The organism is Nocardioides sp. WJ219, from assembly GCF_058559815.1.
Window position 1 is genome coordinate 280807 of record NZ_JBZUJV010000003.1, and the last position, 57671, is coordinate 338477.

At 71.4% G+C, this 57671-nt stretch carries 46 protein-coding genes (2 of these 46 only partly in view); 31 read left to right on the top strand and 15 right to left on the bottom strand.

Going from position 1 to position 57671, the window contains the following annotated elements; translation table 11 throughout:
• The 3 genes from AC4MBH_RS09220 to AC4MBH_RS09230 all read right to left on the bottom strand — a co-directional run.
• On the bottom strand, positions 1–645 hold the 5' portion of the coding sequence (locus AC4MBH_RS09220) for a tyrosine-type recombinase/integrase (RefSeq protein ID WP_491794553.1). 474 nt of this gene lie to the left of the window's left edge; the window shows 645 of its 1119 coding nt (coding positions 1–645); the start codon lies at positions 643–645; the stop codon falls past the left edge of the window.
• 2 nt (positions 646–647) lie between these two features.
• On the bottom strand, positions 648–1013 hold the full coding sequence (locus AC4MBH_RS09225; RefSeq protein ID WP_491794554.1) for a hypothetical protein: 366 nt from the start codon (positions 1011–1013) through the stop codon (positions 648–650).
• 349 nt (positions 1014–1362) lie between these two features.
• Complete coding sequence (locus AC4MBH_RS09230; RefSeq protein WP_491794555.1) at positions 1363–1674, bottom strand: helix-turn-helix transcriptional regulator; 312 nt, start codon at positions 1672–1674, stop codon at positions 1363–1365.
• A gap of 1190 nt (positions 1675–2864) precedes the next feature.
• On the opposite strand from AC4MBH_RS09230, the gene AC4MBH_RS09235 reads away from it, so the two are divergent.
• Positions 2865–7631 carry an NACHT domain-containing protein gene (locus AC4MBH_RS09235; RefSeq protein WP_491794556.1) on the top strand — a complete coding sequence of 1589 codons (4767 nt, stop codon included), beginning with the start codon at positions 2865–2867 and terminating at the stop codon, positions 7629–7631.
• Between the two features lie 112 nt (positions 7632–7743).
• On the opposite strand, the gene AC4MBH_RS09240 is transcribed toward AC4MBH_RS09235, so the two are convergent.
• The 3 genes from AC4MBH_RS09240 to AC4MBH_RS09250 form a co-directional block, all read right to left on the bottom strand.
• Positions 7744–9807, bottom strand: coding sequence for a hypothetical protein (locus AC4MBH_RS09240; RefSeq protein WP_491794557.1), 2064 nt, complete (start codon positions 9805–9807; stop codon positions 7744–7746).
• A 272-nt stretch (positions 9808–10079) separates the two neighbouring features.
• Positions 10080–10946 (bottom strand): DUF6602 domain-containing protein, encoded by an 867-nt coding sequence (locus AC4MBH_RS09245; protein WP_491794558.1) that lies wholly within the window; start codon positions 10944–10946, stop codon positions 10080–10082.
• Between the two features lie 387 nt (positions 10947–11333).
• Positions 11334–15008 (bottom strand): hypothetical protein, encoded by a 3675-nt coding sequence (locus AC4MBH_RS09250; protein WP_491794559.1) that lies wholly within the window; start codon positions 15006–15008, stop codon positions 11334–11336.
• Between the two features lie 1664 nt (positions 15009–16672).
• On the opposite strand from AC4MBH_RS09250, the gene AC4MBH_RS09255 reads away from it, so the two are divergent.
• Together AC4MBH_RS09255 and AC4MBH_RS09260 are read left to right on the top strand one after the other, a co-directional pair.
• Positions 16673–17317 (top strand): hypothetical protein, encoded by a 645-nt coding sequence (locus AC4MBH_RS09255; protein ID WP_491794560.1) that lies wholly within the window; start codon positions 16673–16675, stop codon positions 17315–17317.
• Between the two features lie 128 nt (positions 17318–17445).
• Complete coding sequence (locus tag AC4MBH_RS09260) at positions 17446–20247, top strand: helix-turn-helix transcriptional regulator (protein WP_491794561.1); 2802 nt, start codon at positions 17446–17448, stop codon at positions 20245–20247.
• 147 nt (positions 20248–20394) lie between these two features.
• Here the strand turns inward: AC4MBH_RS09260 and AC4MBH_RS09265 are convergent, their stop codons facing one another.
• On the bottom strand, positions 20395–21039 hold the full coding sequence (locus AC4MBH_RS09265; protein ID WP_491794562.1) for a TetR/AcrR family transcriptional regulator: 645 nt from the start codon (positions 21037–21039) through the stop codon (positions 20395–20397).
• 215 nt (positions 21040–21254) lie between these two features.
• Between AC4MBH_RS09265 and AC4MBH_RS09270 the strand changes: the two genes are divergently transcribed.
• Together AC4MBH_RS09270 and AC4MBH_RS09275 are read left to right on the top strand one after the other, a co-directional pair.
• Complete coding sequence (locus AC4MBH_RS09270; protein ID WP_491794563.1) at positions 21255–22058, top strand: alpha/beta hydrolase; 804 nt, start codon at positions 21255–21257, stop codon at positions 22056–22058.
• 1 nt (position 22059) lies between these two features.
• Positions 22060–22614 carry a GNAT family N-acetyltransferase gene (locus AC4MBH_RS09275; RefSeq protein ID WP_491794564.1) on the top strand — a complete coding sequence of 185 codons (555 nt, stop codon included), beginning with the start codon at positions 22060–22062 and terminating at the stop codon, positions 22612–22614.
• Between the two features lie 49 nt (positions 22615–22663).
• Here AC4MBH_RS09275 and AC4MBH_RS09280 read toward each other — a convergent pair whose 3' ends face one another.
• Entirely contained in the window at positions 22664–23671 is a 1008-nt protein-coding gene (locus AC4MBH_RS09280) for an intradiol ring-cleavage dioxygenase (RefSeq protein ID WP_491794565.1), read from the bottom strand.
• A 124-nt stretch (positions 23672–23795) separates the two neighbouring features.
• Here AC4MBH_RS09280 and AC4MBH_RS09285 point away from each other — a divergent pair, with 124 nt between their 5' ends.
• The 7 genes from AC4MBH_RS09285 to AC4MBH_RS09315 all read left to right on the top strand — a co-directional run bounded on the left by AC4MBH_RS09285 (position 23796) and on the right by AC4MBH_RS09315 (position 31566).
• On the top strand, positions 23796–24530 hold the full coding sequence (locus tag AC4MBH_RS09285) for a response regulator transcription factor (RefSeq protein WP_491794566.1): 735 nt from the start codon (positions 23796–23798) through the stop codon (positions 24528–24530).
• Positions 24527–25993, top strand: a complete 1467-nt coding sequence (locus tag AC4MBH_RS09290; RefSeq protein ID WP_491794567.1) for a sensor histidine kinase — start codon at positions 24527–24529, stop codon at positions 25991–25993. Before AC4MBH_RS09285 ends, AC4MBH_RS09290 begins: the two co-directional genes overlap by 4 nt.
• 161 nt (positions 25994–26154) lie before the next feature.
• Positions 26155–27489, top strand: a complete 1335-nt coding sequence (gene chrA, locus AC4MBH_RS09295; protein ID WP_491794568.1) for a chromate efflux transporter — start codon at positions 26155–26157, stop codon at positions 27487–27489.
• Positions 27490–27684: 195 nt separating this feature from the next.
• Positions 27685–29169, top strand: coding sequence for an ABC transporter substrate-binding protein/permease (locus AC4MBH_RS09300; RefSeq protein WP_491794569.1), 1485 nt, complete (start codon positions 27685–27687; stop codon positions 29167–29169).
• Entirely contained in the window at positions 29166–29936 is a 771-nt protein-coding gene (locus tag AC4MBH_RS09305) for an amino acid ABC transporter ATP-binding protein (protein WP_491794570.1), read from the top strand. The genes AC4MBH_RS09300 and AC4MBH_RS09305 overlap by 4 nt, the downstream gene beginning before the upstream one ends.
• Before the next feature lie 50 nt (positions 29937–29986).
• Complete coding sequence (locus AC4MBH_RS09310) at positions 29987–30343, top strand: tetratricopeptide repeat protein (protein ID WP_491794571.1); 357 nt, start codon at positions 29987–29989, stop codon at positions 30341–30343.
• Between the two features lie 185 nt (positions 30344–30528).
• Positions 30529–31566, top strand: coding sequence for a TerC/Alx family metal homeostasis membrane protein (locus AC4MBH_RS09315; RefSeq protein ID WP_491794572.1), 1038 nt, complete (start codon positions 30529–30531; stop codon positions 31564–31566).
• A 129-nt stretch (positions 31567–31695) separates the two neighbouring features.
• Here the strand turns inward: AC4MBH_RS09315 and AC4MBH_RS09320 are convergent, their stop codons facing one another.
• Positions 31696–33672: a sensor histidine kinase gene (locus AC4MBH_RS09320; protein ID WP_491794573.1), complete on the bottom strand. Its 1977-nt coding sequence runs from the start codon at positions 33670–33672 to the stop codon at positions 31696–31698.
• A 169-nt stretch (positions 33673–33841) separates the two neighbouring features.
• Here AC4MBH_RS09320 and AC4MBH_RS09325 point away from each other — a divergent pair, with 169 nt between their 5' ends.
• Positions 33842–34681, top strand: a complete 840-nt coding sequence (locus AC4MBH_RS09325) for a thioesterase family protein (protein WP_491794574.1) — start codon at positions 33842–33844, stop codon at positions 34679–34681.
• Between the two features lie 169 nt (positions 34682–34850).
• On the opposite strand, the gene AC4MBH_RS09330 is transcribed toward AC4MBH_RS09325, so the two are convergent.
• Entirely contained in the window at positions 34851–35867 is a 1017-nt protein-coding gene (locus AC4MBH_RS09330) for a hypothetical protein (protein WP_491794575.1), read from the bottom strand.
• A gap of 18 nt (positions 35868–35885) precedes the next feature.
• On the opposite strand from AC4MBH_RS09330, the gene AC4MBH_RS09335 reads away from it, so the two are divergent.
• The 7 genes from AC4MBH_RS09335 (at position 35886) to AC4MBH_RS09365 (ending at position 41996) form a co-directional block, all read left to right on the top strand.
• The gene (locus AC4MBH_RS09335; protein ID WP_491794576.1) at positions 35886–36275 is read left to right on the top strand and encodes a (deoxy)nucleoside triphosphate pyrophosphohydrolase; all 390 of its coding nucleotides are present in this window, start codon (positions 35886–35888) and stop codon (positions 36273–36275) included.
• Positions 36272–36562, top strand: coding sequence for a hypothetical protein (locus AC4MBH_RS09340; protein WP_491794577.1), 291 nt, complete (start codon positions 36272–36274; stop codon positions 36560–36562). The genes AC4MBH_RS09335 and AC4MBH_RS09340 overlap by 4 nt, the downstream gene beginning before the upstream one ends.
• A 61-nt stretch (positions 36563–36623) precedes the next feature.
• Positions 36624–37556, top strand: a complete 933-nt coding sequence (mshB, locus tag AC4MBH_RS09345; RefSeq protein ID WP_491794578.1) for an N-acetyl-1-D-myo-inositol-2-amino-2-deoxy-alpha-D-glucopyranoside deacetylase — start codon at positions 36624–36626, stop codon at positions 37554–37556.
• Positions 37557–37617: 61 nt separating this feature from the next.
• Positions 37618–37911, top strand: coding sequence for a hypothetical protein (locus tag AC4MBH_RS09350; RefSeq protein WP_491794579.1), 294 nt, complete (start codon positions 37618–37620; stop codon positions 37909–37911).
• Positions 37912–37920: 9 nt separating this feature from the next.
• Positions 37921–39624: a VanW family protein gene (locus AC4MBH_RS09355; protein WP_491794580.1), complete on the top strand. Its 1704-nt coding sequence runs from the start codon at positions 37921–37923 to the stop codon at positions 39622–39624.
• 565 nt (positions 39625–40189) lie between these two features.
• Positions 40190–41020, top strand: coding sequence for an esterase/lipase family protein (locus AC4MBH_RS09360; protein ID WP_491794581.1), 831 nt, complete (start codon positions 40190–40192; stop codon positions 41018–41020).
• 19 nt (positions 41021–41039) lie between these two features.
• Positions 41040–41996: a DUF389 domain-containing protein gene (locus AC4MBH_RS09365; protein ID WP_491794582.1), complete on the top strand. Its 957-nt coding sequence runs from the start codon at positions 41040–41042 to the stop codon at positions 41994–41996.
• A gap of 36 nt (positions 41997–42032) precedes the next feature.
• On the opposite strand, the gene AC4MBH_RS09370 is transcribed toward AC4MBH_RS09365, so the two are convergent.
• Complete coding sequence (locus AC4MBH_RS09370; protein ID WP_491794583.1) at positions 42033–42968, bottom strand: GNAT family N-acetyltransferase; 936 nt, start codon at positions 42966–42968, stop codon at positions 42033–42035.
• A gap of 65 nt (positions 42969–43033) precedes the next feature.
• On the opposite strand from AC4MBH_RS09370, the gene fdxA reads away from it, so the two are divergent.
• The 7 genes from fdxA to AC4MBH_RS09405 all read left to right on the top strand — a co-directional run bounded on the left by fdxA (position 43034) and on the right by AC4MBH_RS09405 (position 48739).
• A complete protein-coding gene (gene fdxA, locus AC4MBH_RS09375; protein ID WP_491794584.1) occupies positions 43034–43360 on the top strand; it encodes a ferredoxin in 327 nt (108 codons plus the stop codon).
• Positions 43357–44460: a succinyldiaminopimelate transaminase gene (gene dapC, locus AC4MBH_RS09380; RefSeq protein WP_491794881.1), complete on the top strand. Its 1104-nt coding sequence runs from the start codon at positions 43357–43359 to the stop codon at positions 44458–44460. Before fdxA ends, dapC begins: the two co-directional genes overlap by 4 nt.
• The gene (locus AC4MBH_RS09385) at positions 44457–45278 is read left to right on the top strand and encodes a hypothetical protein (RefSeq protein ID WP_491794585.1); all 822 of its coding nucleotides are present in this window, start codon (positions 44457–44459) and stop codon (positions 45276–45278) included. Before dapC ends, AC4MBH_RS09385 begins: the two co-directional genes overlap by 4 nt.
• Positions 45275–46093 carry a prephenate dehydratase gene (locus AC4MBH_RS09390; RefSeq protein WP_491794586.1) on the top strand — a complete coding sequence of 273 codons (819 nt, stop codon included), beginning with the start codon at positions 45275–45277 and terminating at the stop codon, positions 46091–46093. The genes AC4MBH_RS09385 and AC4MBH_RS09390 overlap by 4 nt, the downstream gene beginning before the upstream one ends.
• A complete protein-coding gene (locus AC4MBH_RS09395; protein ID WP_491794587.1) occupies positions 46090–47004 on the top strand; it encodes a prephenate dehydrogenase in 915 nt (304 codons plus the stop codon). Before AC4MBH_RS09390 ends, AC4MBH_RS09395 begins: the two co-directional genes overlap by 4 nt.
• Before the next feature lie 167 nt (positions 47005–47171).
• A complete protein-coding gene (locus AC4MBH_RS09400) occupies positions 47172–47978 on the top strand; it encodes a hypothetical protein (protein ID WP_491794588.1) in 807 nt (268 codons plus the stop codon).
• A gap of 116 nt (positions 47979–48094) precedes the next feature.
• Complete coding sequence (locus AC4MBH_RS09405; RefSeq protein ID WP_491794589.1) at positions 48095–48739, top strand: sulfotransferase family protein; 645 nt, start codon at positions 48095–48097, stop codon at positions 48737–48739.
• Positions 48740–48803: 64 nt separating this feature from the next.
• Here AC4MBH_RS09405 and AC4MBH_RS09410 read toward each other — a convergent pair whose 3' ends face one another.
• Together AC4MBH_RS09410 and dapD are read right to left on the bottom strand one after the other, a co-directional pair.
• Complete coding sequence (locus AC4MBH_RS09410; RefSeq protein ID WP_491794590.1) at positions 48804–49766, bottom strand: VldE C-terminal domain-containing protein; 963 nt, start codon at positions 49764–49766, stop codon at positions 48804–48806.
• Positions 49767–49818: 52 nt separating this feature from the next.
• Positions 49819–50772, bottom strand: a complete 954-nt coding sequence (gene dapD / locus AC4MBH_RS09415; RefSeq protein ID WP_491794591.1) for a 2,3,4,5-tetrahydropyridine-2,6-dicarboxylate N-succinyltransferase — start codon at positions 50770–50772, stop codon at positions 49819–49821.
• 78 nt (positions 50773–50850) lie between these two features.
• On the opposite strand from dapD, the gene AC4MBH_RS09420 reads away from it, so the two are divergent.
• Positions 50851–51816 carry a hypothetical protein gene (locus AC4MBH_RS09420; protein ID WP_491794592.1) on the top strand — a complete coding sequence of 322 codons (966 nt, stop codon included), beginning with the start codon at positions 50851–50853 and terminating at the stop codon, positions 51814–51816.
• Positions 51817–51823: 7 nt separating this feature from the next.
• On the opposite strand, the gene AC4MBH_RS09425 is transcribed toward AC4MBH_RS09420, so the two are convergent.
• On the bottom strand, positions 51824–52378 hold the full coding sequence (locus tag AC4MBH_RS09425; RefSeq protein WP_491794593.1) for a mycothiol transferase: 555 nt from the start codon (positions 52376–52378) through the stop codon (positions 51824–51826).
• Positions 52379–52438: 60 nt separating this feature from the next.
• On the opposite strand from AC4MBH_RS09425, the gene AC4MBH_RS09430 reads away from it, so the two are divergent.
• From AC4MBH_RS09430 to ileS, 3 genes are all read left to right on the top strand, one after another.
• Positions 52439–53590, top strand: a complete 1152-nt coding sequence (locus tag AC4MBH_RS09430; protein ID WP_491794594.1) for a hypothetical protein — start codon at positions 52439–52441, stop codon at positions 53588–53590.
• Positions 53591–53603: 13 nt separating this feature from the next.
• Positions 53604–53963: a DNA polymerase ligase N-terminal domain-containing protein gene (locus AC4MBH_RS09435; RefSeq protein ID WP_491794595.1), complete on the top strand. Its 360-nt coding sequence runs from the start codon at positions 53604–53606 to the stop codon at positions 53961–53963.
• A 317-nt stretch (positions 53964–54280) separates the two neighbouring features.
• On the top strand, positions 54281–57529 hold the full coding sequence (ileS, locus tag AC4MBH_RS09440) for an isoleucine--tRNA ligase (protein ID WP_491794596.1): 3249 nt from the start codon (positions 54281–54283) through the stop codon (positions 57527–57529).
• A gap of 20 nt (positions 57530–57549) precedes the next feature.
• Here ileS and AC4MBH_RS09445 read toward each other — a convergent pair whose 3' ends face one another.
• Positions 57550–57671: the 3' end of a hypothetical protein gene (locus AC4MBH_RS09445; protein ID WP_491794597.1), read on the bottom strand. It continues 541 nt past the right edge of the window; 122 of the gene's 663 nt are visible here — the last part of the coding sequence; its start codon lies beyond the right edge, outside the window — the gene reads right to left on this strand; the stop codon is at positions 57550–57552.

Consider the following 57671-nt stretch of genomic DNA (forward strand, 5'->3'; position numbering starts at 1 on the left):
ACGCAGGAAGTCGACGTCGCCGACCTTGAGCGCTGCTGCCTCGCCGAGCCGGAGGCCGGCGAAGGCGCACAGGGCGACGAACGCCCGGAACCTCGGGTCGGCGGCCTCGAGGATGTCGCGCACGACCTCAGGTGAGGGGATCTCCATGGCCGCCTCGCGCTTGCGCTGCCGCGGGAGTCGTACCCCGAGGGTCGGGTCGACGGCGATCATCCCGTCGCGCACCGCGGCTTTGAAGACCGTCCGGACGTTGACGAACCTGGTCTTGATCGTGCCGGGCGCCAGCGGTCGTGGCCGGTCCTTCGTCGCGACCGTCATCGACTTCACCCAGGCCTCGACGTGGCTCACCTTGATCTGGCGCAGGTCGATGTCGCCGAACGTTGCCGACCGGGCCGCGAGCGACATGGCCTTGCGGGTGCCGTCGGTCCAGACCTGGTTCTGCTCCCACGCCTCGAAGTAGCGCAGGAACGACACCTTTCCGGCCTGCGGATCGACCCACCGGCCGCGGTCGAAGGCGTCGAGCTGCTGACGGCGCCAGCGGACCGCGTCCGTCTGCCTAGCGAAGGACTGCTCGTGCTGGCGACCCGTCTCCGGGTGGCGGTAGCGCGCCCGCCAACGCTCGCCTCGACGCTGGATTCCCTCGGACATGGCTACTCCTCGTCGAACCGGTGCCGACGCCGGGCATCGCTCGCCGTCGTCGGACTGTCCAGGGTAGGCGCGGGCACGGACGGCTGCACCAGGTCGCGGAGTCGGGCCGCCTCGCGGACCGTGAGCCCGCAGGCCGCAGCTGCCTCCCGGGCCGGCGGCCACCCCAACGCCTTGATGTCGGCGAGCAGCCGGCCGACCTTGGCGTCGAGCTCGCCGACCAGGACCTCGCGCTGCGCGAGCACGTCGAGGACCTGGGCGACCAGCCGCTCCGCCTCCCGCTCCCGGTCACGCCGGGCTCGGGCCGGACCTGTCCTGCCCTCCGCCCGGTCGCGCCGTGCCCGCTGCCGCTGCTGCTGCTGCCGGCTCACCTGCCTCCCCACCTCAGCTGGGTGTGTGTCCTGCGCTGGAAGCGCTCGACCTCAGACTGCACGCTGTTCCACCTGGCGTCGGTGAGCAGCCCAGCCTCGAAGCGCTCGCGGAGGTCACGAAGCACCCGCCGACAGGCCGCGGGGGAGTCCAGGACGGCGCGCACGTGCTCGTCGAGCGAGACCGCCACCGGCACGTGCTCGACCGCGATGGCCCCATTCGCTGCGGCTCGGCGCTCCTCGGATGCCGCCCGGCGGCACGCCTGCGAACACCACCGCCGCGGTCGCCCAGGTTTGCGCGGGTGCGGCTCGTAGAACGACGTCCCACACCGCGGGCAGGTCTCCTCGAGGATCATGTCTCGTTCGCCAGCCCGAGCGTCCACTGAATGACGGTCGCCGCGTGCCAGCGGAGGTGCTTGCCGACCCGGAACCCGCGCGGGCCGTAGCCGGTGGTGCGCCACCCGTAGATGGTTTGCTTGGGCACGCCGAGGTAGCTGGCGACCTGGTCGATGTCCCAGAGCTCCTGGAACTCCATCGGCTGGCTCGGCCGATCTGCAGGGAGTGGCGGCGGGGTCCGCCGGGTCTGCTGCCGCTTCGGCGGCGCGAGCGGCTGCGGCAGGGCGGGAAACAGGGCCTGCTGGTCGTGTTGTCCGTGCTGAGTCATGTCATCGCATCCTTGGTCGCATCGTCTGTCCCGTCGTCCCCGAAGACAGCGACTCAGCGTCCTGTGGTTTGAGGGACGCTGAGCGCCGAGAACGGTCGCCCAGGACGCTTCTGTTGTGCTCCGCGGGCATTGCCCACTCACTTGGGATAAGGCGCCGACGGGGCTCCTGGCGATCACCGATTGGCAGAAACTCTCGATGCCTCTGGTCACCTAGGTGACGGCGCTGCCCGGGAGCGATCAATGCACGGCGAACTCATGAGAATTGGAAGCTCTCCGTTCACGGGTCGGCGCGGGAAGGACTTGGAGCGCGAGTCGTTGCGGTGACGGCGTACGGCGTGGCTGCGCCGACGGACGTCCCCCCGCCGGCGCCGGCTGACCTCGGGAACGCTCAGGCCGTTACGTCCGACGAATCCGGACCGAGAATGCAAGAGGTGTGTAGGTCATGGCGCAGTTGCGTTCCTGGGCGCCGCAGGAACGAGCGCCATCCGGGGCAGCGCATGGAGGGATGGACTGACTGACGGCCGTTGCATGCGTGCCGCAGGTTGCCGGTTGTTGCGGGCGAAACTCGCTCGGACCTGCTGTGCCGGCTTTCTGAAGTCTTCGGCCGCGTCGCCCTGGACCGCATCTCGATCAGTCCGGAGGTTGTGCGCGGTCGTCCTGCTGTGCGGAGCTCGGAAGCGCGTCCCGGGGCGTCCCATCTTTGCTCGCTGAAGGTGCCGACGAGGCGGAGGTCCTCGAGGACTGCCGTGCCTGACTTGAGGGGACATCAGGGCTGCCTCGCATGCGCGGCGTCCGAGCCAACTACGCCGTCGTTGTCTCGTGCCCCCGGAGTCGGTCCTGCAGCCGCACCCGATTACGGGTTAGCGGTACGCCCTCCCGCGAGACGGGAGCATCCTGGCGAGGACCTTGTCCGCATGGCCGCCACCGTCCACGAGGCGCCGGCAACGGCGTGAGGGGCGCTCGGTCAGCACCCGACGAGCGGGCCTGCGCCGCTCCGCCGCTGACGTCCCATGGCCCAACAAGACGCAGGGGAGCTTGACCGGTAGCCCCGGCACCTGATTTCTGACGATGATCGCTGCCAGAGACGAATCCTATGATGCCTGCACCGACACGGCTGGGCTCACGACTTCGACGTCGCGGTTGGGGTTCGTCGTCCCAGTCCGGCACAATGACACCGAGGTGAGTAAGGGTTGGTTCAGCGTGACTTCGACCGGCTGCGCAGCTGGGACGGCGACCAGGCCCGCGCGTTCGAGGAACTCACCTACCAGCTGCTAAAGGATGACGCTCCGCCCGGCTCGACGGTCATCCGGACTGGGAACCCCGACGGGGGCGTCGAGTGGTACGCCGTTGACGCCACCGGCACCGAGGTCGGATGGCAGGCCAAGCACATCGAGGGCATCGACGCGCTGCTGAGTGCGATGACCGCCTCGGTGCAACGTGTGGCCCTCGAGCGGCCGCAGCTGCGAGAACTCACGTTTGTCATCTCGCAGAACCTCGCCACCGGCACCAGCGGTGGCAAACGGAAGTCACAACGGCAGAAGTACGACGACAAGGTCGCTACATGGAAGCGTGATGTTCCCGGCGCCGACGTCATTGAGGTATCGCTCGTCCAAGGGAGCGACGTCCTCGAACGTCTCTCGCGCCCCGACCACCGCGGCCGCGAGTGGTTCTGGTTCGACCAGATGGTGCTCGGCCCCGGCTGGCTGACGGCCAATTTCGAGGAGCAGGCCGACACCGCCTCGCAGAAGTACCGGCCCGACCTGCAAGTCGATCTCCCGATCCAAGATGACCTGATCGCACTCGGGTTCGGCGCCTCGGCGTTGGATCGTCTCGAAGGACTGGCGAAGGCGGTGGTCTCGGCGGCCGCCGACGTCCACCTGCGAACCACCGGGCTCGGGCCGGCGCACGCGAATCTGTGCCGCGGCGCGTCTACCTCGGTCGGTGCGGTACGTGAACTTCTCGACGACCTCACGCCGACCACCGACACATGGCCGGCCAAGCAGGTCGAACTGCTCGCCGCGCTGGCCAACGCCCAGCAACAGCTGATCAACCTCGACGACTACGAGCGACGACTGCGAGACGAGTGGCGGCGCGAGCCCGCCAAGCCCGCGGAGCCAGCCGAGCCCACCGAGCCCACCGAGCCCGCGGAGCCAGCCGAGCTCATCGAGCCCACCGAGCCCACCGAGCCCACCGAGACCACCGAGACCACCGAGACCACCGAGGGGGACCTCGGGCCTGGGCTTAGCGCCGAGGAGCCGCCGTCGCACTCCTACGTCATCCGGGAGGTCCTCAACACTGCCCAAGAGCTCATGACGTGGCTCGAGCGGGGCCCTGGCCGCCTGCTGGCCGGTGGGCCGTACCTTCTGACCGGAGTTGCTGGCTCGGGGAAGACGCACCTGCTGCTCGACGCGACCAAGCGCGCACTCGAAACCGGCCGACAGGCGGTATTCTTGGGCGGAGCCCGTTTCGGGTCCGGCGATCTGTGGGCGAGCATCGCCGATCAGCTCGGCCTGCCGGCCCGCGGCGCCGACGAACTGCTGCGGGCGATGGACGCCGCCGGGCAGGCCGCAGCACTCGAAGGACGCCGGTTCCTCATCCTGATCGACGCGCTCAACGACACCGTCCCCCCGGAGTTCTGGGCCACCCACCTGCCGGCCTTGCGCGCCAAGGTCGCGCCGTACGCCCACGTGGCCCTAGCCGTCTCATGCCGCGACACCTACCTTCCGGTCGTGGCGGACGCGGCCGAACAAGGCGAGTACGTCAAGCGCGCCCACCCGGGGTTTGCGGAACGCGAGGTCGAGGCGACTGGCCGCTACTTCGCGCACTACGGCCTTGACGCGCCTACCCTCCCGCTGCTGCTCCCGGAGTTCACGACCCCGCTGTTCCTGCGGTTGTACTGCGAGAGCCTCGCTGAGGTTCCACCCGACCAGCGGCCGACAGGCCATCAAGGTCGGGTCGCGATCTTCGAGCGATACCTGGAAGCCAAATTGGGCACGGTCGCGCGCAGGTGGGTCACCGGCGCCACGTCGGCCTATGAGGCACAGCGCGTGACACGCGGCGTCCGCGCCGGCCTCGACGCACTGCTGGAGAAGATGATCGAGACGCGCACCGAGGCGCTCGAGCTCTCGGTCGCCGAGGAAGCGCTCGGTCCAGCCGCCTCGGGCGTCGGAGCATCAGGTCCCGGCGGTGGCCGAGTACGCCTGCTGGGCCTGCTCCAAGAAGAAGGGGTGCTCACTCAAGAACGTACGTTCCTAGGCGAGGGCCACATGGGCGATGCGGTCCGCGTGACGTTCCAGGCGTTCAGCGACCACCTGCTGCTGGCGCGTCGGGTCGAATCCTCAGCCGACCCGGTCAACGATCTCCGGCTGCGGCAGTGGCTTCGCGCGGCCACCTGGTACGGAGTGCTCGAGGCAGCGGCGGTGTTCTTCCCTGAACGCTACGGCGTCGAGCTCCCCGACCTTCTCCGGTCCCGTGCCGACGACCCGACGGACGACCCGACCGACGACCCGACCGATGCAGGAGGTGACGATGCGCCCGACAACGAGCCCCGTGCCGGCGCCGAGGACGCGGCGGAGATGTCCGAGTGGCTCGCCGATGAGGTGCTACGGATGGTGGTCCGCACCCTGCCGCACCGAGACGCGGACTCGATCACCGACCGCACCCTGACTCTGCTCAACCAAGCCCAACAGATTCTCGACCCCCGAGAACTGTTCGGCGTCTTGGCGGCGCTCGCGCCGCAGCCCGACAACAAACTCAACGGCGACCTGCTGCATCGACACCTGGCCCGGATGCCGATGCCGCGGCGCGACGAGCACTTCGGGTTCGCGACCTACAGCGCGCTTGAGGACGGCTACGAGCCCTTCGCCCGGCTGGCGCGCTGGGCCGCCGCTGGCCCTTACCCCAGCTACGACGACGTTGTCGTCGAGCTCGCGTGCCTCCCGTTGTGCTGGCTGTTCAGTTCCCCCAACCGGTACCAGCGGGACTGGGTCACCAAAGCTCTCGTGCAGCTGCTGCACGGTCACCTCGACGTCACCTACGCGCTGGTGCGCCGCTTCTGGCCGGTGAACGACCCCTACGTCGTTCAACGAGTGATCGCGGTCGCCTACGGTGCGCTGCTACGCGGCGGTGAGGACAACCCCGCCGCGGCCGCCCGCCTGGCAGGCAAGGTGCACGACCTGGTGTTCACCGCACCGGTGCGACCCGATGAGCTCCTCCTCGACTCCGCGCGCGGAATCGTCCGGTGGGCGGTCAACCGCGACCTGCTACCCCCGGCCGCGCTCGAAGCTGCGGCACGCCCCTACGGACTGACAGCACCGGGGAACCCACCATTGGAGGAGACGCTGCGCGCGCGGTACGGCCGCCATGACGGCGAACCCGCCCAGGCCGGCTACACCTCGATCTTCTACTCGATCTTCGGGCTCGGCGACTTCGGCCGCTACGTCGTGGAGCCCGGGGTTCGCCACTTCTCCCGATACCGCACCGGAACGACGCGGCCGGCACGGCATCGACGCGAACCCCGAGTCATCAGGGGCCGCTGGAAGGCGTTCTTGCGTACCCTCGACGCGGCCCAACGGGACCGGTACGCAGCCGCTATCACCGAGTCGGGGTCTCCGACCCCGTTCGCGCACGGCTACGGGCCTGATCTCGAGCTTACTGCCGAGCAACGGGCGCTGCTGCGGTCCGCGCTCCGGTATCCGCCGATGATCGATGACGGTTACCCCGCCGAGCGGGCACGCCGCTGGATCTTCCAGCGAACGGTCTCGCTCGGATGGACCCCACAGCTGTTCGGCACCGAGGACCGCTACCTCGGCCGGGGCCGCAGCGGTCGCGAAGCGCACAAAGCGGAACGCTGGGGGAAGAAGTACCAGTGGATCGCGTTCCACGAGCTCTTGGCGCGCGTCGCTGACCACTACCAGAGTTCACGCCGCTACGACGACTCCGAGAACTACGAGGGCCTGCACCAGATGATCGGTCGGCGCGAGCTCGACCCGAGTCTGGCGCCGGTGCCGTTCGAGGCGTTCAATGACCGCACCCCGGTCAACGGCGGCGGGTGGGCACCATCCCCAGTCCGGTTCAGCGGATGGCCGATCGATGGTGTCGAGTTCGCCCGCTACCGCGGGCAGGTGTCCGCCTTCGTCGCTGACCGTGCGTCCGAGCCGACGCCGGCGTCGTCGCTGTGGGTGGATGACGAACACGGAGACCGGTGGGTGGTACTCGACGGGTGGGTGCGTCACAACGACCCGCGCGAGCCGAAGAGCTGGCGCGGTCTCCAGCAGCGAGTTCACGCGAACGGGGTGTTCGCTCGCGCCGAGCAAGCCTCCGACCTCCTGAACCACCTCAGCACAGCGGCGGCGCATCAGCAGCTCGACGACGGCGCCGACTCCCGCGGTCACATCGACTGTTGCTTCGCCGGTGAGATCGGCCGTACGGGCGCGCCGGCCTGCTACCACCGTCACGACCAACTGGTGTCGGTCCAGGTCGGGCAGGACTGGTTCGACGTCGCGGTTCCGGTCGAGCTGTACACGTGGGAGGGGTCGCTGCTCGACTGCTCGATCGAGGACTCCGCGACCGCGGCGCTTCCGTCCGCGTTCGTGCAAGACCGCGCCGAGCTGCGGTTCGACATTCATGGCCCGAGCTGGGTGGGGCGGGATGATCGCGTGGCGCTCACGTACCTCGAGTCACCCGGGGTTGACGGCCGGGCGCTGGCGGTGCGGGCGTCGTTCCTTGCCGACTTCCTGCGCGAGCGTGACCTGGTGTTCGTGGCGTTGCACAGCTTCGAGCGCAGCGAGCTCAAGGTGGACTACCCCCGCGACGAACCGCACCCGTGGGTGCAGGTCTCGACCGCTGCCGTGCTCGACGCCGACCTCAACCTGCGCGCCGGACAAGCCCACCGGGACGGCCAAGCGCCGCCGGATACGACGGACCGCGTAACCGGCCAAGACCCGCCTGACGCCTGACGCCTGACGAGCGTGGGCGTGGGACAGAGGTGGGGGCGGTGCTGGCGGTAGTGGTTGGGCCGAGGCTGCTGATCCCACCCCTACCGCCGACGAGTGCACACTGGCTCGCCCGTCACCCAGGGCCCTGGGGTCCGGGGGCGGCGTTGAGGTCAGCGGCCAAGACGAGATCGTCATTGATCTTGATTCCCAGCGCCACCAGCAGCCGTAGTGCAATCACGTACGCGTGGGCGTGCACTCGGTCGTCCTCGCCGTCGGCCTGTGACCCGTGCAAGTACCGGTTGCGCAGGTCGGGCCCGTTACTGAACTCAGACTGATTGAGAAAATAGTTGAAGTACCTCGACTCGGCCCGGGTGAGCAGCGAGGACGCGCGACGGACCCACCCGCGTTGCACCATCTCGTCGATCGCAGCTCGTGCAGCGGGCCGGTAACGGTGGTAGTTGCCTGCCTCGTACTCGTTCAACTCTCGCAGCATCCGGAACTGAGCGGGGTCGGTGAAGGTGATTCGTTCGTCGGTCACGGTGACGATCTGGTGGGTCACTAGCGCATCCAGTCCGGGCCGCTGGTAGGCGTGAAAGTCGCAGTGGGTCACGGTGTGCTCGACGAGCAGGGTTGCAAACGTTTCCGCTTTCAGTCGTGGGCTGATGTAGGACAAGCTCGACTGATCCGAGAACAGTAAGAACATGATCGTGGCGATGTCGTCGTGGTCGCTTACGTACACGTACTTGCCCGGGATCAGGCTCGGGACGTTGCCGTAGATCAGGTGCTCGGAGGTCATCGACAGCAGATCAAGGTCGAGTTCACCGTCCTCGACGTAGAGCGTGAACTGTTTGAGGACGCTCTCCATCTCCGAGAACAGGTGGCGAGTCTTCTCCAGGTACGTCGCGGTCGTGCTCGAGGGACGGAACTTGAAGTTCGCTGCGCCGAACTCCTCGGTGAGGTAGCGGGTGAAGAACCACGAGATGACGTCTTCGATCTCAATGTCTTGGGTGCGCAGGAAGTCACGGTATGCGAGCGTTTGGACGAACGAGGCGCGGTCGTGGAACTCGAACGCCGTCCCGGTGCGGTAGTCCTTGCGGCCGGAGGCACCGAGGGTTCGCTCCAACACCCCGAGTTGAGCGGTGTAGGCCGGCAACGTCAGCACCATCCGCGAGTTCGTAAACTCGAACAAGTAGATGAAGTTATTCAGCACCGAAGGCTCATCGAGGCTGTCCATCAGCCACACCCGGCTGTACGACAGCTTCGAGACCATGCCATCGAGAGTGGCCACGACGGCGTCGCGCTGGTCGTCTGCGATGCGGACCTCGCACCCGGTACGAAGCGCTTCGTTGGTCTCGAATTGTGCAGCGATGGCTGTGTCGTAGGCCCGCTTGGCTCGCAGTTTGAGGCGAGCGTTGATCCCGGTGTTGCGATCCACGCGAGCTGTCGCGATCAGGTGAACGTAGTTCAGGTTCGCGTTCTGGTCGTCGACGTAGGCGCCTAGCAAGGTTTTCACGTCGTCCGGGGTGAGGCTCACCGGAAGATGGACCGAGCCGTTCGCGTCAGCGAGGAGGTGTTTGGTGACGATGTGCTCGGCGTTGCGCGGGTCGGTAAGCATCAAGGCGCGGACGTCGTTGTCGTAGGCGCGAACGAGCCCCCGGCAGCCGAGGAGGTCGCCGCATGCGAGGCCGGCGGCGGTCAACGCCCCGAGGGCCGCCTCCGCGGTGCAGCGCTCGAAGGCTCCGCCTCGGTCGAGGAGGTTGAGCAGGTCTCCGTGGTATAGGTAGTCGATGGCCGCTACGCGGTCAGCGAACGTGTCATCGGTGATGGCGCCGAAGTAGGTGCCGACCGCTCGTTTGACGTCGCGGACGCGTGCTCGTGCGCTCGCCTTCTCCGCCTCGGTGGCGTTCGTTGGGTACACGTCCCGGTCGATGAACTGCGCGGCATGGTGCAGCTCAATCAGGTCGTTCACATCGGTGGCGTCGAGGCTCTGGTGGCGGGGCTCGAACGCAACTACCAGGCCGAGGGCCTTATCGAGCTCGTGAGAGGAGGCGTAGCTGTCGAGTCCGTAGAATCGCAACCGAGTGCGATCCACATCCAACTCAAGGGTCTCTTCGGGCGCGACCTCCGGCGCTACGTCAGGGGCGGTCTCGGGCGCCGGCTCGACTTCGCGCGCGGATGCCGCAACGGGCTCGGGCATCGGCTGGGGGTGATTGGGGCGGGGTGTAGTCACATGTGTCCTCCGGAGAGCGGGAGCAAGATCTGTGATGGTCAAGCGGGAGCATCAACTGGTCTCTGGAACGGTGATCGCACCGACCGGCTGTGAACCGCGCCGTCGGACTCAACTGTCGGAGTCATCGTCGAGCCCCACGATGCCCCAAAGCTAAGTGCTCGGCATTGTTGCCTCGGCATGGAGCGCGCCAATCGCGGCGCCCCGATAAGCTTGGAGGTTGGCGGAGGAGCCTTGACCCGCTAGCCCCCGACGTGTCGATTGCGGCGCTTGCGTTCTCGTAGGCGCTTCGATGCGGTAGCCCGCTGCGCAACTGGAGCGTCATAAATCGGGTCGGCGACCTTCGTCCACGAGCCACGCTCATGCAGCTTATACCGATCCCATGGAAACGCTTCACGACGCGAGACCTCGCGAGCTAGAAAACTCGTAAGTTGGAAGAACCAGAGACCGAGGACTCCACGTTCATTCGTTGGCTGGTACGCAACCCCTGCCGCAGGGATAAGAATCCCACGATTCAGCACAACCAGACGATCTAAATGCTGGACCGGCAATCCCACGTCGGTCGCGCATCCACGAAATCTCTTCACCTCCGACGCCGGCCAGGTCGTGGCGACGAGATCGGTGTCGTATGCGAACAGCGTCGCGAAGATGCGAGGTACCTTATCTTCGGCGTTAGAGCCGCCTCGGCGCGCGACCGCCCATGGAGCATCCCAAGGTCGCACGGTCCGGAGTTTGACCATTCCAGCGGTGGCCTTCGCTGTTTCTCCCTTGGTCAGTCTCGACTTAACCTCAATGGTTGCTAGGACCGCCTCGGCGGGCACGATTGCTACATCATCGCTCGTGACGAGTGGCCGAGTATTCGCCCCGTCGAGAATCAGAATGTCGACTTGGCCGGACTGCTTACCTGCCGCATCGATCACTTCTCCGGAGACAACTGAGTAGCGACTAGGCAACTGGTCCCGAAGGAACGTAGTCAGCCGATGCTCGCGAACGTCCCAACGATCGCCCATCTGTCGAAACTTCTCGGCCTTTGCGAAAGCAGCCCAGAGCTCCAACTCGCTTGCGGCCATGAGTTCGTGAGCCGTCCGATTTCCTGGAACGTTTGTCACCGGACGATTATCACAGAGGACCCCAGCAAGGTCACAAGTTTCTTCGACTTGCCGAGCGCGGTCCTTCCGTCGTTGCCCGCTCGTGCCTGAACGCTCGTCGCATCGAATCCCGACGACCACTGTGGCGCCACCGGATACTCCGCGCATGCCGTGGCGGAGCCGTTGTCGATCCGCGTCATGCCGCCAGAAAGGTGTACCCGCTAATCCGCGAGTTGGACGCCGACGGTGTCCCCGTCGCCGTGACGTGCCGGTGCTCAAGATCGCCCGCTAGCCCGACGAACGCGGAGGCCAGCATGCGGTCGGCCCGGACGGCGACGAAGTCTCCGCAGGGGAGAGACCAGATGGTGTGCCAGTCACGGAGGGCTCATGTGGTCAACGGTTCATCCACTAGCGCTCAAGGCCCCGTCGATGACGCTCCGCTGCATCTTCGTTCCGGCGCGCGTCGCGCTCATAGGAAGCGGCCACGTCGCGCATGATCGCCGCAGAGCGAGGTGAGTCATCCGATATCTGTGCCGCCGTCTCTTTGTACTGCTGTGCCAAGGCCAGTTCAGACTCCCCGCCGTCATCAAGGCCACGAGTCACGACGCCTCGACTGTTGACGATCGCAAGATAGAGACCACTGTCTAGGTCGTCGCTCTGCAGGTCCTCGATCAGGTCTCGTACGATCTCTCCTGGACGAACGCCGTCTGCATCGGCGGGTGCACTGGCCAGGATGTCGCCTAGATGTCTCATCCCGTGCTTCAGGCGCCCCGACGCCGAGAGCTTCGCACGAATCACGGATACCCACTCGCCCAGCTTCTCGGCGTGCAAGGTGTCGCCGACCAGCCCAGGAGGGCGATCCCATGCGTCGATAAGGCTGTGGGCGTTTGATGCCGTGCGACTGCGCACCGCTCGCTCTTCTTCTGACAGGTCGGGTTCGTGGTCCTTCGACGAACGGTAGATGAGGTCGATCATTTCGGCGAAGAAGTCGGGATCGGTCGAGAGTGACTTTGACAGCGCGGGGACGCGGGGCTCAAAGCCGAGGGCGCCGAGATACGCCCACTCGAGACCCGCGACGCGCGACAGACCGAGGTGCTCGACCTCGGCCTCCAGGTGCTTGAACGCCTCGGTGAAGTCGTAATCATGAAGACCTGTCGATTGGATCTGGTCCTGGTCGGTCAGCAGGGCATCGAGAATCTCCGCGATCAGCTCGGCATGAACGCCGCTGGCCAGACGGTCACGCCGGCCATAAACGCCGACGAACTGCAGCGCATGTCCGAACCGCTCTACGTCGATCAGTGCTCGCGCGACATGCTCGATGTGAGCGAAGTTTCCACCGAGCCCGGTGATCCCGAAGTTGCTCCAGTACGTGGCAGCGACCTTGAGGTCGACGGCTACCTCCCATGACCTTGGGAAGTCACGCGTCGATACCAGGAGTAGCCCCTTCTGGCGTCCAGATGCTTCTGCGTGGCGCCCAATGAAGTCATCGGCCCACTGCCAACCCGAGTCGAAGAAGCGACGCTGGAAGTAGGCCGTGGCGAAGTCGACCGAGGGTGGGTCTTCGAGTTCTAGTAGCGCCAGGACGTCGTCGTCGAACTGCTCACCGTTGGCGCCCAGTGCATGTCCGAGCGCGCCAGACAACTTCACAACATTCGCGAGTTCAGCAATGCTGGTGAAGTCGCTTTCGGTCAACATCTCGGCGGCTGCCTCAATGCGGCGCTGGGTCAGTGCCTTGTCGTATGCATCGAAGTCGTCGCGGCGACTGACGTCGCCTAGATATGGGTTCCAGCTGTCGAATAGGTAGGCCAAGCGGTCGACTGCGCAGGTTGGAGCGAGGTCGGTAGCAAGTACATCTAGCTCGACTAGTTCCTCCTCGGCGAGGGACCAGCGGGCATCAGGATAGCTCCGGTGCTTGCCAGTAAGGTCGATTAGGGAGCGCCAGATCGTCATCCTGTTCTCGGCATCGAACGCCCCGCTATCGATCAGACCGCGGAACGCGCCTCTGAATTTTAGGCGGCCATCGGGAGGTAGGTCTGAATAGTTCTCGAGCAGCGCCGTCCAAGCCTCGGCCCTCGGCCCTGCATCCTCGAGAAGCCGACTCAGCACCTCGATGACGAAATCGTGATACTCGGCGTGAGTGACGCGAACCGATGTCGGCTTCCAGTCGCGGTACTGCGGGCTCGCGGTGGGAAAGTGTATGCCGTGGGATTTCGGCAGAAGGCTGCGAAGAAGCGGCACGGCTGTACCTGGGTGGCGCTTACGCAGACCGTCCAGCGCTTTCAGCCGGCGTTCCTTAGAGACTGCGTTCCCGGGGTGCGGCGGCCAGAAGATGTCGCTAAGACTCTTGGCCGGGCGATTACTCATGCGTCCACCAGGATCAAGACGATCCAGACGAGCGAGTAGGTCAATGGCTTGGCCGAAATGTTCGTCGCTCCAGGCGAGCCGCTCCAACGCCCACAGTAGATACGTATGCGGCGACGTCGGCGAAAAGAGATCTGCGCCAACGTCGGCAAACATGGTCCGAAGCACTGATTGCTCGTCAGCGAGTGTCTTGGCGACCGCCTTCGTGACAACCGCGGGCGCCGCCTCGGTGAGCAACGGGAGCATCGGGGCGATTGACTGCCACCCATGTCCGGAATGGTCGGTTTGCACCGCATCCAGCAGTTCGCGTACGAGGTAGGACGCCCAGTCACTACCAGTGCTGGATTGCACACGAGCTTCACCTCCGTGCACACCGAGTAGGGCAAGGGTCCCGCTTAGCCCTGAAGACAGCAGGCTCGAGAACTGACGCCGCCGGCCATCGAAAGAGGCCTTCCACCAACGCTCTTCTGGCGGTAGGTCAAGGGCAGGGTCGACTTCGCCGATCACCGCGTCGACCACGGGCTTCAGACGAAGTAGGTCGTCCTCGGTGACCTGACCGCCGAGCAGCATCCACGCATCTACGGGCGACACCAAGTGCCACTCGTTAGCGATGTGTGTAAGGAACGGGTCGTCTCCTCGCGAAAGCTCAATGCATGCCGTCCTGAAGTTTTCGTAGGGCACGCCAGCGAGTTGTTCGGCCATCTGACGGTCCCCTTCGTTGCTGTCCGACCACGAGCCGAGGAGCAGGCTCGCTCGGATCGCCCGGTCGAGTGGTGCCTTGGCCCATACAGGCTGAACAAGTTCCGGCTTACGCGCTACGCGGCGTCGAAGAGCAGTGAGACTTCGACGTGCCAACCTGCCCAGTTCGCTTACGTCTTGACGGTCTGGATCGGCGGCCGTTAGAGCTTCCGTGACGATCTTGGCGTCAAGATCCTGCAGTTCGATGTCGGCGTGAACCGAGCTCGTTACGAGCGGGACGATGACCGCGTGCGGCGTGTCTGCCGGAACCTCCTCCGCGAATGAAGGATCGAGCGCGACCAGCACGAGAGGCGAGGTGCCTTCGAGCAGCCGACGCCACGTGGCGACGTCGTCAACAAACACTAACCGGGCCAGCAGACGACCGTTGCCGGCTGCATCTTCGGCGACGGCCGTGGCGGCAATGAAGGCGGAAACATCGTTGACTGAGGTACCCGAGATGGACACCAGGCCCAGGGCAGAGGCACGAGCGACAAGCTCACTTGCCTCCGCGCCCCGGCCGGCCTTAACAATCTCCGGCGTCATCGCAGGTGTCGTCTGGCCGCTCCAGGTCCTCCACCAGCTGCGACCTGTGCGGAGCCCATGAGGATTCAGGTGGAAGAACTCCTCCGACAACCACGCCCAGGTGACCGGCGCATTCTGTAGCCACATCTCAATGTCGTCGAGCCCAAAGGCACGAACGTCGCTCCAGACCTTGCCTTTGGCTTTGTCTTTCGCCCAAGCGTCGCGCTTGCTCCAAGTGCGCAAGATGGCCTCGACGTAGGCGGTGTCTTGCATTGGCGTGCCGTCAGGCGTCGCGACTCGCTTCGAGTAGTCCTCGTTGGCCTTCACGCCAGGGCTACTATTGACGGATAGTTCCCAGACCGAGTAGCCCTGCGGTACCCAGGCGTTGCCGTCGGTCGCACGGACCGATCCGTCCCAGCCACCGGCTGCGACACCGTCTCCGGCGGGCATGCCGAGCGACACGATGCCGGGCGTAGTCTCCAAAATTAGTTGACGGATGAGGCGCGGAAACTCGCCCTTAGAAACAAGTTGGTCGGCCCAAGATTTGAGTTGGGCGCGATCTACATACCCTGGCCGACTCATTCGAGCTCCTTTAGTTGCTACTACCACCTTACTTCGCCGCTGGACGGTCTGCCTCAGGCAGAGTTGTAGCAGGCGGCAGCCGGGTTGCCGGTCATCAATCCGGTTGGCGTTGCACTTACAGGATGGAAGTGCCGATCCACGCACTTTCCCAACGCAGGCTAACTCTGGACGCAGCCGTCCAGTGGAGGTGCCCGATTCCTCGACGACGCGCGTCATACGTCGCTCCTGACCCCTCGCCAACTGCGCAAACTCTTGAAGCACGATCGTGACGGTCACCCCGGGTTACGCCACGACGTCGGCCGTTCTTCTGTGGCTTGCGCCCAGTGCGCCGTCCCTGCGTCGTTGCGGACGAGGTGTGGAGCCGTCGTGCGACGAATCGACGAAGATTCGTAGGAGGGGCGGTCGAGCTGCCACTCCCGCCAGGACGCGACCGGGACGGCGCCGGCACGCTCGAGGCGTCGCCTGCGCCACCACACCAAAGGTCGCGCCCCGCGACGGTAGACGGTTGCAGCTGCGGCCGACGCGCAGGCGACTCCGTAGGTCTTTAGCACTCCTCGAACGAGTCGAGATAGGTCGCGAGGTGCGGCGGAGTCGAGGTGGTCCATGCCGGTGTCCAGGTCGCGGCACCCAATGACCTGGCAGGTGGAGCGCCAGCAGTAGGCGCGGTTCATCTCGCCGCCGTTCCGCCACGAGACCTCGGCAGACAGCACGCAACGAGGATGCCTCCTGGGGTTCACTCGTTTCGAGAATCGACGAAGCGAGTGGCGTCTCGCGCGGGCGCTCGGAGGGGTAGTTAAAGAGCGAACTACCGCCCGTCTGCCCTCAATCTGCCCTCACCAGGACGGCTAGAGATGCCAAACGAGCATAATTGACGCGCGTCGACGATGTACTGTTTGCGCAGGTCAGACCTGGTTTTCGGTCGGTTTTGAGAAGCGTCCGAAAGCGTCGTCAACGTTCCGCTTCAACGTGTAACGCCGCAGGTCAGGGCCAATTCATGGCTGGTCCAGGCGTAGGTCAGCAGCGGCGTCGTCGACTGGGCGTGCTCGAGCGCCCGCTGGACGTCCACACACATCGCAACCAGAGGCGATCAGACCTGACGCGTAGAAGCGACGCGGGTCGTGCAGCCGCACCCCCTCGACGCCCGAGAACACCACTCGTCGGCCAGGCCGAGGAAGACGTGGGCCTCGTGCTGGAGGTCAGGTACCCGCACCGTTGCCTGGTGGGTCACGAGGGGCGTCGGCCACGGCCTGGGGGAATTTGCAGGGTGGCCTCCTCACGACAGCGACGGGGTCGCTCCGCGAGGTTCGAGACATGAGGAACCGACGCACGTCACGTAGCACGCCGTCAGGCGGATACGCGGTCACCGACGTGTCGTCCCTCGGCACGGGTCGCCAGGCGAACGGGTTCGCCTCCGTCGGCGACCAGGGCCAGCCGCCCGCCGCTCACCACATCCACCCATCTCTCACCACTCACCACCGGAGGTTCCGATGAATCGTCTTCTCACCCATCCTGCGCTCGCGCTCGCTGTCGCCCTGTGTGCGTTCATGACTGCCCTCGGCGTGCCTGCCGAGGCGGCCCGCCTCCTGACCGGGGCCGACGTCAAGGACAACTCCCTCAGCGGCCGCGACGTGCGCGACAACAGCCTCACCGGCGCCGACGTGCGCGCCCGGTCGCTCTCGGCCGGCGTCCTGGCGCCTGGCGTCCTGGATGCACGCGCGCTCCCGCGCAAGCGGGTCGTGGCGACCGTCGGCGCCAACCGTGAGGACGCGCTCTGGACGGCGCCGGCCGCCGTCCTGTACCGCCGAGGCCCCCTCACCGTGTACGGGAAGTGCTCCACCGACAACTCGACCGGGCTCAGCTATGCGGAGACCTTCATCCGGACCACCGTGCCCGGTGTGGTGTTCACCTCCGCGAACCAAGACCTGTCCGGGGGCGGCGCCAGCAAGGACTTCCTCAACCCGGGCAGCGACCCCAGCGGCGACGGGCGCATCGAGAGGACCATCGCGGGCTTCGGCAACGGTAACTCCGACTCGCCCGGTGAAAGCGAGTTCGTCGCCTTCGCCCCGGGTGGAACCACCTTGCGCGGATGGACCGGCGCCGCCGTCAAGCGCGGCGACCTCGCCGGCGGCAACGGCGCCTACGGCGCAGGCGACGTGTGCCTGTTCACCGGGGCCGTGTTCAGCAGCTGAGCGTGAGGCCGCCCGTCGGGGCGGGCGGCCGACTGCCGTGCATCTTCCGCGTCGTTTCCGGTGACGAGGGCGCGTCCTCCTGCAACAGTGAGGCCGCACTCGAACCGTCGACGAGGAGGCCGAGGCGCGTGCCTGTCCCCGAGCACCGAGACGCAGAGCTCGCGACGCTGGACGCCGTGCTCGGGGCCGCCTCGGCAGGCAACGGCCGTGCCGCGCTGCTGACCGGGGACGCGGGCACGGGCAAGACGACCCTGCTCGACGCCGTGCGCGACCGGGCCGCCACCCACGGCTTGCGGGTCCTGCGCGCTCGCGGCTCGGAGCTCGATCGCCAGCACGCTTTCGGGACCGTGCAGTCGCTGTTGGAGCGAGCGGTGCGCGAGGCCGGCGACTCCGTCTGGGAGGGCAGCGCTGCGCTGGCGCGGCCGGTCTTCGACCCGGCACCGGCGGGTGTCGTCGAGGACGTGGACGGCGCAGCCTTCGCCCGGCGGCAGGGGCTCTACTGGCTGGTCGTCGGCCTGACGGAGGCGCTCGGGCCGTTGGCGCTGGTGGTGGACGACGCGCACTGGTCCGACGAGGCGAGCGTCGAGCTGCTCTTCCACCTCGCGTCGCGGCTCGAGGGGCTCCCGGTCGCCGTGGTCGTCGCGACCCGGCCGTTGGCCTCGGTGGTGCCCGACGCGGCGCTGCACGAGCTCGCGGCGGAGTCCACCGTGGTCCCGATCGGCCCATTGAGCGTGCCGGCGACCGCAGCACTGGTCGTCGAGGCGCTCGGCGAGGGATCCTTGGCGGAGGCCTGCCACGCGGCGACGGGTGGCAACCCGCTGTTGCTGCACGAGCTGCTGCTCGACCTCTCGCGCCGTGAGCGTCGACCGTCGGCGACGTCGATCGGCACGGTCGGGGTCCGCACGATCGGCCTCCGGGTGCAGCGCGAGCTGCAGCGGGCCTCCGCCGGCGCGGTGTCCGTCGCTCGAGCCGTCGCCGTGTTCGGCGACGACGTCGCGGTCGACGACGCGGTCGACCTCGCCGCGCTCGACCGCGACGAGGCCGATCGCGCGCTCGTCGCGTTGCAGGAGGCAGCGCTCATCACGGCGACGGCCGACGGCAGGCTGCGGTTCGTCCACCCCGTCGTGCGCAGCTCGGTGCACGACGCGATCGCAGTGCTCGAGCGGCGCGACCTGCACGCCTGGGCGGCACGCCGGTTGCACGACCGGCGGGCGCCCGCGGCGCGGGTGGCCACGCACCTCCTCGAGGCGGGCCGCGTCGAGGAGCCGTGGGCGGTCGGCGTCCTGCGCACGGCTGCGACGCAGGCGCTCGAGCTCGGCCAGCCCGCTGAGGCGGTCCGCTACCTGCGGCGCGCGCACGAGGAGTCCCGCGACGTCGATCCCGGCCTCCTCGCCTCGCTCGCGCGCGCCGAGGCGGCGGCGGGCGAGTCCGCCGCCCTCGACCACTTCGTCCTCGCCCTGGAGGCCCACGACGACCCCGAGGAGGAGCTGCGGCTGGCCCGTGACCACGCCGGAGCGCTGTCCATGGGTGCCCAGGCGGACGCGGCGTTCGCCAGCTTCGACCGGGTGCGCCAGCAGCTCGCCGATCGGCTTCCACCGGCGCAGCAGCTGGCTGCCCGCGCCGCTGCCCACGCCTTGGCGCTGTGGTCCCGCAGCCCCGAGGCGTCGAGGCTGCGCGAGGACCACCTGGCCCGGGTCGACACCGACCCCGGCTGGCTCGACCACGATCGCGACGCCGGTCGGCAGCTGGCCGCGGTGATCACCTACGAGCACGCCATCCGTGGGCGGCCGGCGGCCCCCGACCTGCTGGCCCGCGTCGCGGACGGGGAGTTCGGCGCCGACCTGGGCAGCTCGCCGTCATGGGGGTACGGCGTCTGGGCCTTGGTGATGGCCGACCGGCACGCCGACGCCCTGGCAGAGGTCGACCGCGTCGGCGCCTCGGCGCGGTCGACGGGCGCCGCGGTCGTCGGCGCGCTCACCGACTGCCTGCGGGCCCTGATCCACCTGCGGCGCGGCGAGCTCCTGGCCGCCGAGGCCGACGCGATGCAGTCGCTCGCGCTGGCGTCACTGCCGTCCTGGCGGCTGGGCCGGATCGCCTGCTCGGCGTTCCTGGCCGACACCCTGCTGGCTCAGGGACGCCACGACGACGCGCAGGCGGCGCTGGACGCCGTCCCGGCCGCCGACCTGGGCGGCGACTCCAACCTGGAGGACCTCTTCGTGGCCGCGCGGGCCCGGCTGTTGATCGCCGGCGGACGCCCAGCCGAGGCGCTGCCCGAGCTGGAGCGGCTCGGGTCGCGGCTGGAGGGGAGCGGTTGGCGCAGCCCGGCCTTCATCCCGTGGCGGTCGCTCGCCGCCACGGCGCACGCTGCGCTGGGGGACCCCGAGCGAGCGGCCGACCTCGTCGCCCACGACGTCTCCGCGGCGGAGGCCGCCGGCGCCCGCGGAGCGGCTGCGCACGCACGGCTCACGGCGGCGCTGGTCCGGACGCGGCTCGACGCCGACGAGCTCGCGGCGGTGGCCGAGCTCGCCTCGGCCGCCGGAGCCGGTCTGGTGGCCGCGGAGGCGCTCGTCGCCCGTGGGCGGGCGCTGCGGCTGGCCTCGCAGCCGTCCGCGGCGCGCGGGCCGTTGCGCGCCGGTCTGGCGCAGGCGCAGCGCTGCGGCGCGCGTGGGCTGGCCGCGACCGCCCTGGACGAGCTGGTGGCCTCGGGTGCTCGGCCGCGGCGGGTGCAGGTGGAGGGCACGGGGGCCCTCACCGCGTCGGAGGCCCGGATCGCCTCCCTGGCGGCCGAGGGCTCCACCAATCGCGAGATCGCCCAGCGCCTCTACGTCACCCAGAAGACCGTGGAGATGCACCTGCGCAACGCCTACCGCAAGCTCGACGTCGGGAGCCGGGCCCAGCTGCCGGGCGTGCTCGCCGCCTCCACGCGCTGAGCCGCGCAGGGCGGACCTCGGTGGCGTCGTCGGACGCGCCAGCACCCCCCTCGGTGTCACCGGGCCGCCGAGCTGGGGTGACTTCACGAACCAGGTCCCGAACCCCCGCGACGGCCGCCGGCCGGCGAGCTCGTCGACGTCCCGTCCTCAGCTCCAGGGCCGGATGGCGGACGGGGTCGCGTCGCGCTCGAGCCGCTCCTGGATCGCGGTGTGGGCACGGCTGTAGCAGTCGTCGTGGCCCAGGAGCGAGCCGAGGTTGGCGAACTCGAGGAGCGCGTTGATCTCGAAGGCCAGCTGCGCCGCCGAGACGTTGGGGGAGAGCTCGTCGAGCTGCTTGGCGTCGTCGACGGTGGTCTGGAGGAGCGCGAGCCACTCACGGTTCGCTGAGACCAGTGCGTCGCGGACCGCGCCGGGCCGCCCGCCGAACTCGTGGGTGGCCTTGGAGAAGAAGCACCCTCCGGGGAAGACGCGGTGCCGGGAGTAGTCGAGCCAGCACTCGCTCAGCCTCCACGTCCGGCCCAGCCCCGGGGGTACGAGCAGGGCGGGGGACACGACCTCGTCGGCGAAGATGCGCCGGGCCGCTCTGATCGTGGCCAGCTGCAGCTCCTCCTTCGCCCCGAAGTGGGCGAAGAGGCCGCTCTTGCTGATCGACAGGGCGTTGGCCAGCTGTCCGATCGACAGGCCGTCGAGGCCGTGGACCGAGGCGACCTCCACGGCCTTGCCCAGCACCGCGCGCCGCGTGTCCCCGCCCCGGCGAAGGCGTCCGTCGGCCTCGAGCAGCTCGTCCTGCACGCCTTCCTCCTCGGGATCGACCGGCGTGGCTCGCCGGGCAACCCGGCCTGGGCATCTTGACACACCAAAGTATTAGTACGATCGTTCGTTCTATGAATTCTCCGACGCCACTGGTCCGACGAGACGCAGACGCGGACCTCCGACCGAGGCCACCCGCCGGTCGCCCCAGCGGCTCGAGCGCTGCGGTGGGCGGTGCGCTGAACACGATCGGCCGGGTGTCGCCACGGCTCGCAGGACGGATCGCGTTCGAGCTGTGGCGCCGCCCGCTGGTCCGGGGTGACGTGCGACCGACGGAGCGTGCGGTGCACGAGGCGGCCCGCGTCGACTGGCTCGTGCACGACGGCCGGCGGGTGACGATCTACGAGTGGGGGGACGGCCGGCGCCCCGTGCTGCTGGTCCACGGCTGGCGTGCTCGTGCCTCGAGGTACGCCCGCCTGATCGCCGCGCTGCTCGACGCCGGCTACAGCCCGGTCTCCTACGACGCGCCGGGGCACGGCAGTACTCGCGGGACGGCCGGGACGATCCTGGACCACGAGGCGATCATGGTGGCCCTGGCGGCGCGCCACGGGCACTTCGAGGCGGTGGTGGCTCACTCGCTGGCGGTGCCGTTCGCGTTGTACACCGTGCGGCAGGGTCTGCCCGTCGGTCGTGTGGTCGCGGTGAGCGGTGTCGCGAGGTTCGCCTACCTCGTGGAGACGTTCTGCATCGGACTGGGCCTGCGGCCCGCGCTGGCTGCTGCGCTGCGGCGCACCATCGAGCGGCGCCTCTTCGCAGGCGACCCCGACATCTGGCGCCGGTTCTCCGCTGACGTGCCCGCGGACTGCGACGTGCTCCTCGTCCACGACCGGGGCGACAAGGTCGTCGACCCGGCACAGTCCGCGGTGATCAGGAGCGCCTACGGGCCGCGGGCGACGTACGTCGAGACAGACGGTCTCGGTCACGGCCGCATCCTGGATTCCGCGACCGTGATTGATGCGGTGGTCGAGTACGTCGGCAGCGGGCGTCGCGCCGATGGCTAGCGTGCTCGCACCACTGCGGCCCACCGTGGCGACGACGGGCGGGGGTGCGGTCGCGACCAGTGCGCCGGTCGGCGTGCTGACCGTCCGCCCGGCCTCGCCCGACGACCGCGACGGCATGGTCCAGCTCCTGGCGCGCTCGTCCGCGGACACCCTCTACCACCGGTTCCTGACGGGCGTCGGGCGAGCGCAGCTGCCGCGGCTGGCCGACCGCCTGCTCCGGGTGGCTCCCTCGACGCGACCGCTGCTCGCCCTGGTCGGGGAGGACGTCGTCGGCCACGGCGTGTGGGCGCTCGCTGCCCCCCACGGGGGCGGATTCTGCGCCGAGGTCGCGCTGCTGGTGCGGGACGACCACCAGCGCCGCGGCGTCGGCTCGGCGCTCCTCGGCGCTCTCCTGTCGGAGTGCGCCGCGATGGGGGTCGACTGCCTCCAGCTGACGACTGCCGCCGACAACCGTGCGGTGATCGCGATGCTGCGAGCCCGGGTGCTCGATCCACGTCCCAGCGAACGTGCCGGCACCGCCCTGACCTTTCACCTGCCGTTGCCCGGGAGGAGCTGACCGGGTGAGGGGAGCGACGTGGACCGGACCGCGCTGACGCCGTCCCGGCTCAACGCGGCGGGGAACCGCCGTCGGGTCCACCGGGACCACCGGCCGGCGGGGCACCGCCCGGACCGGCCCCGCCGGCGGCGGGCGCGGTCGCGGTGTCGATGCGGACGGGCAAGGTGACCCGGAAGCCGCCCTCGACGTCGCCCGTGACGGTGGCGAGCTGGCTAGCGCCGCCGTCGTCGCCGAAGACGTTGTCGGAGGCGAGGGTGAGGCTCGCCAGGTTCGCGACCGACTGCTCGTAGCCCGTGGTGGCGTAGACCGTGTCGCACACCGCCTTCGGGAGTGCGACCTGCGAGGTGGCGATGGCGTTGGCGGCGTCGTCGATGCCCGACTCGTCGGGGTAGACCTCGAAGTGGATGTGCGGCCACCGCCCGGTGTAGCAGGCCGGGAAGATGCTGGTGAAGCGGACGACGCCGTCGTCGTCGGCGACCTGCACCCCGCGCAGGTAGTTCTCGTCCTCGACGCCCTCGGAGTACATCGAGTAGCGGCCCTCGCGGTCGCAGTGCCACACGTAGACGGCAGCGCCGACGAAGGCGGAGCCGCCGTCGGCCAGGTCGCTGAGGGCGAGCTCGAGCGTCATCGGGACCCCGCCGGCGGTGCCGCTGCCCTCGCCGAAGCTCGACCGGATGTCGCTGCGCACGATGCCGGTCTCCTCGAGCACGTCGGGCCCGTTGGATCCGTCGCCGGGGTAGGGGCCGGCGGTCTCGTCCGGGATCTCACCCGTGCTGGTCGTGCCGGTGGCGGCGGCCTGCTCCCCGCCCGAGCTGGTGCCGCAGGCGACGAGCGCGACCCCGGCGGCGCCGACGCCGGCGCCGCGCAGCACCGAACGGCGGTTCAGCACCGTCTGCACGTCGAACCCCAGGCCCTGGTCCTCGAGGTCCTCGGCGGTGCGGGGGAGCACGCGGCCCCGCCAGCGTCGGGCGGCCCGACCGCCGTCGCCGGCGGTCCGGCCGGTCGGGGCGGGGCCGTGGTCCGGGTGGGCGGAGGCGTCTCGTCGTCGTGGCTGCATGTCCTCAGCCTGGCGGGCCCGGATGTGCCCGGACCCGGGGTCGCCTGTGCGTCTCCTGTGAGCCCGCAGCGGAGTCCAGGCCTGCTCACAGCGGGCGCACAGGCGGCGACGGCACCATGGGCGCATGCCCGTGGACGCCCCCCTCGCCCTGACCCGCGCCGACGGCTCGCCGGTGCGGGTGCTCGTCGTGGACGACGAGGTCAACATCGCCGAGCTGATCTCGATGGCGCTGCGCTACGAGGGATGGGCGGTCACCGCGGCGCACACCGGCTCCAGGGCCGTCGCCGCGGCCAGGGAGCTGCGGCCCGACGCCGTCGTGCTCGACATGATGCTCCCGGACCTCGACGGCATGGAGGTCCTGCGCCGGATGCGGTCGACCGACCCGACGGTGCCGGTGCTGTTCCTCACCGCCCGGGACGCCGTGGAGGACCGGATCGCCGGGCTCACCGCCGGCGGCGACGACTACGTGACCAAGCCGTTCTCCCTCGAGGAGGTGGTGGCCCGGCTGCGCGCGCTGATGCGCCGCTCCGGCGCGCAGCAGGCCGCGACGTCGTCCGTGCTCACCGTCGGTGACCTCACCCTCGACGAGGACAGCCACGAGGTGGCCCGCGCCGGCAGCGAGATCGTGCTGACCGCCACCGAGTTCGAGCTGCTGCGCTTCCTGATGCGCAACCCCCGGCGGGTGCTGAGCAAGGCCCAGATCCTCGACCGCGTCTGGAACTACGACTTCGGTGGCCAGGCCAACGTCGTCGAGCTCTACATCTCCTACCTGCGCAAGAAGGTCGACGCCGGACGCGTGCCGATGATCCACACCCTGCGTGGCGCGGGCTACGTGCTGAAGCCGGCGACCGGCGCGTGAGCCGCTTCGCCTCCCTCACCTCGAGGCTCGTCGTCACGGCGGTCCTGCTCGTCGCCGTGGTCTCGGTGCTGGTCGGTACGGCGACCACCCTCGTGATGCGCGACAACCTCACCGCCCAGCTCGACGACGAGATCGAGCAGTCGCTCGAGCGCGCCCGGTTCGCCCCCCGGGACCCGTTCTTCGGCAGCGGCATCGACGACCCCGAGGGACCGGGCGGCGCCGACCGCGGGCCGGGCGACGGGGTCCGCGGGCAACGGGTCGGCACGGTGACCGCGCGGTTCTACGACGACTACGAGGGCGGGGTCGGTGAGGTGCTGGTCGACGTCGACCGGGGCGAGGCCGAGCCGGTCGCGGTCGAGGCCGACGTGCTCGCCGTCCTCGACGCGGTGCCGGAGGACGACGAGGTGCACCCGGTCGACCTGCCGGGGCTCGGTGCCTACCGCGTGCTCGCCGAGGACGACACCGCGGTCGGACTCCCGTCCGACGACGTGGACGCCTCCGTCGGATCGCTCGTGCGGCTCGAGGTGCTGCTCGGCCTGCTCGCGGTGCTGGTCGCCGCGGTCGCCGGGCGGGCCGTCGTACGCCGCCAGCTGCGGCCGCTGCGAGAGGTGGCGGAGACCGCGCACACCGTGGCCGCGCTGCCGCTGTCGTCGGGCGCGATCGGGGTGACCGAACGGGTGCCGGACCACCTCACCGACGAGCGCACCGAGGTGGGCCAGGTGGGTGCCGCCCTCAACACCCTGCTCGCCCACGTCGAGACGTCCCTCGACGCCCGGCACGCCAGCGAGCAGCGGGTGCGCCAGTTCGTCGCCGACGCCTCCCACGAGCTGCGCACCCCTCTCACCACCATCGCCGGCTACACCGAGCTGGCCCGCCGGCGTCCCGGCGACGTCGCCACGGCCGCCACCGCGCTGACCAAGGTCGCCGACGAGTCCGAGCGGATGACCTCGTTGGTCGAGGACCTGCTGCTCCTGGCCCGCCTCGACTCCGGTCGCGCGCTCGAGAGCGCGCCGGTCGACCTCACCCGGCTGCTGCTCGAGGCCGTCTCCGACGCCCGGGTCGTCGCCCCCGACCACCGGTGGCGCCTCGACCTCCCGCCCTCGGTCGTCGAGGTCACCGGGGACGAGCGCCGGCTGCACCAGGTCGTCACCAACCTGCTCACCAACGCGCGCAAGCACACCCCGCCCGGCACGACCGTGACCGTCACCGCCCGGCCCGACGGGTTCGCCGTCCACGACGACGGTGGCGGCTTCGCACCCGAGCTGCTCCCGCACGCGTTCGAGCGGTTCGCCCGCGGCGACACCGGCCGACAGCGCGAGGGTGGCGTCGGCCTCGGCCTGGCGCTCGTCGAGGCGATCGTCGGAAGCCACGGGGGCACGGTCACCCTCGCCAGCGAGCCCGGCAGCACCCGGATCGACGTCACGCTGCCGCGGTCACCAGCGGCACCCGGCCCCGCGCCGTAGCACCCAGAGTTCCGCCACCCGACGGCGGGCGACCACTCCTGGAGTCAGGTCGCGGGCCCCGCGGCTGGCACGATGCCGCCATGTCGTGGGGGAGCAGACGAGCTGGCCGTCCGACCACGTCCCCCGCGACTCCCGTGACCGACCCGGCGGGGAGCCGTGACGTGATCCCGCTTCGGGAGGCGACCTGGGCCTGGTTCCTGATCTCGTTGCAGACCTTCGGCGGGCCCGCCGGGCAGATCGCGGTCATGCAGCGCACCCTGGTCGACGAGAACCGGTGGATCGGCCAGCAGCGGTTCCTGTTCGCGCTGTCCTACTGCACCCTGCTGCCCGGCCCCGAGGCCCAGCAGCTCGCGACGTACGTCGGCTGGCTCCTCAACGGCGTCAAGGGCGCGCTGGTCGCGGGCGTGCTGTTCATCCTGCCCGGGGTCGTCGCGCTGCTCGCGCTGTCCGCGATCTACGTCGGCTACGGCGACACCACGGTCGTGGAGTCGCTGTTCCTCGGTCTGGCGCCGGCCGTCATCGCGATCGTCGCGCAGGCGGTGGTCCGGGTCGGCGGCAAGGGGCTCTCGCACCCCTCGCTCGTCGTCCTGGCCGCCGCCTCGTTCGTCGCCCTGACGGTCTTCGCCGTCCCGTTCCCCGCCGTGGTGGCCGCCGGCGCGCTGGTCGGCTGGCTCCTCGGCCGACGCATCCCGGGCCTGGCCAAGCCCAAGAAGGCCACGGCCGACGACGGTCCCGCGCCGCTGATCAGCGACGACGCCCTGCACGCCGAGCGCCCGTCGGGCCGGCGCGCCCTCACCGTCCTGGTGGTCGGGCTGTCGCTGTGGGCCGTGCCGGTCGCGGCCGCCGCCGTGGTCTTCGGCCGGACCAGCATCTACGTCGACCAGGGGCTGTTCTTCTCCGGCGCGGCCGTGGTCACCTTCGGCGGGGCCTACGCCGTCCTGGCCTACGTCGCCCAGCAGGCCGTGAACACCTACGCGTGGCTGGCGCCCGGCGAGATGGTCCGCGGGCTCGCCCTCGCCGAGTCCACGCCCGGACCGCTGATCATGGTCGTCCAGTTCGTCGCGTTCGTGGGCGCCTACCGCGACCCCGGCTCGCTCGACCCGTGGCTCGCGGCGGTGCTCGCGGCGCTGCTGACCACCTGGGTCACGTTCGTGCCCTGCTTCCTCTTCATCCTGCTCGGCGCCCCGTACGTCGAGCGCCTGCGCGGCAACCAGGCCCTCTCCACCGCCCTGACCGGGATCACCGCCGCCGTGGTCGGGGTCATCGCCAGCCTGGCGGTGTTCTTCACGATCCACACGCTGTTCGACGACACCACGCGCCTCACCCCCGGCCCTGTCGACCTCGAGGTGCCGCTGCTCGACACGGTCCAGTGGACGCCGCTCGCGATCACCGCGCTCGGCCTGCTGCTGATCTTCCGGCTCGGCTGGAGCCCGCTGCGCACCCTGGGGGTCTGTGCGCTGGTCGGCGTCGTCGTGGGGCTCGCGGTCGGCGTCTGAACCGGGCGCGACCTCCGGGTGCGGCCGCCGTCATGCGGATGGGCGCCTCCCCCGGCACGCCCCGGCCAGCCGTCCACCCGGCTTGCTCGTGTAACTTGACCAGTTCGCCCGACAAGTAGGCGGTGCGGGGTTCCGCCCCGATCGGGTACCGACGTCGACGGGGGTGGACCGGTGGGAGCAGGGACGAGGTCGCTCGTGGCGCGCAGCGCGCTGCTGGCGGCGATCGCGGTGGCGATCCTGGCGGGACTCGCGGCCGCGTACCCGGGTCCGGCCGCAGCGGCAGCGAGTGGGGGCGACGGCGACCGACCCGTGCTGCGGGTCGGCACCGAGGGCACCTACCCGCCGTTCTCCTACGAGGACGGCGGCGAGCTGACCGGCTACGACATCGACGTCATGGAGGCCGTGGCCGACGAGGCCGGCTTCGACGTCGAGTTCGTGCAGGGCGGGTTCGACTCGCTGTTCCCGGCCCTCGACGCCGGACGCATCGACGTCATCGCCAACCAGATCAGCATCAACCCCGAGCGCGAGGCCCGCTACCTCTTCACTCGCCCCTACACGTACTCCCGCGGCGTCATCGTCACCTCGACGGACACCGACGACATCACGACGCTCGAGGACCTCCGGGGCAGGACGGCGGCGCAGTCGGAGACCAGCAACTGGGCCCAGGTGGCGCGCGACGCCGGCGCCGAGGTGGAGTCGGTCGACGGGCTGCCGCAGGCGGCCGAGCTGCTCGAGCAGGGCCGCGTCGACGTGATCGTCAACGACAACATCGCGGTGCTCGACTACCTCGCCTCCCGGGACGACGCCGGGATCAAGATCGTCGGCGAGGTCGACGACGAGGTCAGCCGGCAGGCCCTCGTCTTCCGCCAGGACGACCAGGACCTGCGCGACCAGGCCGACCAGGCCCTCCAACGCCTCGCCGCCGACGGCACGCTCGCCGAGATCTCCGAGGACTACTTCAAGGCCGACGTGTCGGTCGAGGGCGGCGGTGAGGTCGATCCCGAGGGGTCCAGCAAGGACACCACGACCTGGGACGCGCTCCGCGAGGCCGCCGGACCGATGCTGGGCGGCTTCATCAAGGGCACGATCCCGCTCACGATCGTCAGCTTCGTCGTGGGCCTGGTCATCGCCCTGCTCGCTGCGCTCGCCCGGATGTCGTCCTCGCGCCTGCTGCGGTGGCCCGCGCGCTTCTACATCTCGCTGATCCGCGGTACGCCGCTGCTCGTCCAGCTGTTCGTCGTCTTCTACGGCCTGCCGCAGATCGGGATCAAGCTGCCGGGCTTCACCGCCGCGTGCCTGGCGCTGAGCCTCAACGTCGGCGGGTACGCCGCCGAGATCATCCGCAGCTCGATCCTGGCGGTGCCGCGGGGACAGTTCGAGGCCGCCACCACGATCGGCATGGGCTACCGCCGGTCGATGCGACGCATCGTGCTGCCGCAGGCCTCGCGGATCGCCGTGCCGCCGCTGTCCAACACGCTGCTCTCGCTGGTCAAGGACACGTCACTCGCCTCGGTCGTGCTGGTGACCGAGGGGTTCCGCGAGGCGCAGAAGGTGGCCCAGAACACCGGTGAGTTCCTGCCCCTGTACGTGCTGGCGGCGGCGTACTTCTGGGTCGTCTGCTTCGTGATCTCGATCGGCCAGGACAAGCTGGAGAAGAAGCTGGGGAGGTACGCCACGTGAGCGCCGAGCACCTGATCGACGTCGAGGGGCTGCGCAAGTCCTTCGACGGGACGCCCGTGCTGCGCGACGTCGGTTTCACCGCCGCGTCCGGCACCTGCACCGTCCTGCTCGGGCCGTCCGGCTCGGGCAAGACGACCGTGCTGCGCTCGCTGAACGTCCTGGAGACGCCGGACGCCGGTCGGGTGCGCATCGGCGACGCCGCGGTCGACTTCGGCGTCCCCCCGCGCGACCGCGGGGCGAGGCGCCAGGAGGTCCGTGCGCTCCGGGCCCGCAGCGGGATGGTCTTCCAGGCCCACCACCTCTTCCCGCACATGACCGTCCTCGGCAACCTCGTCGAGGGGCCCGTGCAGGTGCAGGGCCGTCCCCGCGAGGAGGCCGAGGCCGACGCGCGGGCGCTGCTGGAGCAGGTCGGCCTGGCCGGGCGGGAGACGGCGTACCCCGCCGACCTGTCGGGCGGCCAGCAGCAGCGCGTGGGCATCGCCCGCGCGCTGGCGCTGCAACCCGAGGTGGTGCTGCTCGACGAGCCCACCTCGGCGCTCGACCCCGAGCTGGTCGGCGAGGTGCTCGCCGTGATCCGCGACCTGTCCGACCAGGGCTGGACGATGGTGGTCGTCACCCACGAGGTCCGCTTCGCCCGCGACTGCGCGCAGCAGGTGCTCTTCCTCGACGACGGCGTCGTCGCCGAGCGCGGCGGTCCCGAGGTGCTCGTCGACCCGCAGGAGGAGCGCACCCGCCAGTTCCTGACCCGGGTGCTGCAGGCCGGCTAGGGCGGGCCCCGCGGTCGGGAATGCCGGGCGCGCCGCGGCGTTGAAGGGGCATGACCGCCTACGAGCTCTACCACCGGGCCAGCCGCCAGTTCGAGCTCCGGGACTACCTCGGGGCCGCCAAGACGCTGGAGCGGCTGCTGACCGACCTCGCCGGCGAGGCCGACGACACCGGGCACGGGCTGACGCACGTCCGGCTGCTGCTGGCCCGCGCCTACTACCACTCGGCCCAGCTGGGCCGGGCCGAGACGGCCGCGCGCGCGGTGCTCGCCGAGTCGCCTACCGACGCCTACGCCGCGCTCCTCCTGGGCCGCACCCTCGAGCGCGGATCGCGTCGCGACGAGGCCGCCGAGGCGCTGCGCCTGGCCGCCGCGCTCGGCGCGCCCGGCACGTCGTACGACGCCGCCTGACATGAGAGCTTTCTCATCGCCGTGACCTTCGGTCCACCCCTCGACCCGACTACTCTGGAGGTCGAGGGGAGTACCTCGTCACTCTTCCCCGGTCAGTACGGAACCGCCATCGGTTCCCCGGGTGGAGGCCGTCGGTCCACGGCGGTGAGGGAGACCTCAAGCCGTCTCGCTTGAGGAGATCTCACGTGTCCCTGCCCACCATCCCGACGTCGCCGCTGGCGATCGAGAGCATCGGTACGCCGACCCTCTGGGCCGTCACCATCGGCGGCGTCCTGCTCCTGCTCGTCGTCGACTTCATCGCCACCCGCAAGCCGCACGAGGTCTCGATGAAGGAGGCCGGCCTGTGGTCGGCGTTCTACATCGCGCTGCCGCTGGCGTTCGGCGTCTACGTCCTCTCCGCCCACGGCACCGAGAACGGCGTCAACTACTACACCGGCTACATCGTCGAGAAGAGCCTCAGCGTCGACAACCTCTTCGTCTTCATGCTGCTGCTCTCGGCGTTCGCGGTGCCCAAGGCCCTGCAGCAACGGGTGCTGCTGTTCGGCATCATCGGCGCCCTGGTGCTGCGCGGCATCTTCATCGCCCTCGGTGCCGCCGCGCTGTCGGCGTTCAACTTCGTGTTCCTGATCTTCGGCGCGATCCTGCTGCTCACCGGCGCCAAGCTGCTCAAGGACGCCCTCAGCGGCGAGGCCGAGGAGGAGCCCGACCCCAACGACATGCGGGTCGTGAAGGTCCTGCGCCGCTTCTGGCCCGTGACCGAGGACTACCAGGGCACCAAGATGACGGTCCGCCAGGCCGGCAAGCGCGCGCTCACCCCGCTGGCGCTCGTCACGGTCGCGGTGTTCATGACCGACATCGTCTTCGCCGTCGACTCGGTGCCCGCGGTCTACGGCATCACCGAGGACCCCTACCTGGTCTTCGCGACCAACGCCTTCGCGCTGCTCGGCCTGCGCGCCCTCTACTTCGTGATCCAGGGCCTGCTCGCCAAGCTGGTGCACCTGTCCTACGGCCTGTCGATCATCCTGGGCTTCATCGGCGTCAAGCTGGTGCTGCACTGGGGCCACCTGAACTGGAAGAGCGTGCCCGAGATCGGCAACCTCCTCTCGCTCGGCGTCGTGGTCGGCGTCCTGGTGGTCACCACGATCACCAGCCTGGTCGCCGTACGCCGCCAGGAGGAGCGCGACGCGGCCGACGAGACCCGCGACTCCGACCTCAAGGTCTGACCCCGCTGACGGTGGTCGAGCCGCAGGGACGAAGTCGCTGTGAGTCGAGACCCCGCAGGGTGCGTAACTCGCCGGGTCTCGACTCGGGCTCGCTGGCGCTCGCCCGGCTCGACCAGCGTCGGTGACCGGTTACAGCCCGGGGACCGGCGAGGCCGGTCGGGTGGGGCGGGTGGCGGGGGCGCGACCGGCCAGGGCGGCCTCGATCGCCGGGCGCAGGTCGGCCGGCCGCAACGGCCGGTCGACCACGACCACCGGCGCCGGGCCGGCGTACGCCGTCGCGCGGTCCGGGTCGGCGACCACGACGTCGTGGGGCCGGCCCGGCCCGTCGACGAGGGCGTAGCCGAGGTGCTCGACGACGCCCTCGGCGATCATCTGGTTGACCTCGCCGTCCTCGAGGACGAGCACGCGGGGCGGCTGGTACTGCTCGGTGCGGCCGAGGTCGAGCTCGAACCAGAACCGGCTGCCCCGGCCCGGCTCGCTGTCGGCGCGCAGGGCGCCCCCCATCGCGGTGACCAGCTGGTTGCTGATCGAGAGCCCGAGGCCGGTGCCGCCGAACTCGCGGGTCGTGGAGGCGTCGGCCTGCGAGAACGGCTCGAACACGCGGCGCAGGTCTTCCGGCGCGATGCCGATCCCCTCGTCGCGGACCTCGAAGAGCACGCGCACGGTGTCGTCGCCCTCGGCCACGGTGCGGGCGGTGAGCACGACCTCGCCCTGGAGCGTGAACTTGACGGCGTTGGCGGCCAGGTTGATGAGCACCTGGCGCAGGTGGGCCACGTCGCCGAGCACCGTCGGCACGTCGCAGACGACCCGGGTGCGGACGTCGCCGTGGCTGGCCGGCCCGACCACGAGCGCGGCCACCTCGCGGAGGAGGCGGCCGACGTCGAGCTCGGTGTGCTCGATGTCGACGCGGCCGGCCTCGATCTTGGAGAAGTCGAGGAGGTCGTTGATGATCGCCATCAGCGCCTGTCCCGTCTGCTCGACGCCCTCGGCGTAGCGCCGCTGTCGGTCGTCGAGGTCGCTGGCGAGCAGCAGCGAGGTGAGGCCGAGGACGCCGTTCATGGGGGTCCGGATCTCGTGGCTCATGGTGGCCAGGAACTCCGACTTGGCCCGGGAGGCCTCCACCGCGACCTCGCGGGCGCGCGCCTCGGACCGCAGGATCCGCACGGACCGCACCACGGCCAGGGCGAAGAGGGCGGCCGTCGACGCCAGGATCACCGGCACGAAGGCGTCCTGGCCGAAAGCGGGCTCGACGGCGAGCAGCACCACCGGTGCCACCAGCGGCAGGATCGCCACCAGCACGCGGGCCACGAACCACTGGCGCTCGGGCCGCTCGCGGCCGGGCCGGTCGGCCGAGGGCCAGGCGGCCTGCGCCATCAGGACGCACCCGAGCATCCAGCCCAGGTTGAGCAGCGGGTCGTCGGCGTCCGGGATGACCTCGAACAGGTACAGGAGGTCGGAGATCAGCCAGGTCCCCAGGCCCCCGACCAGCCACGTCCCGCCCCACAGGCGCCGGTTCGAGCCGACGGAGACGCGGACCAGCAGGCCGAGGGCGACGGCGTCCAGCACCGGGTACGCCGTGATCACCACCTGGCCCAGGAGCTGGGGGTCGTCGATGCCGATCAGGTGCACCTGCAGGTGGACCAGCACCAGCGCCGAGACCACGACCACCGTGACCGCGTCGACGAGGGCGTCGACGTCGAGGCGGCGGTCGCGCCCCCGGGCCGCCGCCTGGAACAGGGCGGCAGCGATGAAGAGGGTCGAGGCCAGGTAGAAGACGTCGGCGGGGGAGGCGGTCGGGATCTCGCGACGCAACGAGTCCCAGGTGTAGACGGCGTCGCCGAGGGCGTTCATCGTCAGCCCGGTCGCGAGCAGGACGGCGAACACGCGTCCGGCGCCCCGCTGCCGTCGGGCGCCCGCGGCGGCCAGGAGGGCCGCGGCCCCGTTGACCGCGAGCACCACCGCGCTCGTCCCGTCGCCACCGAGGTCGTCCCAGGTGACCACCGCGGCGAGGGCCACCACGGTCAGGGCGACACCGGCCCAGAGCGGGACCAGGCTGCGTGCCGCTCGGAGGTCGGCGGCACCGGCGACGGGGGCGGTGGCGGACACGTTCACTTCCAGGAGTGGGGGGTTCCTGCCAGTGTGACCCAGGGTGCGCAACTTCGAGGCGGGTTGCCGGGAAGTGTCAGGACGGCGACCGTTTTGCCAACTCGGCGTGGCGGGCCCAGCCGGGTCCACCCGGGCCCGGTGGGCGGGCCGGCGCACTAGCGTTCGCGTCGTGACCTCCGTCTTCGACGCCACGACCGCCGTCACTCCCGCGCCCGGCCCGGGTGGGTCGGATGGGTCCGGTGGGACCCGCTACGCCGCGGAGCTCGGCGACGGCTGGCAGATCGGGAGCGGCCTCAACGGTGGCTACCTGCTCGCCACCATCGCGCGGGCGATCGGCACCGCGCTGCCCGCCAAGCCGGACCCCCTCGCGATCAGCGCGTACTACCTGTCAGCGTCCCGGCCCGGGTCCGCCGAGGTCGACGTACGCGTGCTGCGCGACGGGGGCACCGTCGCCACGGCTGCCGCCGACCTGCGCCAGGGTGAGGACACCCGGATCTGCGCGCTGGCGACGTACGGCGACCTCGACCGGCTCGCCGCCGCCGGCAGTGAGGTGCGCACCCTCGCCACCCCGCCCGACCTGCCACCCCCCGACGAGTGCGTGGGCAGCGCCGTCCCGCCGGCCGAGCTGACGTCGGCGACCTTCCTCGAGAGGTTCGACCTGCGCCTCCACCCCGACGACATCGGCTGGGCCGTCGGGCAGCCCAACAGCAGCGGCCTGCTGCGCGGGTGGTTCCGCCTCGAGGACGGCCGCGACCCCGACCCGCTGTCGCTGCTGCTGGTGCTCGACGCGCTGCCGCCGGTGACGTTCACCTACGGCCAGATCGGCTGGGCGCCCACCCTCGAGCTGACCGCCCACGTGCGCGCCCGCCCCGCCCCCGGCTGGCTGCGGGTCACCCACGCCAGCCGCAACATGGCCGACGGGTTGTTCGAGGAGGACTGCGAGGTCTGGGACTCCGCGGGCCGGCTCGTCGCGCAGTCGCGGCAGCTGGCGCGGATGCCGCGGGGGTAGTCGGCGCGCGGCGGGGGAGGTGGGGGCCCGGGGCGAGATCTCACCGGTGGACCGGGGAAGTCTGAACCTCCCGGGCAATATCCCGCCTGGGAAGTTCAGGTATCCCCGGCTCACCGGTGAAATCCAGCGACCCCGCCCCACCCGCCCCGCGAAACAGCGGACCCACCCGTCAGTCGAACCAGGACCGCCTCATCGTGAACAGCCACCGCGCGGTCGGGTGCTCGGAGACGGAGTAGAGCAGGTCCTCCTCGGGCCAGTACGCGATGTCCTCGTTGCCCATCGGGGTCGCCCGGCGGTGGTGGGTCAGGGCGTCGGGCTGGCCGGCGTACACCGAGCCCGGGACCAGGCGGCCCTGGGAGACCGTGACGTGGAGGCGGCCGCGGGCGTTGACGGCGCCCTGCATCCGCAGCGGGCCGTCGCCGAGGGTGCGCAGCCGGGTGCGGTCGTCGGGGCCGGTCTCCAGCAGCCCGGTCGCGGCGTCGGTGCCGAAGGTGGCCAGGCGGCGGGTCACGGTGGGGTCGTTGGTGTACTCGCCCGCCAGCACGGCCGGAGGGTCGGTGCTGCGGTCGAGGGAGAGGAAGGAGTAGCGGAACTTCGCGGCGCCCTCGTCGGTCACGGCGCGGTACTGCCAGCGCACCGGCAGCACGTAGCGGTAGCCGAACGCGACGTCGGGCGAGGCCACCCGGACCAGGTCGTCGATACGGCAGGTGAACAGGCCGCGGCCGGTGGCGGCGACGTGCAGGTGGTCGCCGTGCCAGACCACGCCGCCGGCGTGCACGTGCAGCGGCTCGAGCCCGCCGTCGGGCTTGGGCCGGACCAGCAGCACGTGGCGGTAGCGGTCGGCGTCGAGGTCGAGGAAGCTCACCCGCGAGCCGTGCTTCTCGTCGTGCCACGGCATCTTCTTCGCGTACGACGTCATCACCACGAGCCGGCGTCCGTGCACGTCGTCGCGCCCGGCGTCGGCGGCGGTCGAGACGCCCTGCGGCCACCACCGCAGGTCGACCTGGTCGCTCGGGTCGAACCACCACGCCTCGTGCACGGCGCGCCCGGGCGCCCACGTGCGGCGCAGCCGGCGCGGCAGGTCGGCGAGCAGCCCGTCGAGGCCGACCCGCCCCTCGCTGCGGGCGGCGAGCGCCTCCACGGCGTCGCTGGTGTCGTCCACGCGTTGCAGGTAGAGCCCGGTCATCTCAGTAGTCTCGCCGACATGGACAGGCGGGCGGTGGTGGGTGCGGCGATCGTGCGCGGCGGACGCCTCCTCGCGTGCCGTCGTACGACGCCCGCAGCCGCGGCGGGGCGGTGGGAGCTGCCGGGCGGCAAGGTCGAGCCCGGCGAGACCCCCGACGACGCGCTGGTCCGCGAGGTCGCCGAGGAGCTCGGCCTGGTCGTGACGGTGACCGGCTGGCTCGACGGCGCCGCCCCGATCGCCGAGACCCACGAGCTGCGGGTGGCCACCTGCGCGGTCGCGACCTGGACGCCGTACCCGACCGAGCACGACCGGATCCGCTGGCTCGACCGCGACCACCTCGACGACGTCGACTGGCTCGAGCCCGACCGGCCGTTCCTGGCCCAGCTGCGCGAGGTCCTGGCGGCATGAGCACCCCGACGCCCGGACGCGGCATCTTCTTCGACGAGGACGACGCCCGCGCGGTCGCGGCGCGCCTCGCCGGCCAGGGCTACGACGTCGAGGTGCTGCGCGACCGCCTCGCCGGCGAGGACGACGACGAGGACCACCCGTGGGCGGTGGTGACCGACGCGCCGGCGGTGGTGCTGGAGCTCCTGGTCGAGGAGCGCGACGGCTGGTACGACGCCGACCAGCCCGCCCCGCCGGTGCTGCCGCCGCTCGACCTGCCGGCGGCGCCCAAGCGGATCAAGCGGCCCTAGACGTGCCTCCCCGCCGTCCGCCGGTGCGGCGGCTCGGGCGGCGCTCACTACGCTGGACGACATGAGCGACACTCCCGCCGAGCGGCTCCTGCTCGTGCACGCCCACCCCGACGACGAGTCGATCGGCCAGGGCGCGACGATGGCCAAGTACGTCGCCGAGGGCCGCGGCGTCACCCTCGTCACCTGCACCGCCGGCGAGATGGGGGAGGTGCTGGTGCCCGAGCTCGAGCACCTCGCCTCCGACCGCGACGGCGGGCTCGGCGAGCACCGGCGCGGCGAGCTGGCCGCGGCGATGGCCGAGCTCGGCGTCACCGACCACCGCTTCCTCGGTGGGTTCGGCCGGTTCCACGACTCGGGCATGGCCTGGCACCCCGACGGCCACGCGATCGCGGCGCCCGAGATCCCCGACAACGCCTTCTGGCACGCCGACCTCACCGAGGCCGCCGACCTCCTCGTCGAGATCGTCCGCGAGGTGCGCCCCCAGGTGCTGGTCACCTACGACCAGTTCGGCGGCTACGGCCACCCCGACCACATCCAGGCCCACCGGGTCGCGACGTACGCCGTCGCGCTGGCCGCGGTGCCGTCCTACCGGCGCGACCTGGGGGAGGCCTGGGACGTCGCCAAGGTCTACTGGGGCGCGATGTCGGAGACCCGGATGCGCGCGGGCCTGCGGCTGCTGCGCGAGATGGGCGACACGACCACCTTCGAGGGCATGGAGCCCGACGGGCCGCTGCCGCCGTTCGTCACCTCCGACGACAACCTCTCCGCCGCGGTCGACGCGCAGGACCACGTCGACACCAAGATGGCGGCCCTCGCGGCCCACGCCACCCAGATCACCACCGACGGCCCGTTCTTCGCGCTGTCCAACAACGTCGGCTCGACCGCCTGGGGCATCGAGTACTTCCGGATCGCCAAGGGCGAGCGCGGACCGCTCGGCCCCGACGGCCTCGAGACCGACCTGTTCGCCGGTCTCGACGCCCGCGCGGAGGCCTGACCTGACCCGGTCGCGGGCGCTGCTGGTCGTCCGCGGCCTCGCGCTCGGCCTGGCCGGGGCGGTGGTCGGCGCGGCCGCGGTGCTCACCCACGGCCGCACGCTGGGGCTGGTGCTCGGCCTGCTGGCCTCCGCCGCCGCGGCCTGGGCGCTGCCGGGCGGGTGGAGCCTGCGCTTCGCCTTCACCACCGGCTGGGTCGCGGTGCTGGGGGTCGCGCTGCTGCCCCGATCGGGCGGCGGCTACCTGGTCGCGGCCGACGCCGACGGCTACGTGCTGCTCTGCTTCGGGCTGGTGCTGATGCTGTCCGGGATCGTCACGGTCCGGCCACTGCGCCCCGCGGACACGCCCGATCCCTAGGATGTGCGGGTGAAGACCCGTGGCCGCATCGCCGTCGTCGTGGTGGTGGTCGTGGCCCTGCTCGCCGCCGGCGGCTACGCCGCCGCCTACGTCGCGGCCGGTGACAAGCTGCCCCGCGGTGCCAGCATCGCCGGCGTCGACGTCGGCGGCCTGACGCCGAGCGAGGCCGAGGACGCCCTGCGCGAGGGCCTCGCCGAGGAGGTCACGCGCCCGATCGAGGTGTCGGTCGACGGCCGCAGCGCCGAGGTCGACCCCGCCGAGGCCGGGCTCGAGGTCGACCACGCCGCCTCGGTGGCCGCCGTCGCGCGCGAGCAGTCGTGGAGCCCCGGATCGGTCTGGGACTACTACGCCGGTGGCGACGACACCGACGCCGTCGTCCGCACCGACGACGCGGCGCTCGACGCCGCGATCGACCGGCTCGAGGGCGACCTCGGCACCGATCCCGTCGACGGTGCCGTGAGCCTGGCCGACACCCGGGTGCAGGTCACCGCACCCGAGCCCGGTCGCGGCTTGGAGGCCGCGTCGACGCGCGAGGCCCTCGTGGCGTCGTACCTGAGCGGGGAGCCGGCCGAGCTGGCGATCACCGAGCTGGTCCCCGACATCGACCAGGGCGACGTCGACGAGGCCGTGCGGTCCTTCGCCGAGCCCGCCCTGTCGGCGCCCGTCACCCTCCGGGTCGGCTCGGCCCGGGTGCGCCTGACCCCGCAGCAGTACGCCGCCGCCCTCCGCCTCGAGCCGCGCGACGGCGAGCTGGTGCCCGCCGTCGACGCCGAGGCCCTCGCCCCGCTGGTCGAGGACGCGAACGGCGACGGCGGCCCGGTCGACGCCCGGATCGAGCTCGTCGACGGCCGGCCGAAGGTGATCAAGGCCAGGCCGGGCGTGACGTTCAAGCCGGCCGATGTCGCCGCCGCGCTCCTCGGCGTGGTGGCCGCACCCGAGGGTGACCGCGTCGCCGAGGTCGACGGCACTGTCGACCAGCCCGACTTCACCACCAAGGACGCCCGCGCCCTCGGCGTGAAGCAGAAGGTCTCGGAGTTCCCCACCTACTTCCCCTACGCCGAGTACCGCAACACCAACATCGGCCGGGCCGCGGAGATCATCGACGGCACCCTGCTCAAGCCCGGTGAGGTGTTCTCGATGAACGACACCGTGGGCGAGCGCACCCGGGAGAACGGGTTCACCGAGGGCTTCATCATCAGCGACGGGATCTTCAAGGAGGACCTCGGCGGAGGCGTCTCCCAGATGGCCACGACGCTGTTCAACGCGATGTTCTTCGCCGGCCTGGAGGACATCGAGCACAAGCCGCACTCCTTCTACATCAACCGCTACCCGGTCGGCCGCGAGGCCACCGTCGCCTGGCCCACCGTCGACCTGAGGTTCCGCAACAACACCGAGCACGGCGTCCTCATCGACACCGAGCTCAAGCCCAGCACCCCGTCGTCCCAGGGCGAGGTCATCGTCCGGATGTGGTCGACCAAGGTCTGGGACATCGAGACCACGACCTCCGAGCGCTACGCCTACACCGGCGCCGCTACCCGCACCCTCGACACCCCCGACTGCTACCCCAACGCCGGCTACTCCGGGTTCCAGATCGACGTGTTCCGGATCTTCAAGCGCCCCGGCTCCGACGAGGTCGTCAAGCGGGAGAAGTTCCACACCGAGTACACGCCGTCCGACACGGTGATCTGCCAGCCGCCGGGCTCCCTCGGCTGAGGTCCTGCACCCACGCTGGTTGAGGAGGTTGCGCCAGCAACCGTCTCGAAACCCCCGCAGCGTCCGCGCCGACTGTTCGCGGGCACCTCGCCGGGTCTCGAGACGGTCGTGACCGACCTCCTCGACCGCCGGTGGTGACGCACGCTGGTTGAGGAGGTTGCGCCAGCAACCGTCTCGAAACCCCCGCAGCGTCCGCGCCCACCGTTCGCGGTACCTCACCGGGTCTCGAGACGGTCGTGACCGACCTCCTCGACCACCGGTGGTGACGCACGCTGGTTGAGGAGGTTGCGCCAGCAACCGTCTCGAAACCCCCGCAGCGTCCGCGCCCACCGGTCGCGGGCACCTCACCGGGTCTCGAGCCGGTCGTGACCGACCTCCTCGACCACCGGTGGTGACGCACGCTGGTTGAGGAGGTTGCGCTAGCAACCGTCTCGAAACCCCCGCAGCGTCCGCGCCCACCGCTCGCGGGCACCACACCGGGTCTCGAGACGGTCGTGCCGACCTCCTCGACCACCGGCGCCCACCCCCTGTCCCGAGACCCGACTGGCGAGTAACATCGCGTGACATGCGCCACGTCATGGGGTCCCTGCTCGTCGCCGTCCTGCTCACCGTCGGGCTGACGGTGGCGTCGCCGACGGCGTCGGCGGGTGACCTGCCGACGTCGCCGCTGGGCGACCCGCCGGGCGCGAACGACTGGTCGTGCAAGCCCACCGCGGCCCGGCCGACGCCGGTGATCCTCGTCCACGGCACGGGCGGCGACCGGCGCAGCCTGCTGGAGCGGCTGTCGGCCGGCATCAAGGCGGCCGGCTTCTGCGTCTTCTCCCTCGACTACGGCAACCGGGGGCTCGACGACATCGCCGCCTCCGCGGGCGAGCTGAGGACCTACACCCAGCGGGTGCTCCGGGCGACGGGGGCGAGCAAGGTCTCGATGGTCGGCCACTCCCAGGGCGGGATGATGCCGCGCTACTTCATCAAGTTCCTCGGCGGCGCCGCGGTCGTCGACGACCTGGTCGGACTCGCGCCGTCCAACCACGGCACCGCCTACACCGCCGGCGCCAACCCCATCAGCCGGCTCGTCGGGTTCGCCTGCCGGTCGTGCGTGCAGCAGGGCGCCGGGTCGGCGTTCCTGACCCGGCTCAACGCCGGTGACGAGACCCCGGGTGGGGTCAGCTACACCCAGGTCACCACCCGCTACGACGAGGTCGTGGTCCCGCACACCTCCGGCTACCTCGCCGCCGGCCCGCGCACCACCAACCTGACCCTGCAGCAGGTGTGCCCCCTCGAGCTCGCCGAGCACCTGCTCATCCCGCTGGCGACGCCGTCGCTCTCGGTTGCGCTGCACGCGCTGACCCGCCCCGGCCCGGCCAGCCCCGCGTTCCGGCCACGCTGCCTCTGACCCCCGTACGCTGCGGGCCGTGCTCGTCCACTTCCGGCTCACGGTGCCCGACAACCTCGGCGACGAGGTGCGCGACCTGCTCGTCGGCCACGCCTTCGTCACCAACGTGACCTTCCAGCCCGGCGTCGTCGTGCACCCGCCCGGCGTCCTCATCGAGGCCGACGTGGCGCGCGAGAAGGCCGGCGACCTGGTGCGGGAGCTCAAGGCGCTCCGGCTGCACGAGGTCGGCGGCATCGTGCTCAGCACCCCGACCGGGACGCCGTTCGACGGCGCCCGCGAGCTCGCCCGGCTCGCACCCGGGCACCCCGACGACGCCGTCATCTGGGACTCGGTGGAGGCGACCGCGTCGGCCGGTGCCGTGCCGACGCTGTCGTTCCACGTCTTCCTCGTCCTCGCGGTGGCGCTCGCGGCGGTCGCGGTGATCACCGACTCGGCGGTGCTGGTGGTCGGCGCGATGGTGGTCGGGCCGGAGTTCGGCGCGATCGCGGCGGTCTGTGCCGGCATCGTGCTGCTCAACGGACGCCTGGTGGTGCGGGCGCTGCGGCTGCTCGTGCTGTCCTTCGTGTTCTCGATCGCGGTGGTGACGGTGCTGGCGCTGGTCGCCGGCGCCGCGGGGCTGGTCACCGAGGAGGCCGTCACCCGACCGCGACCCAACACCGGCTTCATCTGGCGTCCCGACACCTGGTCGATCGTGGTGGCCCTGCTGGCCGGCGCGGCCGGCGCCCTCGCCCTCGCCATCGACCGCCAGGCCACCATGGTCGGGGTCTTCATCAGCGTCACCACGGTCCCGGCCGCCGGCAACCTGGCCCTCGGCATCGCCGTGGGCGACCTCGACGAGATGCGCGGGTCGGCTGCCCAGCTCGGCCTCAACATCGTCGGCATGGTGCTGGCCGGCGTCATCACGCTGCTGCTGGTGCGCACGGTGTGGCCGCGGCTGGCGGAGCGGTCGGAGAAGATCTTCGGGTTCCAGGAGTAGGCCCGAGCAACGACGACGCTCGGCGGTGGGCCGCGACTAGACCGGGTCGGCGACAGATCGGTCGGGGCCCGGCGTGAGGTAGCGGTAGCGGTGGTGGGTGCGGAACCCGAGCCGCTGGTAGAGGGCCAGGGCCGGCGCGTTGTCGGCGAGCACCTGGAGGTAGGCCGTGGTCGCACCGCGCTCGGCGCCCCACCCGAGCAGCGCCGCCATCACCGCCAGGCCGAGGCCACGGCGACGGTGGGCCGGGTCGACCAGGAGCGAGCGGAAGCCGACCCAGTCGTCGGCATACGCCGCCGCCCCCGACGCCCGGTCGCCGACGCGCACGGTCGCGAGGTCGCCGTCGTCGACGAGCTCCGCGGCGGGGTCGTCGGCCCCGCGCAGCGCCCGCGCCACCTGGGCGGTGCCGGCGACCTGGAAGAGGGTGTCGGACTCGTGCGACTCGGGCACCCAGCCGAGGGCGGTGAGCCGCTCGTCCTCCGCCGAGCCGGCCAGCACGGCGGCGACCGGCCGGGCGTAGTGCGCGACGACCCGCTCGACGTCGTCGGTGACGCCGGAGGGGCCGAACGCCAGGACCGAGTTGGCACGCCGCGCCGTGGCCGTGGCCGAGTCGCGCAGCACCCAGTCGCCCACGGGGGCCGTCACCAGGTCGGGGAACAGCGCGAACCCCCGCACCTGCGCGTCGCGGGCCGGCACCCGGTCGCGGACCGAGGCCCGCGGCGGCACCGGCTTCCCGGAGACCACGTCGGCCAGCGGGATGGTCACCGGGGGACCGGTCTCGGGCCGGACCACGAGCACGCCGTCGCCGAACGCCTCGCACACGCCGAGCAGGTCGGTCAGCGCCGGACCGCCGCTCGGACCGGTCTCGCCGCGCACCAGGCGGCGTACGACGACACGCCGGCCGACCACGTGCGGGCCGAGCAGGTGGCGCCCGACATCGCTGCCCACACTCTGGGGTTCCTGCGGGGCGGGCACGCCCACACACTAGGCTGGCGTTGCTCTCGCACCCGCTCTCCGGGACACCACAGGAGGAACCACCGATGACCTACGTCATCTCGCAGCCCTGCGTCGACCTCAAGGACCGGGCCTGCGTCGACGAGTGTCCGGTCGACTGCATCTACGAGGGCAAGCGGATGCTTTACATCCACCCCGACGAGTGCGTCGACTGCGGCGCCTGCGAGCCCGTCTGCCCGGTCGAGGCCATCTTCTACGAGGACGACGTCCCGGAGGAGTGGAAGGACTACTACACCGCCAACGTCGGCTTCTTCGAGGAGATCGGCTCCCCGGGCGGGGCCGCGAAGATGGGCGAGATCGACCACGACCACCCGATCATCGCCGCGATGGAGCCGCAGGAGCACGACCACTGACCCGTCCCGCCGTCGGCTGGCACGCCGGTGTCGCCGCGGTCCGTGAGCGGGCCGCCGCCTCCGGTCTCGACGTCGTCGACCTCTCGGTCGGCGCGCCGGTCGACCCGACGCCCGAGGTCGTACGACGGGCCCTGGTCGAGCACGCCGACGCGCCCGGCTACCCGCTCACCATCGGCCGCCCGGGGCTCCGCGAGGCGTACGTCGACTGGTTGGCCCGCGTCCACGGCGTCTCCTGCGTCGCCCCCGGGGCGACCCTGCCCACGGTCGGCAGCAAGGAGCTGATCGGCACGCTGCCCCTGCTGGCCCTCGACCCCGAGCACCCGGGCCCGGTGGCGATCCCGGCGCTGGCCTACCCGACGTACGCCGTCGGCGCGCGGTTGGCCGGGCGCGACGTCGTCCTCGTCGACGGGCTCGACGACCTGCTGGCCCTCGACCGCGCCGGACGCACACCGGCCCTGCTCTGGATCAACTCCCCGGCCAACCCGACCGGCCGGGTGCTGCCGCCCGCCGAGCTGGCGGCGCTGGTGACCCACGGTCGCGAGCGCGGCACGCTGGTGGTCTCCGACGAGTGCTACGTCGACCTCGGCTGGGAGACCGAGGCGGCGACCGTGCTCCACCCCGACATCTGCGGGGGATCGGCCGACGGCCTCCTCGCGGTGCACTCGCTGAGCAAGCGGTCCAACCTCGCGGGCTACCGGTGCGGCTTCGTGGCCGGCGACGCGGCGCTCGTGGCCCGGCTCACCGCGACCCGACGCGACCTGGGCCTGATCATGCCCGAGCCCCAGCAGGCGGCGGCGATCGCGGCGCTGGGCGACGAGATCCACGTGGCCGAGCAGCGCGCCCGCTACGGCGCCCGTCGCGACGTGCTCCGCACCGCCCTGGAGGCGGCCGGGTTCCGGGTCGACCACAGCGAGGCCGGCCTCTACCTGTGGGCCACCCGCGGCGAGTCCAGCGCCGAGACCACGGGCTGGCTGGCCGACCGGGGCGTCGTCTCGGTCGACGGCGCGTCCTACGGCCCCACCGGCGACCGGCACGTCCGTCTCGCGATCACGGCCTCCGACGAGGCGGTCGCGGTGGCCGCGGGCAGACTGACGGCATGAGCATCCTGCCGCTGACCCGCTCGCTCGCCCACCCGAGCACCGACCCGCCGACCCTCCTCGAGCGGGTGCGGGTCGCGCTCGGCTGGAGCGGCAGCGACTTCCTGGTCGGGCTGCAGGGCTACGACGAGCTGATGGCCACCCTCGACGTCGCCCACGACATCGAGGGCCTGGTGCGGGTCGGCGACCCGACCTCACCGCCGCTGCGCCTGCTGCGCGCCCTCAACTGCCTCGAACCCGAGCTGCGGCTCACCCAGGTCGCGACCGTGCCCTCCCCCTGGCGCTGGACCCGCCTCGGCGGCGGGGCCGGCGACGCCCAGGCGGTGGCCCTGCGCCAGCAGACCTACTCCGACGTCGTGGAGGCGATGGGCCGCGCCGGCGTGGCGTTCCGGGTGATGCCCGACGACACGACCACCGAGGAGATCCTCGGGGCCGGGCACGAGCTGGGGTCGGCCGTGGTCGACGTCGACGAGCTCCGTGCCGACGACGTCCTCATCACCGGCTTCCTCGAGCAGCAGGCGCCGCTGGCCTACGGACTGCTCTCGCGCTCGGCGGGCGCCGAGCCCGCCGAGGCGGCGTGGCTCTCGATGTCGCCCGAGCGCGAGTCCGCCGGCACGCTCATGGTCGCCCTGGAGCAGGTCAGCGACCTCGGCATCGACCTCGACTTCCTGCACAGCGACCCCCTGCCGCTCGCGCGCGGCGCCCGCCACCACGACTTCCACGTCGGCTTCCGGGCCGGTGCCGAGCGCCTCACCGAGCTGCAGGAGGCCCTCGCGGGCGTCGGGTTCACCAGCCGCGTACTGGCGGCGTTCGTGCCGTGAACGTCACCTACCTCGGTCCGTCGGGCACCTTCACCCACCAGGCCGTGGTCTCGCTGCGGCCCGACGCCGAGGCCGTCCCGGTCACCGACGCCGCCGAGGCGCTGGCCGCGGTCGAGGATGGCGAGGCGACGTACGCCGTGCTGCCGATCGACAACTCCGTCAACGGCGTCGTGGTGCCCACCCTCGACGGGCTGCTGCTGCGCCCGGCGCTCTCGATCGTCGACAGCGTGGTGCTGCCGATCTCCTTCGACGCCTGGACGCGCGATCCCGCGGTGCCCCCGCACGTCGTGGTCAGCCACCCGCACGGCCTGGCCCAGTGCCGCCGCTGGATCGAGGCGCAGGGTCTGCCCACGCGGGAGGCCTCCTCGACGGCGGCCGCGTGCCGTGACCTCGCCCCCGGCGAGATCGGCATCGGCCCGCGGATCTGCGGCCGCCTCTACGACCTGCACGCCGTCGCCGAGGCGGTGGAGGACAACGCCGCGGCCTTCACCCAGTTCGCGCTGGTCTCGGCGAGCCGGCTGCCGGTGCGCGCCGACGGCGACGACGGGCTGCTGGTCAGCCTGCTCCCCGACGCCAACGTGCCCGGCCTCCTTCGCCGGCTGCTCGGTGTCCTGGAGCAGCGCGGCGTCAACCTGACCAACCTGGTGACCCGGCCGGTCCCGGCCAGCCCCGGCATCTTCGTGTTCCTGCTGTTCCTGTCGGGGTCGTTCACCGCCGACGACTTCGAGTCGATGCGCGCGGAGTGGGCCGACCTCGGTGCCACCGCCCGCGCGCTCGGCCGCATCTCACCGCTGCACGAGCTGGCCGCGCGATGACCCTCGAGCGCGTGGCGGTCGTCGGTGCTGGGCTGATCGGCGGCTCCGTCGCCCGTCGCCTGCACGCCCGCGGGCTCGTCGTCGTCGTCGTCGACCCCGACCCCGGCACCGGGTCCGCCGCCGCAGCGGCCGGGCTCGCCGTGGCCGACGACGTACCGGCCGACACCGACCTCGTCGTGGTGGCCACCCCCCTCGACGTGCTGCCGGCCGTGCTGGCCGGGCTCGCGTCCACGCGGGCGCTGGTCGTCGACGTCGGCAGCGTCAAGGGCGCCGCCGCCGCGGCCGCGGCCGACGCCGGGCTGGGCGACCGGTGGGTCGGCTGCCACCCGATGGCCGGCACCGAGCTCTCCGGCTTCGCCCACTCCACCGCCGACCTCCTCGTCGGTGCGACCTGGGCGGTGACCCGCGGCTCCGGGCCGGTGGGGACCGTCGTGGAGCTCCTCGTGCAGCACTTCGACGCCACCGTCCTGGTGCTCGACGCCGCCGCGCACGACCGCGCCGTCGCGCTCGTCAGCCATGCGCCCCACGCCCTCGCCAACGCCCTGCTCGAGGTGGTCGAGCGCGCTGCCGACCCCGCCGCGGCCCACCTGGCCGCCGGGTCGTGGCGCGACGGCACCCGCGTGGCCGGCCGCGACCCCGACCGCACCCGCAACATGCTCGCCGACAACGCGACCGCCCTCGGCCCGGTGCTCGACGACCTCGTCGCCCTCCTGCAGGACTACCGCCGCGAGCTCGACGACCCCGCCGCCCTCGGCCGTCGCCTGGCGCAGGTGTCCGACGGTGCCGCGACCGTGCGCGACCCCGCGCCGGCGTGGTCGCCCTGCCCCGACCTCGCCGCCGTCCTCGCCGCCGGAGGCTCGGTGCTGGTGCGTCGCGGCGTTGGTGGCCTCGAGGTCGCCCCGGCCGGCTGACCAACCGGCCCGGGCCCCGTGCGGACGTGGGTGTTCGCGTCGCCTCCCGCGCCGGCTGCTCTCACCCTCGGCGCGGTGGCCGGATGCACTACCTTTCGCCCATGCGAGTAGGCGCGGCGGTCGTCGCTGCGGTGATGGCCATCGGATCGGCCGGGTGTGGAGGTCCCGTGCCTGCTGAGGAGGACGCTGCCACGAGCAGCACGCCGAGCGCGAGCTCCTCGGGTGCGCCCTCGAGCCCGCCCGAGGAGTCAGGCGGCGTCGACGCGCAGCAGGCGCTCGCGGATGCTGTGACAACCATGCGGGCGGACGAGGTGACCGACTTCCGCGCAGACCTGCACCTCGCAGAGCGATCGGTGAACGCAACGGAGGGCGTCGCGGTCGCGGGCGGCTGGCGATCGACGACCCGGTTCGAGGAGCCGCCGACGGCCCGGGGCCCGGACCAGGTGACGATGACGACCGTCTCCACCGACGGCACGCTGTGGATGCAGATGAACTGGACGGACGAGCGTGCTGGCTGCTGGCTCGCCCTCCCGGACGGGGAGGTGCCGCTCGGGATCTTGGCGATGAGTCCCGATGAGCCCGCCTACACCCGACTCCTCACACGCCTGAGAGCCATCAGCTTCGCGAACGCGTCACGAACCGCCATCCACGGCGAGCTCGGGCTGGACGCCGCCATCTCGTTGGTCAGCGGCCAGGTGGTGCAGCGGGTCGACATGGACGGGTTGGACCTCAAGGACGCCTGGGTCCCGGTGCAGATGGGGTACGACGGCGAACGGTTGACCGGCGTCGCACTGCACTGGGGCGACGTGGCCGTGATCCTGGAGAGAGCCGGCGCGACGGTGCACGCCCGAACGCGAGCAGCCATGCGGCACATGGGCATCACGGTCAACTACCCGAGGACCACCCGCTCTGCGTCGGTCGTCCCGCCCCCGGCCGAGCTGCAGTTCTCGCCGAGCGATCCTGGCTGTCACTGAGGCCCTGGGCCGCGTCGGGTGCGCGGCCGCGCTGGGGGCAGTGCCGCAGGCCCCGGCTCCCGGTGGACGTCGGCGCGCACCGGCGATCGTCCAGCATCAGGGCCTATCGTGCGCCCGTGACACTGCGACTCATCGGGGCCGGACTGCCGCGGACCGGGACGACGTCCCTGCGCGAGGCGTTGCGGCACCTCCTGTCCGCGCCGGTCTACCACATGAGCGACGCGCTCGCCCGTCCCGAGCACACGCCCACGTGGGCCGCCGCCCTCAAGGGCGATCCGCCCGTGTGGGAGGACTTCCTCGGCGGGTACGCCGCGGGCGTCGACACCCCCTTCTCGAGCTGCTGGCGTGACCTGGCCGCGGCCTTCCCGGACGCGCCGGTGCTCCTGTCGCACCGCGGTAGTGCCGAGGTGTGGCACCGCAGCATGGACGCGACCGTCCTGGCCCGTGCCCGCGACGTGCTGGCGACGGACGACGATGCCGACCCCACGGTGCGGTTGTTCCGCGCCGTCTTCGACGACCTGTTCACCGACCTGGACGACCCCGTCGAGGTGATGGGTGCCTACGACCGGCGTCTCGAGCAGGTCCGTGCCGAGATCGCCCCCGAGCGCCTGGTCGAGTGGCGGCCGGGTGACGGGTGGGGCCCGATCTGCCGTGCCCTGGAGGTACCGGTCCCGGCCGCCCCGTTCCCGCACGAGAACTCCACCGCGGACTACCTCGCACGCGCCGCAGCCCGGGCTCGCGCTGCCCGCTCGGGCGCCTGAGGACAGCACGCCCGCTCCGCCCGGTGACGGCCCCGCGGTGCGAGGTCGTCGAGGGCCGGGACGCTCAGGCGAAGACGTCGACGTGCACGTGGTCGCGGTGCTCCAGGATCACGGGGTCACCCGACCCCGACGGCGCGTCGTAGTCGCGCCAGGAGGCGTCGCGGCCGGCCACCCAGATCCGGTCGTCGAAGATGACGGTGCGCACGTCGAGGCGGTCGGCGTGGGCGACCAGGTAGTGGGCCAGCGCCCAGCCGCGGTCGGTGTTCGCCTCGGTGACCGGGCGGAAGAACACGTCGACCGCCCGGCCGTCGTAGTGCGCCGAGCCCGCCATGTGGCCCGTGCTCACGCCGCCGGGGGCGAAGCCGCCGAGCGGCAGGTCGCCGAACGCCGCCTGCACGTCCTGGCGTACGTCGTCGGCCCGCGTGGTCAGGCCGCTGCGGGTGAGACCCGTGTCGGACTCGTCGGCGTCGCCGGCCACCTCGCACGCGAACGCCGCGCCGGACTGGCCGGTCAGCGCCGAGGCGAGCACCCGGGCGTCGGACTCGTGGTCGGCGTAGGCGTCGGGGTAGCCCGACCGCTGCACCGCCTGGGCGGCGACGGTGATCTCGAGGCCCTGGTAGTCGTCGACGTCGACCAGCGCGTCGTAGAAGGCGTTGCTGGCGTGCACCGGGTCGAGGACCTCCGCCTCGGTGCCCCAGCCCTGCGAGGGACGCTGCTGGAACAGGCCGAGCGAGTCGCGGTCACCGTGCTCGATGTTGCGCAGGTCGGACTCCTGGTACGCCGTGGCCAGCGCGATCGAGACCGCGCGCGGCGGCAGGTCGCGCCGGACCCCGATCGCCGCGATCAGCGCGGCGTTCTCGGCCTGCTCGAGGCTGACGTCGACGGAGCGGTCGTCGACGGTGGCCGTGCAGCCCTCGTCGACGCCGACGAAGGGCAGGCCGCCGTCCCGGACCACGACGACCAGGCCGGTCGTGACCGCCACGAGGGCGGCCACCGCCACCAGCGCCGTCAGCAGGTCCTTCCGCATGCCCCGAGTGTGTCGGAGCCGTGGTTGAGAGGATCCTGAGTCCGGCTGACCCTCAGTTGGCGTGCAGAGCCTCGTTGAGCGCGATGCCCGAGCCCTGCCACGGCACGGCCTCGACCGCGCCGGTCACCGAGTTGCGGCGGAACAGCACGTTGTCGTGGCCGGACAGCTCAGCGGCCTTGATCACCGTCGGCTTGTCGTCGCGGTCGCGGATGGTCACCTTGGTGCCCGCGGTGACGTAGCAGCCGGCCTCGACCACGCAGTCGTCGCCGAGGCTGATGCCGATGCCGCTGTTGGCGCCGAGCAGGCAGCGCTCACCCACGGAGATCACCTGGGTGCCGCCGCCGGACAGGGTGCCCATGATCGAGGATCCGCCGCCGATGTCGGAGCCGTCGCCGACCACGACCCCGGCCGAGATCCGGCCCTCCACCATCGAGACGCCCAGGGTGCCGGCGTTGAAGTTGACGAACCCCTCGTGCATCACCGTCGTTCCCTCGGCGAGGTGCGCCCCGAGCCGCACCCGGCCGGCGTCGGCGATCCGGACGCCGGCAGGCACGACGTAGTCGACCATCCGCGGGAACTTGTCGACGCCGTGCACGGTGACGTGGGCGCCGCTCGCGCGCAGCCGCACCCGGGTCGACTCGAAGCCGGCGACCGCGCACGGGCCGGCCGAGGTCCACACGACGTTGGCGAGCAGGCCGAACGCGCCGTCGAGCGAGCAGCCGTGCGGGCGCACCAGCCGGTGGGAGAGCAGGTGCAACCGCAGCCACACGTCCTCGGTCGACGTCGGCGGCGAACCGAGGTCGGCGACCTCGACGAGGCGCACCTCGCGGGTCACCCGGCGTACGTCGTCGGGCACGGCGAGGTCGTGCAGTCCCTCGGGCGCGTCCCCGGCGTCGGCCGTCAGCCTCGGCTCGGGGAACCACGCGTCGAGCACGGTGCCCTCGGTGTCGAGGGTCACCAGCCCCCAGCCGGAGGCGGGACGGTCGGTCGCGGCGGAGTCGGTCACGGCAAGCCAGCCTAGGGCGCCCGCGGGTCGCTGCGCCGGTCGGGTTTGCCGCGGCCCGGGGCGGGGGAGGACGCGCCCGTGCCTCGATTCCTCCGTCTCCTCGCCCTGTCCACCGCCTCCGTCGTCGGTGCCGCGATCGTCCCGGTCGTCGCGTCCCCGGCCTCCGCGTCCCCCGACGACGCGCCCGTCGCGGCCCCGCGCTCCGCGGCCGAGGCCGGCGTCGTCGTCGGCGACACCGCGATCACCTCGACGTCGTTCGCCCGCCTCGACCCGCCGGCGTCCGAGCGGTCGCCCCGCCCGGCCACCTGGCCGATCGGCGGCGGCGGGGCAAACCTGACCACCCACTCCGTCACCCCCTCGGGCACGCCCGCCCAGCAGTTCACCCGGGTCGAGATGAGGCACTACCGCGCCTACGGCGGCGTGATGGAGGCGCGGGTCCAGCTCGGCGGCACGCCCGACGCGGCGACGCCGTCGTGGCTGGTCCTGGCGTGGGGCACGCTCAACTCCGACGGCACCCTGTGCGTCTCGCCGTCCGGCAGCAACATCGGCTTCACCGCCACCGACACCGACACCCAGAACAACCCGGTCTACCGCGGGGCGCGGATCGACGTGCGCCCGTTCGAGTTCCCGGTGGCCCGCCGCGCCACCTGGAACTGCGCCTTCGCCCAGTCGCGCAACGCGGCCGGCGGCGCCACCATGTACGACGCGCTCGCCGCCCGGGCCGGCCTGTTCCGCCAGAAGCCGTTGCTGTCCATCCGGGTCAAGGGCCGCCAGCTCCGGCGCAGCGGCTTCACCCGGGTGCCGGTCATCGTCCGCAACGACGCCGGGACCGTCGCCACGGCGCCCCGGGTGCGGCTCAAGGTGCGGGCCCGCGGCGTCGCGGTGCGCTACAACCCGCGGGTCGGCACGATCAAGCCGGGCGGCACCCGGCGCGGCGCGATCTTCGTCAAGGACGTCCGCCGCGGCAACGGCTCGGTGACCCTGATCGTGACGTCCAAGGACTACCGCAAGAAGCTGACGGTGCCGGTGCGCGAGAACCGCTGAGGGAGCGCTACTGGCCCGTGCGTCCGTCGATGCACTCGCGGAGCAGGTCGGCGTGCCCGCAGTGCCGCGCGTACTCCTCGACGAGGTGCACCAGCACGTCGCGGACCTCGACCTCCCCGTCCGGGTGCGGGCAGAGGGCGTCGAGGTCCGCCGCGGCGTACACCTGCTCGGCGTGGGCGACCTCGCGGCGCCACGAGGTCCACGCGTCCTCGACGACCGCGGGATCGGCGACCGCGCCGTCGAAGTCGAGGTCGGGCTCGGCGTCGGTGCGGTAGAGCCGGTCGAGCTCGGGGTGGCCCTCGACGACGCGCCGGGCCCAGGAGTGCTCCACCCTGGCCAGGTGGCGCAGCAGCCCGAGCAGCGACAGCGTGGACGGCGGCACCGAGAGGCGGGCCAGCTGCTCGGCGTCGAGGCCGCCGAGCTTCATCTCCAAGGTGAGCCGGTAGGCGTGCAGGTAGCCGAGGACCGTGTCGCGCTCGCCGCGGGCCGGGCCGGCAGGTGCCCGCGGGTCGTCGGCCGGGTCGGCCCAGGAGCCGCCGTGCGGGTGGGACGATGAGGACATGGGTCCAACCTGGCAGGTCGCGACCGGGAACCGGGCGCAGACTGGCGGCGTCAAGTCACCATGAGACTGTCCCGGACCGCCGTCCTCGCCGCATCCGCGCTCGCGCTCACCCTGCTCCCGGCCGTGCCGGGACTGGCGCCTCCTGCCGCTGCCGGCGTGCGGGTCGACTCCCGCGTCGGTGACCTGACGGTCCGGCCCGAGGCGCCCGGCACCGGCGCCCGCCGGCTGACGTCGGCGACCGTCCGGCAGGACCTGTACGCCGACCGCCTCAGCGGCCGGTTCGTCCTCGACCAGGTGCCGACCGACGCCGGGACCACCTCGACGCTGCGCGTCTACCTCGGCACCGTCGACGGCACCACGTGCCACGCCGACATCGAGCACGCCAGCGACACCCTCGCCCCCACTGGCGGCTTCAGCCGCGACGGCCGCGTGCTGACCTGGCGCCAGCCCGACGACCGCGCCGGCTACGCCGACTGGGACTGCGCGTTCGCGATGCTCCACGTCGCCGGCGCGGTCGTGCCCGAGCGGTCGGTCCTGATCGGGACGCTGCGCGACGTGCCCGCACGTCCGGACCTGGCGGTCACGGCCGTCGAGCTGCTCGGCTCGCGGTCCGTGCGGCTGGTCCGCGGGGTCTGGACCAAGGTCGACGTCACCGTCGTCAACCGGGGTCGCGGCGACGCGACCGGCACGGTCGTCCGCGGCACCGGTCCGGGCCTCCGGGTCCGGCCCGCCCGGTTCGGCACCCTCGACGAGGACTCGTCGTCCTCGGAGGAGGTGTGGGTCAAGCTCGTCGGCCGACGCTCGGCCACCCTCCGGCTGACCGTCACCGGCGGCGGCGACCGGGCCGCCCGATCCGTGCGGGTGCGCCGGGCGCCGGCCCCGGCCCCGGCTCGACCGGGCAGCTACCGCAGCAGCGACGGCGACGTGAGGTTCTCGGTTCGCGGGGGGCGGGTCCGCGGCTTCCGGGCGTCGACCTCGACCCGGTGCGGGGGCTATCCCGACATCCCGACGACCACCTGGAACACCTACGCCTTCCCGACGGTGCGCGTCGCCCGCAACGGCGTCGTCGACGCCCGCGACCGCGGCGAGCTCTACGTCGTCAACCTCGAGCTGCGGATCGCCGGCGGGCGGGTCACCGCGGGGCGGTTCACCTACAGCGGTCCCGATCGCTGCTTCGCCGTCGAGACGTTCACGGCGCGGCGCACCGGCTGACATCCTGGGGTCCATGGCGGACCCGGTCTTCGTGCTGCACGACCACCGCGAGCCGCGACCCCACTTCGACCTCCGGCTGGAGGAGGACGGCGTGCTCCGGTCCTGGGCCGTCCCCAAGGGGATGCCCACCGACAGCCGGCACGACCGGCTCGCGGTGTCGGTGCCCGATCACGACCTCGAGCACGCGACGTACACCGATGCGGGCAAGTCGATCGCCGACCACGGCACGTGGTCGCTGGTCGACCGCACCGACCGGCGGTTCGTCTTCGACCTGCACGGCCAGGGCGGCGTCCGCCGCTACGCGCTCATCGACACCGGCCGCGACTGGCTGCTGCACCTGGTCAAGCAGCAGCCGCCGACCGACGCTGGCTGACCGCGGCTGGCTGACGCTGACCGACGTCGGCGGGCGGTCCTCGGGCGCCGCGCGCAACTGATTCGTCCGGAGGCGGGCCGGGTCACTACGCTGGGAGCACAGGCGTTCGAGCCGTCATCAGCGGCGAGCCTCCGGAAGAACGGTCCCGTCCGCCAGGCGGGGCTCACTAGAACCGGACGGGTGGGCCCGTCACAGCCACGAACGAGCGGTCGTCGCTCCTGCGGGGGTGGCGGCAAGCGAGGTGGTACCGCGGCGCTGCACCCCAGACGTCGTCCTCGTGATCAGTCCGATCCGAGTGCGACCGCAGGAGCCTGGCGATGGCCTACCCCAAGAACGACCCCGACCGACGCGTCCCGTCGAGCCCGCGCTTCCCCGAGATCGAGCAGCGGATCCTGGACTTCTGGGCCACCGACGCCACGTTCCAGGCGAGCGTCGAGCAGCGCGACGCCGGTGCCGACGGCGCCAACGAGTTCGTCTTCTACGACGGCCCGCCGTTCGCCAACGGGCTGCCCCACTACGGCCACCTGCTCACCGGCTACGTCAAGGACGTCGTCCCGCGCTACCAGACCATGCGCGGGCGCCGGGTCGAGCGCCGCTTCGGCTGGGACACCCACGGGCTGCCGGCCGAGCTCGAGGCGATGCGGCTGGCCGGCATCAAGACCACCGACGAGATCCTCGAGCTCGGCATCGAGAAGTTCAACGAGCTGTGCCGCGACTCGGTGATGAAGTACACCGGCGAGTGGCGCGACTACGTCACCCGCCAGGCGCGCTGGGTCGACTTCGACCACGACTACCGCACCATGAACCCCGACTACATGGAGTCGGTGATCTGGGCGTTCAAGCAGCTCTACAACAAGGGCTGGATCTACGAGGGCTTCCGGGTCCTGCCCTACTGCTGGAACGACGAGACCCCGCTGTCCAACCACGAGCTGCGGATGGACGACGACGTCTACCAGAACCGCCAGGACCCGGCGGTCACCGTGGGCCTGCGGCTGACCAGCGGACCCGCCGAGGGCGCGCTGGCGCTGGTGTGGACGACGACACCGTGGACCCTGCCGTCCAACCTGGCGATCATGGTCGGCTCCGAGATCGACTACGTCGTCGTCGAGGCCCCCGTGCCCGGCACGGACACCACGGCCCGCTACCTGATCGCCGAGGCCCGGCTGGCGGCGTACGCCCGCGAGCTGGGGGAGTCGCCCGAGGTCGTCGCGCGGCACACCGGCGCCGAGCTGGTCGGCAGCACCTACGTGCCGCCGTTCACCTACTTCGAGGGCCACGCCAACGCCTTCCGCGTGGTCGCGGCCGACGACGCGGTGACCACGACCGACGGTGTCGGCCTGGTGCACACCGCCGGCGCGTTCGGTGAGGTCGACAAGGAGGTCACCGACCGCGAGGGCATCGAGGCGGTGATGCCGGTCGGCAAGGACGGCAAGTTCACCCACCCCGTCGACGACTACGCCGGCCTGCTGGTCTTCGACGCCAACCTGCAGATCATCGACCACCTGAAGGCGGCGACGCGCGGCGAGGCGGCCGCGTCGGTCACCCCGGGCACCGTGCTGCTGCGCCGCGAGACCTACGACCACAGCTACCCGCACTGCTGGCGGTGCCGGGAGCCCCTGATCTACAAGGGCGTCTCGTCGTGGTTCGTCGAGGTGACGGCGTTCAAGGACCGGATGCTCGAGCTCAACCAGGAGATCAACTGGGTGCCCGACCACATCCAGGACGGCCAGTTCGGCAAGTGGCTCGAGAACGCCCGCGACTGGTCGATCACCCGCAACCGGTTCTGGGGCAGCCCGGTGCCGGTGTGGGTCAGCGACGACGCGGCGTACCCCCGGGTCGACGTCTACGGCTCGTTCGCCGAGATCGAGCGCGACTTCGGGCGGCTGCCGACCAACAAGGACGGCGAGCCCGACCTGCACCGTCCGTTCGTCGACGAGCTGACCCGGCCCAACCCCGACGACCCCCGGCCCGAGGGGGAGCGGTCCACGATGCGCCGGGTCGCCGACGTGCTCGACGTGTGGTTCGACTCCGGCTCGATGAGCTACGCCCAGGTGCACTACCCGTTCGAGAACGAGGACTGGTTCAAGAACCACTTCCCGGCCGACTTCATCGTCGAGTACATCGGCCAGACCCGCGGCTGGTTCTACACGCTGCACATCCTGGCCTCGGCGATCTTCGACAAGCCGGCGTTCCAGAACTGCATCAGCCACGGCATCGTGCTCGGCTCCGACGGCAACAAGATGAGCAAGTCGCTGCGCAACTACCCCGACGTCAGCGAGGTCTTCGACCGCGACGGCGCGGATGCGATGCGCTGGTTCCTGATGTCGAGCCCGATCCTGCGCGGCGGCAACCTCGTGGTGACCGAGCAGGGCATCCGCGACTCGGTGCGCCAGGTGATGATCCCGCTCTGGAACAGCTGGTACTTCCTGCAGCTCTACGCCAACGCCGCCTCGGCCGACGTCGCCGCGACCACCGCCTCCACCCACCCGCTCGACCGCTACGTGCTGGCCAAGACGCGGCAGTACGTCGAGCAGATGACGGCCGCGTTCGACGCCTACGCCGTGGCCGACGCGTGCGACGCGACCCGCTCGTTCCTCGACGTGCTCACCAACTGGTACATCCGCCGCTCCCGCGACCGGTTCTTCGCCGAGGACGCCGCGGCGTTCGGCACGCTGCACACGGTGCTGGAGACGGTGTGCCGGGTGACCGCGCCGCTGCTGCCGCTGACGACCGAGGAGATCTGGCAGGGGCTGACGGGCGGCCGGTCGGTGCACCTGACCGACTGGCCCGAGGTCGACGGCGTCGACGCGCTGCCGGCCGACGACGCGCTCGTGGCCGCGATGGACCTGGTGCGCGAGGTGTGCTCGGCGACCTCCGCGCTGCGCAAGGGGGCCTCCCTGCGCAACCGGCTGCCGCTGGCCACCCTCACGGTGGTCGTCGCCGACCCCCAGGCACTGCAGGGCGTCGAGGCACTCGTCGACCTGGTGGCCGACGAGGTCAACGTCAAGGACGTCCGGGTGCTCGGCGCCGACAGCGACGAGGCGGCGGCGTACGGCGTCGAGCAGAGGCTCACCGTCAACGCCCGCGCCGCGGGTCCCCGGCTCGGCCGCGAGGTCCAGGTCGCGATCAAGGGCTCGAAGTCGGGCGACTGGTCGGTGACCGACGACGGCACCGTCACCGCCGGTGGGCTGGCCCTCGTCGAGGGCGAGTACACCCTCGACACCGTCGCCGGGTCGAACGACGCGACGACGGCGGTCGGGGTGCTGCCCGGGGGCGGGTTCGTCGTGCTCGACACCGAGGTCACCCCGGCACTGACCGCCGAGGGGCTGGCCCGCGACCTGGTCCGCGCGGTCCAGCAGGCCCGCCGCGACGCCGGCCTCGACGTCTCCGACCGCATCGTGCTGACCGTGGACGGGTCCGAGGCGGTCCTGGCGGCGGCGCTGACCCACGCCGAGCTCGTCGCGGTCGAGACCCTCGCGACGTCGTACGTCGCCGGGCCGGGCGGGTCGACCGAGGTCACCCTCGCCGACGGCGAGACCGCCACGATCGGCGTCACCAAGGCCTGACGCACGCTGACCGAGGGGGGTCAGTCGATGTTGTGGACCTTGAGGACCGACGTCCTGAGGTCGACGATCCGCAGGTCGCTCCCGGCGAACTGGGTGCAGCGGAGCTGGGGGCGGTCGGCCTGCTCCTGGACCGAGACGGTGG

Bases quoted from the DNA above. Each gene is read 5' to 3' on its own strand.
- AC4MBH_RS09230 (WP_491794555.1), bottom strand. From the start codon at position 1,674: ATGACTCAGCACGGACAACACGACCAGCAGGCCCTGTTTCCCGCCCTG.
- AC4MBH_RS09240 (WP_491794557.1), bottom strand. From the start codon at position 9,807: ATGCCCGAGCCCGTTGCGGCATCCGCGCGCGAAGTCGAGCCGGCGCCC.
- AC4MBH_RS09255 (WP_491794560.1), top strand. From the start codon at position 16,673: ATGACTGCCCTCGGCGTGCCTGCCGAGGCGGCCCGCCTCCTGACCGGG.
- AC4MBH_RS09280 (WP_491794565.1), bottom strand. From the start codon at position 23,671: ATGCAGCCACGACGACGAGACGCCTCCGCCCACCCGGACCACGGCCCC.
- AC4MBH_RS09285 (WP_491794566.1), top strand. From the start codon at position 23,796: ATGCCCGTGGACGCCCCCCTCGCCCTGACCCGCGCCGACGGCTCGCCG.
- AC4MBH_RS09310 (WP_491794571.1), top strand. From the start codon at position 29,987: ATGACCGCCTACGAGCTCTACCACCGGGCCAGCCGCCAGTTCGAGCTC.
- AC4MBH_RS09330 (WP_491794575.1), bottom strand. From the start codon at position 35,867: ATGACCGGGCTCTACCTGCAACGCGTGGACGACACCAGCGACGCCGTG.
- AC4MBH_RS09335 (WP_491794576.1), top strand. From the start codon at position 35,886: ATGGACAGGCGGGCGGTGGTGGGTGCGGCGATCGTGCGCGGCGGACGC.
- AC4MBH_RS09340 (WP_491794577.1), top strand. From the start codon at position 36,272: ATGAGCACCCCGACGCCCGGACGCGGCATCTTCTTCGACGAGGACGAC.
- mshB (WP_491794578.1), top strand. From the start codon at position 36,624: ATGAGCGACACTCCCGCCGAGCGGCTCCTGCTCGTGCACGCCCACCCC.
- AC4MBH_RS09360 (WP_491794581.1), top strand. From the start codon at position 40,190: ATGCGCCACGTCATGGGGTCCCTGCTCGTCGCCGTCCTGCTCACCGTC.
- fdxA (WP_491794584.1), top strand. From the start codon at position 43,034: ATGACCTACGTCATCTCGCAGCCCTGCGTCGACCTCAAGGACCGGGCC.
- AC4MBH_RS09385 (WP_491794585.1), top strand. From the start codon at position 44,457: ATGAGCATCCTGCCGCTGACCCGCTCGCTCGCCCACCCGAGCACCGAC.
- AC4MBH_RS09395 (WP_491794587.1), top strand. From the start codon at position 46,090: ATGACCCTCGAGCGCGTGGCGGTCGTCGGTGCTGGGCTGATCGGCGGC.
- AC4MBH_RS09410 (WP_491794590.1), bottom strand. From the start codon at position 49,766: ATGCGGAAGGACCTGCTGACGGCGCTGGTGGCGGTGGCCGCCCTCGTG.
- AC4MBH_RS09425 (WP_491794593.1), bottom strand. From the start codon at position 52,378: ATGTCCTCATCGTCCCACCCGCACGGCGGCTCCTGGGCCGACCCGGCC.
- AC4MBH_RS09430 (WP_491794594.1), top strand. From the start codon at position 52,439: ATGAGACTGTCCCGGACCGCCGTCCTCGCCGCATCCGCGCTCGCGCTC.
- AC4MBH_RS09435 (WP_491794595.1), top strand. From the start codon at position 53,604: ATGGCGGACCCGGTCTTCGTGCTGCACGACCACCGCGAGCCGCGACCC.
- ileS (WP_491794596.1), top strand. From the start codon at position 54,281: ATGGCCTACCCCAAGAACGACCCCGACCGACGCGTCCCGTCGAGCCCG.